Source organism: Kitasatospora sp. NPDC001132 (genome assembly GCF_053598415.1).
Genome location: NZ_JBSFKF010000005.1, coordinates 1 through 52,781 on the forward strand (window position 1 = coordinate 1; position 52,781 = coordinate 52,781).

At 73.5% G+C, this 52,781-nt stretch carries 51 protein-coding genes and 2 tRNA genes; 21 read left to right on the forward strand and 32 right to left on the reverse strand.

The genetic code is table 11. The features are described 5' to 3' along the window. Both dhaL and dhaK read right to left on the reverse strand, forming a co-directional pair. Positions 1-510 (reverse strand): dihydroxyacetone kinase subunit DhaL (dhaL, locus tag ACWDBE_RS08585; RefSeq protein ID WP_449807558.1); only part of this gene is annotated, 510 nt, incomplete at its 3' end. A 51-nt stretch (positions 511-561) separates the two neighbouring features. Continuing rightward, positions 562-1,557, reverse strand: a complete 996-nt coding sequence (gene dhaK / locus ACWDBE_RS08590; RefSeq protein ID WP_449792336.1) for a dihydroxyacetone kinase subunit DhaK — start codon at positions 1,555-1,557, stop codon at positions 562-564. A 166-nt stretch (positions 1,558-1,723) separates the two neighbouring features. Here dhaK and dhaM point away from each other — a divergent pair, with 166 nt between their 5' ends. Beyond that, positions 1,724-2,116, forward strand: coding sequence for a dihydroxyacetone kinase phosphoryl donor subunit DhaM (gene dhaM, locus ACWDBE_RS08595; RefSeq protein WP_449792335.1), 393 nt, complete (start codon positions 1,724-1,726; stop codon positions 2,114-2,116). A gap of 56 nt (positions 2,117-2,172) precedes the next feature. Here dhaM and ACWDBE_RS08600 read toward each other — a convergent pair whose 3' ends face one another. Next, positions 2,173-3,885, reverse strand: a complete 1,713-nt coding sequence (locus tag ACWDBE_RS08600) for a bifunctional 3'-5' exonuclease/DNA polymerase (protein ID WP_449807559.1) — start codon at positions 3,883-3,885, stop codon at positions 2,173-2,175. Positions 3,886-4,141: 256 nt separating this feature from the next. Here ACWDBE_RS08600 and ACWDBE_RS08605 point away from each other — a divergent pair, with 256 nt between their 5' ends. After that, the gene (locus tag ACWDBE_RS08605) at positions 4,142-6,166 is read left to right on the forward strand and encodes a M3 family metallopeptidase (RefSeq protein ID WP_449807560.1); all 2,025 of its coding nucleotides are present in this window, start codon (positions 4,142-4,144) and stop codon (positions 6,164-6,166) included. 42 nt (positions 6,167-6,208) lie between these two features. On the opposite strand, the gene ACWDBE_RS08610 is transcribed toward ACWDBE_RS08605, so the two are convergent. Together ACWDBE_RS08610 and ACWDBE_RS08615 are read right to left on the reverse strand one after the other, a co-directional pair. Continuing rightward, a complete protein-coding gene (locus tag ACWDBE_RS08610) occupies positions 6,209-7,648 on the reverse strand; it encodes a glycoside hydrolase family 5 protein (protein WP_449807561.1) in 1,440 nt (479 codons plus the stop codon). A 165-nt stretch (positions 7,649-7,813) separates the two neighbouring features. Then, positions 7,814-8,437: a TetR family transcriptional regulator gene (locus tag ACWDBE_RS08615; RefSeq protein ID WP_449792331.1), complete on the reverse strand. Its 624-nt coding sequence runs from the start codon at positions 8,435-8,437 to the stop codon at positions 7,814-7,816. 134 nt (positions 8,438-8,571) lie between these two features. Here ACWDBE_RS08615 and ACWDBE_RS08620 point away from each other — a divergent pair, with 134 nt between their 5' ends. Further along, positions 8,572-9,798 (forward strand): acyl-CoA dehydrogenase family protein, encoded by a 1,227-nt coding sequence (locus ACWDBE_RS08620; protein ID WP_449792330.1) that lies wholly within the window; start codon positions 8,572-8,574, stop codon positions 9,796-9,798. A gap of 1 nt (position 9,799) precedes the next feature. Here the strand turns inward: ACWDBE_RS08620 and ACWDBE_RS08625 are convergent, their stop codons facing one another. Together ACWDBE_RS08625 and ACWDBE_RS08630 are read right to left on the reverse strand one after the other, a co-directional pair. Then, positions 9,800-10,408 (reverse strand): hypothetical protein, encoded by a 609-nt coding sequence (locus tag ACWDBE_RS08625; protein ID WP_449792329.1) that lies wholly within the window; start codon positions 10,406-10,408, stop codon positions 9,800-9,802. Between the two features lie 133 nt (positions 10,409-10,541). Then, a complete protein-coding gene (locus ACWDBE_RS08630; protein WP_449792328.1) occupies positions 10,542-11,351 on the reverse strand; it encodes an enoyl-CoA hydratase/isomerase family protein in 810 nt (269 codons plus the stop codon). Between the two features lie 68 nt (positions 11,352-11,419). Here ACWDBE_RS08630 and ACWDBE_RS08635 point away from each other — a divergent pair, with 68 nt between their 5' ends. After that, positions 11,420-12,277, forward strand: a complete 858-nt coding sequence (locus ACWDBE_RS08635; protein WP_449792327.1) for an MFS transporter — start codon at positions 11,420-11,422, stop codon at positions 12,275-12,277. Positions 12,278-12,460: 183 nt separating this feature from the next. Here the strand turns inward: ACWDBE_RS08635 and ACWDBE_RS08640 are convergent, their stop codons facing one another. Then, on the reverse strand, positions 12,461-13,009 hold the full coding sequence (locus tag ACWDBE_RS08640) for a GNAT family N-acetyltransferase (protein WP_449792326.1): 549 nt from the start codon (positions 13,007-13,009) through the stop codon (positions 12,461-12,463). Between the two features lie 74 nt (positions 13,010-13,083). Between ACWDBE_RS08640 and ACWDBE_RS08645 the strand changes: the two genes are divergently transcribed. Next, complete coding sequence (locus tag ACWDBE_RS08645) at positions 13,084-13,692, forward strand: TetR/AcrR family transcriptional regulator (RefSeq protein ID WP_449792325.1); 609 nt, start codon at positions 13,084-13,086, stop codon at positions 13,690-13,692. Between the two features lie 249 nt (positions 13,693-13,941). On the opposite strand, the gene ACWDBE_RS08650 is transcribed toward ACWDBE_RS08645, so the two are convergent. Further along, positions 13,942-14,017: transfer RNA gene (locus ACWDBE_RS08650), tRNA-Arg, on the reverse strand. 652 nt (positions 14,018-14,669) lie between these two features. Between ACWDBE_RS08650 and ACWDBE_RS08655 the strand changes: the two genes are divergently transcribed. The 5 genes from ACWDBE_RS08655 to ACWDBE_RS08675 all read left to right on the forward strand — a co-directional run bounded on the left by ACWDBE_RS08655 (position 14,670) and on the right by ACWDBE_RS08675 (position 20,408). Further along, a complete protein-coding gene (locus ACWDBE_RS08655) occupies positions 14,670-15,284 on the forward strand; it encodes a single-stranded DNA-binding protein (protein WP_449792324.1) in 615 nt (204 codons plus the stop codon). A gap of 358 nt (positions 15,285-15,642) precedes the next feature. After that, positions 15,643-17,076, forward strand: a complete 1,434-nt coding sequence (locus ACWDBE_RS08660) for a Cys-Gln thioester bond-forming surface protein (RefSeq protein ID WP_449792323.1) — start codon at positions 15,643-15,645, stop codon at positions 17,074-17,076. Between the two features lie 347 nt (positions 17,077-17,423). Next, positions 17,424-19,088 (forward strand): energy-dependent translational throttle protein EttA, encoded by a 1,665-nt coding sequence (gene ettA, locus ACWDBE_RS08665; protein WP_449792322.1) that lies wholly within the window; start codon positions 17,424-17,426, stop codon positions 19,086-19,088. Positions 19,089-19,242: 154 nt separating this feature from the next. Further along, positions 19,243-19,686: an acyl-CoA thioesterase gene (locus tag ACWDBE_RS08670; protein ID WP_392878771.1), complete on the forward strand. Its 444-nt coding sequence runs from the start codon at positions 19,243-19,245 to the stop codon at positions 19,684-19,686. Between the two features lie 29 nt (positions 19,687-19,715). After that, a complete protein-coding gene (locus ACWDBE_RS08675) occupies positions 19,716-20,408 on the forward strand; it encodes a hypothetical protein (RefSeq protein ID WP_449792321.1) in 693 nt (230 codons plus the stop codon). Positions 20,409-20,479: 71 nt separating this feature from the next. Here ACWDBE_RS08675 and ACWDBE_RS08680 read toward each other — a convergent pair whose 3' ends face one another. The 10 genes from ACWDBE_RS08680 to ACWDBE_RS08725 all read right to left on the reverse strand — a co-directional run bounded on the left by ACWDBE_RS08680 (position 20,480) and on the right by ACWDBE_RS08725 (position 34,161). Continuing rightward, positions 20,480-20,884, reverse strand: coding sequence for a globin (locus ACWDBE_RS08680; protein ID WP_392878766.1), 405 nt, complete (start codon positions 20,882-20,884; stop codon positions 20,480-20,482). A gap of 152 nt (positions 20,885-21,036) precedes the next feature. Continuing rightward, entirely contained in the window at positions 21,037-22,173 is a 1,137-nt protein-coding gene (locus tag ACWDBE_RS08685) for an ABC transporter permease (RefSeq protein WP_449792320.1), read from the reverse strand. After that, positions 22,170-23,087, reverse strand: a complete 918-nt coding sequence (locus tag ACWDBE_RS08690) for an ABC transporter ATP-binding protein (RefSeq protein WP_449792319.1) — start codon at positions 23,085-23,087, stop codon at positions 22,170-22,172. Before ACWDBE_RS08690 ends, ACWDBE_RS08685 begins: the two co-directional genes overlap by 4 nt. Positions 23,088-23,280: 193 nt before the next feature. Next, positions 23,281-24,600, reverse strand: coding sequence for an FHA domain-containing protein (locus ACWDBE_RS08695; RefSeq protein ID WP_449807562.1), 1,320 nt, complete (start codon positions 24,598-24,600; stop codon positions 23,281-23,283). Between the two features lie 73 nt (positions 24,601-24,673). Continuing rightward, positions 24,674-26,029 carry a vWA domain-containing protein gene (locus ACWDBE_RS08700; protein WP_449792317.1) on the reverse strand — a complete coding sequence of 452 codons (1,356 nt, stop codon included), beginning with the start codon at positions 26,027-26,029 and terminating at the stop codon, positions 24,674-24,676. A 108-nt stretch (positions 26,030-26,137) separates the two neighbouring features. Beyond that, complete coding sequence (locus tag ACWDBE_RS08705) at positions 26,138-27,469, reverse strand: protein phosphatase 2C domain-containing protein (RefSeq protein WP_449792316.1); 1,332 nt, start codon at positions 27,467-27,469, stop codon at positions 26,138-26,140. A gap of 3 nt (positions 27,470-27,472) precedes the next feature. Further along, entirely contained in the window at positions 27,473-30,187 is a 2,715-nt protein-coding gene (locus ACWDBE_RS08710; RefSeq protein ID WP_449807563.1) for a tetratricopeptide repeat protein, read from the reverse strand. Between the two features lie 5 nt (positions 30,188-30,192). Continuing rightward, positions 30,193-31,590 (reverse strand): hypothetical protein, encoded by a 1,398-nt coding sequence (locus ACWDBE_RS08715; protein ID WP_449792314.1) that lies wholly within the window; start codon positions 31,588-31,590, stop codon positions 30,193-30,195. A gap of 257 nt (positions 31,591-31,847) precedes the next feature. Continuing rightward, a complete protein-coding gene (locus ACWDBE_RS08720; RefSeq protein ID WP_449792313.1) occupies positions 31,848-32,798 on the reverse strand; it encodes a glutamate ABC transporter substrate-binding protein in 951 nt (316 codons plus the stop codon). A gap of 22 nt (positions 32,799-32,820) precedes the next feature. Continuing rightward, the gene (locus ACWDBE_RS08725; protein WP_449807564.1) at positions 32,821-34,161 is read right to left on the reverse strand and encodes a hypothetical protein; all 1,341 of its coding nucleotides are present in this window, start codon (positions 34,159-34,161) and stop codon (positions 32,821-32,823) included. Positions 34,162-34,691: 530 nt separating this feature from the next. Between ACWDBE_RS08725 and ACWDBE_RS08730 the strand changes: the two genes are divergently transcribed. Beyond that, on the forward strand, positions 34,692-35,267 hold the full coding sequence (locus ACWDBE_RS08730; protein ID WP_449807565.1) for a nucleosidase: 576 nt from the start codon (positions 34,692-34,694) through the stop codon (positions 35,265-35,267). Positions 35,268-35,346: 79 nt separating this feature from the next. On the opposite strand, the gene ACWDBE_RS08735 is transcribed toward ACWDBE_RS08730, so the two are convergent. Both ACWDBE_RS08735 and ACWDBE_RS08740 read right to left on the reverse strand, forming a co-directional pair. After that, complete coding sequence (locus ACWDBE_RS08735) at positions 35,347-35,484, reverse strand: hypothetical protein (protein ID WP_449792310.1); 138 nt, start codon at positions 35,482-35,484, stop codon at positions 35,347-35,349. A 212-nt stretch (positions 35,485-35,696) separates the two neighbouring features. Then, entirely contained in the window at positions 35,697-36,293 is a 597-nt protein-coding gene (locus tag ACWDBE_RS08740; protein ID WP_449807566.1) for a cysteine hydrolase family protein, read from the reverse strand. 99 nt (positions 36,294-36,392) lie between these two features. Here ACWDBE_RS08740 and ACWDBE_RS08745 point away from each other — a divergent pair, with 99 nt between their 5' ends. Beyond that, positions 36,393-37,355, forward strand: coding sequence for a GlxA family transcriptional regulator (locus ACWDBE_RS08745; RefSeq protein WP_449792308.1), 963 nt, complete (start codon positions 36,393-36,395; stop codon positions 37,353-37,355). Positions 37,356-37,366: 11 nt separating this feature from the next. Here the strand turns inward: ACWDBE_RS08745 and ACWDBE_RS08750 are convergent, their stop codons facing one another. The 3 genes from ACWDBE_RS08750 to ACWDBE_RS08760 all read right to left on the reverse strand — a co-directional run bounded on the left by ACWDBE_RS08750 (position 37,367) and on the right by ACWDBE_RS08760 (position 40,559). After that, entirely contained in the window at positions 37,367-37,882 is a 516-nt protein-coding gene (locus ACWDBE_RS08750) for a GNAT family N-acetyltransferase (RefSeq protein WP_449807567.1), read from the reverse strand. 409 nt (positions 37,883-38,291) lie between these two features. After that, positions 38,292-39,869 carry an AMP-binding protein gene (locus tag ACWDBE_RS08755; protein WP_449807568.1) on the reverse strand — a complete coding sequence of 526 codons (1,578 nt, stop codon included), beginning with the start codon at positions 39,867-39,869 and terminating at the stop codon, positions 38,292-38,294. Between the two features lie 174 nt (positions 39,870-40,043). After that, a complete protein-coding gene (locus ACWDBE_RS08760) occupies positions 40,044-40,559 on the reverse strand; it encodes a hypothetical protein (RefSeq protein ID WP_449807569.1) in 516 nt (171 codons plus the stop codon). A 134-nt stretch (positions 40,560-40,693) separates the two neighbouring features. Between ACWDBE_RS08760 and ACWDBE_RS08765 the strand changes: the two genes are divergently transcribed. After that, positions 40,694-41,386, forward strand: a complete 693-nt coding sequence (locus tag ACWDBE_RS08765; protein WP_449807570.1) for an alpha/beta fold hydrolase — start codon at positions 40,694-40,696, stop codon at positions 41,384-41,386. Between the two features lie 91 nt (positions 41,387-41,477). Next, positions 41,478-41,888 (forward strand): alkylmercury lyase family protein, encoded by a 411-nt coding sequence (locus ACWDBE_RS08770; protein WP_449807671.1) that lies wholly within the window; start codon positions 41,478-41,480, stop codon positions 41,886-41,888. Positions 41,889-41,915: 27 nt separating this feature from the next. Here the strand turns inward: ACWDBE_RS08770 and ACWDBE_RS08775 are convergent, their stop codons facing one another. Next, the gene (locus tag ACWDBE_RS08775) at positions 41,916-43,106 is read right to left on the reverse strand and encodes a pentapeptide repeat-containing protein (RefSeq protein ID WP_449792303.1); all 1,191 of its coding nucleotides are present in this window, start codon (positions 43,104-43,106) and stop codon (positions 41,916-41,918) included. Positions 43,107-43,691: 585 nt separating this feature from the next. Between ACWDBE_RS08775 and ACWDBE_RS08780 the strand changes: the two genes are divergently transcribed. Further along, positions 43,692-44,618 (forward strand): ribosome-inactivating family protein, encoded by a 927-nt coding sequence (locus tag ACWDBE_RS08780; RefSeq protein WP_449807571.1) that lies wholly within the window; start codon positions 43,692-43,694, stop codon positions 44,616-44,618. Positions 44,619-44,833: 215 nt separating this feature from the next. On the opposite strand, the gene ACWDBE_RS08785 is transcribed toward ACWDBE_RS08780, so the two are convergent. The 3 genes from ACWDBE_RS08785 to ACWDBE_RS08795 form a co-directional block, all read right to left on the reverse strand. Continuing rightward, complete coding sequence (locus ACWDBE_RS08785) at positions 44,834-45,340, reverse strand: hypothetical protein (RefSeq protein WP_449792302.1); 507 nt, start codon at positions 45,338-45,340, stop codon at positions 44,834-44,836. Positions 45,341-45,532: 192 nt separating this feature from the next. Further along, positions 45,533-46,087 carry a hypothetical protein gene (locus ACWDBE_RS08790; RefSeq protein ID WP_449792301.1) on the reverse strand — a complete coding sequence of 185 codons (555 nt, stop codon included), beginning with the start codon at positions 46,085-46,087 and terminating at the stop codon, positions 45,533-45,535. 14 nt (positions 46,088-46,101) lie between these two features. Next, positions 46,102-46,536 carry an ATP-binding protein gene (locus tag ACWDBE_RS08795; protein WP_449792300.1) on the reverse strand — a complete coding sequence of 145 codons (435 nt, stop codon included), beginning with the start codon at positions 46,534-46,536 and terminating at the stop codon, positions 46,102-46,104. Positions 46,537-46,738: 202 nt separating this feature from the next. Between ACWDBE_RS08795 and ACWDBE_RS08800 the strand changes: the two genes are divergently transcribed. The 3 genes from ACWDBE_RS08800 to ACWDBE_RS08810 are packed head-to-tail and all read left to right on the forward strand — an operon-like array spanning position 46,739 to position 48,010. Continuing rightward, positions 46,739-47,638, forward strand: coding sequence for a helix-turn-helix domain-containing protein (locus ACWDBE_RS08800; RefSeq protein WP_449807572.1), 900 nt, complete (start codon positions 46,739-46,741; stop codon positions 47,636-47,638). Next, positions 47,601-47,732 (forward strand): DUF397 domain-containing protein, encoded by a 132-nt coding sequence (locus ACWDBE_RS08805; protein ID WP_449807573.1) that lies wholly within the window; start codon positions 47,601-47,603, stop codon positions 47,730-47,732. Before ACWDBE_RS08800 ends, ACWDBE_RS08805 begins: the two co-directional genes overlap by 38 nt. A gap of 23 nt (positions 47,733-47,755) precedes the next feature. Continuing rightward, positions 47,756-48,010, forward strand: coding sequence for a DUF397 domain-containing protein (locus ACWDBE_RS08810; RefSeq protein WP_449807672.1), 255 nt, complete (start codon positions 47,756-47,758; stop codon positions 48,008-48,010). 69 nt (positions 48,011-48,079) lie between these two features. Here the strand turns inward: ACWDBE_RS08810 and ACWDBE_RS08815 are convergent, their stop codons facing one another. Continuing rightward, the gene (locus ACWDBE_RS08815; RefSeq protein ID WP_449792297.1) at positions 48,080-48,442 is read right to left on the reverse strand and encodes a peptidoglycan-binding domain-containing protein; all 363 of its coding nucleotides are present in this window, start codon (positions 48,440-48,442) and stop codon (positions 48,080-48,082) included. 113 nt (positions 48,443-48,555) lie between these two features. Beyond that, on the reverse strand, positions 48,556-49,185 hold the full coding sequence (locus tag ACWDBE_RS08820; protein WP_449807574.1) for a CGNR zinc finger domain-containing protein: 630 nt from the start codon (positions 49,183-49,185) through the stop codon (positions 48,556-48,558). 97 nt (positions 49,186-49,282) lie between these two features. On the opposite strand from ACWDBE_RS08820, the gene ACWDBE_RS08825 reads away from it, so the two are divergent. From ACWDBE_RS08825 to ACWDBE_RS08835, 3 genes are all read left to right on the forward strand, one after another. Next, positions 49,283-50,350: an alcohol dehydrogenase catalytic domain-containing protein gene (locus tag ACWDBE_RS08825; RefSeq protein ID WP_449807575.1), complete on the forward strand. Its 1,068-nt coding sequence runs from the start codon at positions 49,283-49,285 to the stop codon at positions 50,348-50,350. A gap of 6 nt (positions 50,351-50,356) precedes the next feature. After that, positions 50,357-51,355, forward strand: coding sequence for an alpha/beta hydrolase (locus ACWDBE_RS08830; protein WP_449807576.1), 999 nt, complete (start codon positions 50,357-50,359; stop codon positions 51,353-51,355). A 108-nt stretch (positions 51,356-51,463) separates the two neighbouring features. After that, a tRNA-Leu gene (locus ACWDBE_RS08835) sits at positions 51,464-51,547 on the forward strand. A gap of 177 nt (positions 51,548-51,724) precedes the next feature. On the opposite strand, the gene ACWDBE_RS08840 is transcribed toward ACWDBE_RS08835, so the two are convergent. Together ACWDBE_RS08840 and ACWDBE_RS08845 are read right to left on the reverse strand one after the other, a co-directional pair. Beyond that, positions 51,725-51,904: a hypothetical protein gene (locus ACWDBE_RS08840; RefSeq protein WP_449807577.1), complete on the reverse strand. Its 180-nt coding sequence runs from the start codon at positions 51,902-51,904 to the stop codon at positions 51,725-51,727. Positions 51,905-52,184: 280 nt separating this feature from the next. Then, complete coding sequence (locus ACWDBE_RS08845; protein ID WP_449792292.1) at positions 52,185-52,454, reverse strand: hypothetical protein; 270 nt, start codon at positions 52,452-52,454, stop codon at positions 52,185-52,187. Positions 52,455-52,781 lie beyond the last annotated feature (327 nt).

The window sequence follows — 52,781 nt, forward strand, 5'->3', positions numbered from 1 at the left end:
GGCCGGGTGGGGGTGGGGGGGGGGGCGCCCGGGTGGGGCGGGGGGGGGGGCCCCCGCCCCCGGGGGGGGGTGGCCGGCGCCGGCCGCGGCGCGGAAGGCGGCGACGGCCGGGGTCCAGGCGTCCACGATGGTCTTGTCGCCCGGTTCGGCCTTGCCGAGGAGGCGGACGGCGTCCAGGCCGGCCGACAGGGCCTCGGCGACCGCGGCCGGGCCGGCCGGCTCGGGCAGGGCGGCGCCCATCGCACGGAAGGCCTTGCCGTAGAGCGGGCCGGAGGCGCCGCCGACCTTGGAGATGAGCGTGGTGCCGGTCTTGGTGAGGACGGCGCCCGGGCCGGCCGGCCGGAGGCCGTCCAGGGCGGTCAGGGCGGCGGCGAAGCCGCGCTGGAGGTTGCTGCCGTGGTCGCCGTCGCCGATCGCCGAGTCCAGCTCGGTGAGCCGGGAGCGCTCCTTCTCGACGGCCGCGGCGATCGCGCGGATCCAGGCCTCGGCCAGGGCGGTGTCGAAGTCCATGGGGTCTCCTTCGGTGTGGCTCGGGGCTGGGGCGAATCGATCGGACACGCCCTACGCCCGCTTGAGGGCGGGGGTGTCGACCGGGGCGTCCCAGAGTTCGAGCAGCTGGGCGTCGGCCTTGGTGAGGGTGAGCGAGAAGCCGGCCATGTCCAGGCTGGTGACGTAGTTGCCGACCAGGCTGCGGGCCACCGTGATGCCGCGCTCGGCGAGCCTGGCGGCGACCTCGCCGTAGACCACGTACAGCTCCAGCAGCGGGGTCCCGCCGAGGCCGTTGAGCAGGGCGATCACCTCGTCGCCAGGGGTCAGGTGGTGGTCGGTCAGGATGGTCTCGACCACCTCGGCGGCGAGTTCGCGGGCCGGGCGGAGCTTCTCGCGCCGGCGGCCGGGCTCGCCGTGGATGCCGACGCCGACCTCGATCTCGTCCTCGGGCAGGTCGAAGCCGGGCTTGCCGGCCGCCGGCACGGTGGCCGCGGTGAGCGCGATCGCGAAGGAGCGGGAGGCGGCGTTGACCCGCTCGCCCAGGGCGGCCACCTCGTCCAGCGGGGCGCCGCGCTCGGCCAGCGCGCCGGCGGTCTTCTCGACCAGGAGGGTCGCGCCGGTGCCCCGGCGCCCGGCCGTCCAAGTGGAGTCCTCGACCGCGACGTCGTCGTTGACCAGGACGGTGCGGACCTCCAGCCCCTCCTCGGCGGCGAGTTCGGCGGCGAGCTCGAAGTTCATCACGTCGCCGGTGTAGTTCTTCACGATGAAGACCACGCCGGCGCCGGTCTCCACGGCCTTGGCGGCGGCCAGCATCTGGTCCGGCACGGGCGAGGTGAACACCTCGCCGGGGCAGGCGGCGTCGAGCATGCCGGGGCCGACGAAGCCGCCGTGCAGCGGCTCGTGGCCGGAGCCGCCGCCGGAGATCAGCGCGACCTTGGCGGCGGCCGGGCGGGCGGCCCTGGTGATCACCCGGTTGGGGATGTCCACCGCCAGCTCCGGATGGGCGGCGGCGATTCCGGCCAGCGCGTCCTCCAGGACGCCCTCCGGGGTGTTGATCAGCTTCTTCAACGTTCTTCGCTCCCTTGGTGACCTGGGTGACCTGGGCGGGGACGCCACGGCCGTCGACGCCGTCGCCCCGACGCTACGCCAGACGGGGGTGGTGGGCACGGGGTGCGACACGCGGGATTCCGATCACTCTCCCGGAGCAGCGGGTTCCGGCCGTAGGGTCGGCCGCATGAGTGAGAACGTGGGCATTGTTCTGGTCTCGCACAGCGCCCGGCTCGCGGAGGGGCTGCGCGAGCTGCTCGGCGAACTCGCCTCGGACGGCGTGCGGGTGGTCGTCGCGGGCGGCACCGAGGACGGCGGGCTCGGCACCAGCTACGACCTGATCGCGGCGGCGATCGCGCGGGCCGACGCCGGGGCGGGCGTGGTCGTGCTGCCGGACCTCGGCAGCTCGGTGCTCACCGCCGTGACGGTGCTGGAGGACGAGCCGCGCCCGGGCGTGAAGCTGGCCGACGCGCCGTTCGTGGAGGGCGCGGTGGCCGCCGCCGTCACCGCCTCGACCGGGGCCGGGCTGGCCGAGGTGGTCGCGGCGGCCGAGGACGCGCGCGGGTTCCGGAAGCTCTGAGCTCCGGGCGGCGCCGAAGGGAGCCCCCGCGGGACGCCCCCGGGGGGAAGCCCTGGTCACTTGGCGTCGGCGTAGCAGTCCACCACCGCCGTGCTGAGCGGGAAACGCACCGGGGTGTCGCCGAACACCAGCCGGCGGGCCTCCTCGGCCGCCTCGGCGATGGCGGAGGCCACTTCGTCGGCGAGGTTGGCCGGGGTGTGCACGATCACCTCGTCGTGCTGGAAGAACACCAGGTGCGGGCGGTCCGCCGGGCTGGGCACCGGCAGTCCGTTCAGCCGGCGGCGCAGCGCCGCGAGCAGGGCGAGCGCCCAGTCGGCGGCACTGGCCTGGATGACGAAGTTGCGGGTGAAGCGCCCACGGGCGCGGGCGGTGCGGCCGCCGGCCACGCCCGCCGTCTCGCCCTCTGTGAGGTCGAGGAAGTCCGCGGAGGCCGGCGGGCAGACCCGGCCGAGCCGGGAGGCGACCACGCCGCCGTCCTCTCCGGTGCGGGCGGCGGCCTCGACGTAGCCCATCGCGGCCGGGTAGCGGCGGTGCAGGGTGTTCAGCAGCGGGCCGATGTCGCCGCTGGTCTGCCCGTACATGGCGCCGAGCAGGCCGAGCTTGGCCTTCTCGCGGTCGCCCTGGAAGGCGTGGGCGGCGAGTGCCTCGTACAGGTCGCCGCCGGCGGCGGTGCGGGCCAGCCCGGCGTCCTGGGACAGCGCGGCCAGCACCCGTGGCTCCAGCTGGGCGGCGTCGGCGACGACCAGGTGCCAGCCCGGGTCGGCGACCACGGCGCCGCGCAGGATGCGCGGGATCTGCAGGGCGCCGCCGCCGCGGCTGGCCCAGCGGCCGGAGACCACGCCGCCGACCACGTACTCGGGCCGGAACCTGCCGCCGCGGGCCCAGGCGTCCTGCCAGGCCCAGCCGTGGGCGACGTGGATCCGGGACAGCTCCTTGTAGCGGACCATCAGCCGCGCGGCCGGGTGGTCGATGCCCTTGAGCTCCCAGGAGCGGGTGGAGCCGAGCTGGAGGCCCGCCTCGGCGAAGGCGCGCAGCACCTGGGCGTGCGAGTCGGGGTTGAACGGCTTGACGCCGAGGGCCCGGTGGAGCTCGACGGCGAGTTCGGCGAGGAGCCTGGGCTGGGTGCCGGAGACGGTCGGACGGGGGCCGAGCAGCTCGGTCAGCAGCCGGTCGTGGACGTCGGCCCGCCAGGGCAGTCCGTCGTGGGCCATCTCGGCGGCCACCAGGGCGCCGGCCGACTCGGCGGCGACCAGCAGCCGGAACCGCTGCCGGGCGGCCGGGTCGGTGAGGGCGGTGATCCGGCGCTGCTGTTCGGCGTGGACGGCGACCACGGCCGCCAGGGGGTCGGCGCCGGGCGGCAGTTGCAGCCGGTCGGGGGCGAACAGGGTGTCCTGGCCGTCGTCCGCGTCGGCCAGGCCGGGCTCGGGCAGGTCGTCGGGGACGGGCAGGCCGCGCAGCCGGGCCCAGGCCGCGCCGAGCGAGCGGGGCGCGCCGAAGCGGCCCTCGTGCGCCAGCAGCAGCGCCTCGACCAGTCGGAGGTCGTGGCAGCGGGCGAGCCGGTCGGGCAGGTGCGGCAGCAGCGGGGTGTACGCCGAGTCGGCCGCGGCCCAGACCCAGCGCGGACGCTCGGCGGCCTCCCGGGCGGCGACGGCGGCGGCGAGGTCGCGCACGGCCTCCGGCGGGCCGAGCGGGGCGCCCGCGTCGTCCAACGGCTGGAGCCGGCCGCCGGGGCCGTGGGGGTCGGGCGCGAGGGCGGTCCTGGGTGCCACGGGGGCTGCTCCTCTCCGGCGCGCGGTCGGGCGTGCGGGGACGGGGACGGGACGGGGTGCGAGCCCGCGGGCGGGGCGCGCCGCGGCCCGCGACCGACGGGTCCGCGCCGTCGACGTTAACGGGTGGGTCCGACAACGGGCGGCAGGCGGGTGCGGCCGGGGTCGGCGGGCGGGTGCGGCAGGGCCCACGGGCGGCGGTCCGCGGCGGGCGGTAAAGCGTATGAGCGGGGCGGGTGACACGGCGTATGGTCGCGAAATGACCGAGAACCCGTTCTTCCAGGCCAGCCCGCTGGTCTACGAACTCCCGCCGTTCGCCGAGATCCGCGAGGAGCACTACCTGCCCGCGTACGAGCGGGGCATGGCCGAGCAGCTGGCCGAGAGCGCGGCGATCACCGCCGACCGGAGCCTGCCGACCTTCGAGAACACCCTGGTGGCCCTGGAACGCTCCGGGGAGCTGCTGCGCCGGGTCGACGCGGTGTTCCTCAACCAGTCCTCCTCGGACACCACCGACGTGCTGGACGAGGTGGAGGCGAAGGTGAGCCCGCTGCTCGCCGCCCACCACGACGCGATCCACCTGGACCTCGCGCTGTTCGCCCGGATCGAGGCGCTGTACGAGGAGCGCGCCGGGCTCGGCCTCGACCCGGAGTCGCTGCGCCTGCTGGAGCGCCGGTACACCGCCTTCGTGCGGTCCGGTGCCCGCCTGGGCGCGGCCGAGCAGGCCCGGCTGCGCGAGCTGAACGCCGAACTCGCCGCGCTCGGCACCACGTTCCAGCAGAACGTGAACGCCGTCACCCGCTCCGCCGCGCTGGTGCTGGACTCCGCCGAGGAGCTGGCCGGGCTGTCGGAGGGCGCGATCGCCGGCGCCGCGGAGAACGCCCGGGTGCTCGGCCACCCCGGGAAGTACGTGCTGAGCGTGCGGAACACCTCCGGCCAGGCCGAGTTGGCCCAGCTCACCGACCGCTCGGTGCGCGAGCGGCTGCTGGCCGCCTCGCTCGCCCGGGGCCTCGACGTCAACGGCCCGCTGGCGATCCGGATGGCCGCGTTGCGCGCCGAGCGGGCCGCGCTGCTGGGGCACCCGAGCCACGCCTCGTACGTGGTGGCGGACGAGACGGCCGGCACCGTCGAGGCGGTCTCCGGGCTGCTGTCCCGACTGGTCGGCCCGGCCGTGGCGATGGCCCGCCGGGAGGCCGGGGAGCTGGCCAGGGAGGCCGCCGCGGACGGGATCGGGGAGATCGCCGCGCACGACTGGGCGTACTACTCGGAGAAGGTCCGGCAGAGCTCCTACCAGGTGGACGCGGCGGTGCTGCGCCCGTACTTCGAGCTGGAGCGGGTGCTGCGGGACGGCGTGTTCTTCGCCGCGAACCTGGCGTACGGGGTGAGCTTCACCGAGCGGCCGGACCTGGTGGCGCACCACCCGGACGCCAGGGTCTTCGAGGTGTTCGAGGAGGACGGAAGCCCGCTGGGCCTGTTCATCGGCGACTTCCACGCCCGGGCGTCCAAGCGCGGCGGCGCGTGGATGTCCGAGCTGGTCGCCCAGTCCGGGCTGACCGGGCGGCGGCCGGTGGTGCTGAACAACCTGAACATCCCGCGCCCGGCGCCCGGCGAGCCGGCGCTGATGGACTGGGACGAGGTGCGCACGCTGTTCCACGAGTTCGGGCACGCGCTGCACGGGCTGTTCTCGGACGTGCGCTACCCGCTGTTCTGGGGCACCTCGGTGCCCCGGGACTTCGTCGAGTTCCCCTCGCAGGTCAACGAGATGTGGATGGTCCGACCGGAGGTGCTGGCGAACTACGCCCGCCACCACGCGACCGGGGAGGCGCTGCCGGCCGAGCTGGTCGAGCGGATGAAGGCGGCCGAGGGCTTCGGTCAGGGCTTCCGGACGGTGGAGTACCTGGCGGCCACGCTGCTGGACTGGGCGTGGCACACCGTGCCGCGGGGCACGGAGATCGAGGACGCCGAGGAGTTCGAGGCGCGGGCGCTCGCCGCGGCCGGGATCGCGGTGGACGCGATCCCGCCGCGCTACCGGACGGCGTACTTCCAGCACATCTTCGCCAGCGGCTACAGCGCGGCGTACTACGCGTACATCTGGTCGGAGGTGCTGGACGCGGACACCGTGCAGTGGTTCGAGACCAACGGCCGCCCGGTGCGGGAGAGCGGCGAGCTGTTCCGCCGCGAGCTGCTGTCGCGCGGGTTCAGCCGGGACCCGCTGGAGTCCTTCCGCGCGGTGGTCGGGCGGGCGCCGGAGACCGGGCCGCTGCTGGCCCGCCGGGGGCTGGCGTGAGCGGCCCGGCCACGACGCTCGCCGGGTTGCTCGCCGGGCGGCTCACCGCGCGGTGAGCGTGACCGTCACGGTCGTGCCCGGGCGGGCGTGCGGGAGCCGGATGCGTACGGTTCCCGCGTGCCCGCCCGTCGGCTGCTCGACCTCGACCCGGGCGCCGGCCGGGGCGACGGCGACCGCGGCCCCGTGCGGGAACGCGGCCGGGGGGAGCAGGAGTTCGCTGCCGCGCCCGGTGCCGTCGGCGCGCCAGCTCACGCCGGTGGCGGCCGTCCGGACGTCCGTGCCCGCGACGGCCACCGGGTACGGGCCGAAGGCGGGCTCGTCGCCGGGGGCGGGGCGCCCGGCCGGGTCGAGCGCGCAGTAGCCGCCGGCGCCCCGGCACCAGTACCACATCGTCCAGCCCTCGGCGAAGCCGTCCATCGCGGTGACCTGACGGCGGACCAGCTCGGCGTTGCCCGGGGTGCGGGAGTTCGGCGGGCCCCACTCGCCGACCAGGACGGGCAGGTGGTGGGCGGCCGGGTAGTCGGTGATCGCGGCGGTGTACCGCTCGACGAAGCCGCCGGCCGGATCCCAGTCGGCGCCGCCCTCGACCGCGGTGTCGTAGAAGTGCGGCGCGTAGCCGAGCCGGGGTGCGCCGGAGCGCGGGTCGGCGAAGCCGGGCAGCCGGGTGGGCACGCCCTGGCCGACCAGCACGGTGGGTTCCACGAACAGCCAGGCGCGGGAGTCGGACCGGCGCACGGCGGCGATCAGGCGGCGGTACATGTCGGCGAGCCGGCCCCGCTCCAGGGCGGCGGCGGAGGCGGCCAGCACGGCCGGGTCGCTCGGGTCGCCGTCCACCGGGCCGAACGGCTCGTTGAACAGGTCGTAGCCCAACAGCGAGCGGTGGCCGCGCAGTTCGCGGGCGAGTCGGGTGTAGAAGTCGGACTGCCAGGCGCGCAGGTCGGGGTCGTCGTAGAGGTGCCGGAAGGCGGCCTGGACGGCGGGCTGGAAGTAGCCGGCGAACCAGTCGTCCGGGTCCGGGGTGAAGGGCAGGCCGTCGTCCCGGGTGGCCCAGGCGGGGACGCCGTTGTTGCCGCCGACGAACTTCGGCCCGTAGACGTCCTGGTGGAAGTCGATCAGGACCAGCAGGCCGAGTCGGTCGGCCCGGTCGAGGAGCCGCTGGAGGCGGCGCAGCTCGGTGGCGTCGAGGTGGCCGCGCCGGGGTTCCAGCCTGGTCCAGGAGACCGGCAGCCGGACCAGGGTGAAGCCCTGGGCGGCGACGGAATCGAGGTCGGCCGCGGTGGCCTCGGCGTACTTGTCGAGGTTGAAGCCGCGCAGCCGCAGGCGGCGGCCCTGGGCGTCGGTGAGGGAGGTGCGGCCGTCGGCGGCGGTGACGGTGCCGGTGGGGAATCGGTCCGGCGGCCCGTCGTGGGCCGAGGCCGGGACGGCGGTGAGGGCGGCGGTGGCGGCGAGCAGCAGGGCGACGGCGGTGCGGCGCAGGCGCATCGGGGACCTCGCACGGCGGGGGTGGGGGTGGGGCCCGATGATGCCCGGACTGTCGTGTGCCGCACAAGAGTTCAGTCGGCGGACGGTGCTTCGCAGGTGCTCCGGCCGGCGGGCGTAACGGTCGGCGGACGTGTCGGCCGGCCGGCGGTTCAGCCGGCGGACGGTTCAGTCGGCGGACGGTTCCGGCGCGGGCGGCAGGACGGCGGTCGGCAGGTCCGCGGCGGCGGCCAGCCGGCCCCAGAGCAGGTCGGCCAGCGCCTGTACCATCCGGGTGCGCGAGCAGGGCTTGCTCTCCAGCCACCAGTCCCCGGCGGCCAGCACCATGCCGGTGATGCCCCGGCCCCAGGCCTCGGCGAGCAGGTCGCGGTCGGCGCCGAGGTCGACCTGGCTCTGCACGGCCCGGGTGATCTCCTCGGCGATCTGCCGGAGCGCGGGGGCGAGCGCGTTGCCGGCGCCGCTCGGGTCGCCCGGCTCGGGGTGGGTGAGCAGCCGGTAGACCTGGGGGCGGGCCTCGATCCCGGCGAGGTAGGTGTCCAGGACGTGCTCGACCCGGTCGCGGCGCTCCAGCGGTTCGGCGAGGGCGGCCCGGACGGCGGCCAGCAGGCCGCCGGTGTGGCGTTCGGTCAGGGCTCTGATCAGGCCGTTCCGGTCGCCGAAGTGGCGGTAGAGGATCGGTTTGGTGATGCCGGCCTCGGCGGCGATGGCGTTCATGCTGGCGCCCGGCCCCTCGCGCTGGATGACCCGGTCGGCGGCGTTGAGCAGCTGCTCGCGGCGGGGCTCTCGGGACATGCGCTGCTCCTCGGGTCGGGTTTCGGCGGGGTCTGCCTGGGCGTTGACACCGGTTACCAATCAGTAGCAGACTCCGACGATGTTACCCGAGGTAACACCCCGGCCGGCCGCACACGTCTTCGGAGGCAAGCACCATGAGCAGCACGTTCTCGCTGGATCCGGGCGCGGACCAGCTCGCCGTACGCGACTGGCTGCACGGCTTCGCCGCCGACGTGATGCGCCCGGCCGCGGCCGAGTGGGACGAGCGCGAGGAGACCCCCTGGCCGGTCATCCAGGAGGCCGCCAAGCTGGGCATCTACTCGCTGGACTTCTACGCCCAGCAGTACTTCGACCCCTCCGGCGTCGGCATCCCGATCGCCATGGAGGAGCTGTTCTGGGGCGACGCGGGCATCGGGCTGTCCATCGTCGGCACCACCCTCGCCGCCGTCGCGGTCCTGGCCAACGGCACCGACGAGCAGATCGGCACCTGGACCCCGCAGATGTTCGGCACCCCCGAGGACGTCAAGGTCGCCGCCTTCTGCTCCTCCGAGCCGGACGCCGGCTCCGACGTCTCGGCGCTGCGCACCCGGGCGGTGTACGACGAGGCCAAGGACGAGTGGGTGCTCGACGGCGCCAAGACCTGGGCCACCAACGGCGGGATCGCCGCCGTCCACGTGGTGGTCGCCACCGTCGACCCGGAGCTCGGCGCGAAGGGCCAGGCCTCCTTCGTCGTCCCGCCGGGCACCCCGGGGCTGAGCCAGGGCCAGAAGTTCAAGAAGCACGGCATCCGCGCCTCGCACACCGCCGAGGTGGTGCTGGACGGCGTCCGGGTGCCCGGCAGCTGCCTGCTCGGCGGCAAGGAGAAGCTGGACGAGCGCCTCGCCCGGGCCCGCGAGGGCGTCAAGCGCCCGGGCGGCAGGGGCAACGCGGCGATGGCCACCTTCGAGGCCTCCCGCCCGGCCGTCGGAGCGCAGGCGATCGGCATCGCCCGGGCCGCGTACGAGGTGGCGCTGGACTACGCGAAGACCCGGGAGCAGTTCGGCCGGCCGATCATCGACAACCAGGGCGTGGCCTTCCAGCTCGCCGACATGCGGACCCGGATCGACGCGGCCCGGCTGCTGGTCTGGCGGGCCTCCTGGATGGCCGTCAACAACCAGCCGTTCACCGCGGCCGAGGGCTCGATGTCCAAGCTGTACGCGGGCGAGACCGCCAAGTACGTGACCGCGCAGGCGATGCAGATCCTCGGCGGCAACGGCTTCACCCGCGAGTACCCGGTGGAACGGATGCACCGGGACAGCGCGATCTACTCGATCTTCGAGGGGACCAGCGAGATCCAGCGGCTGGTGATCGCCCGGGCGATCTCGGGGATGCCGATCCGCTGACTCAGCGGGCCAGCCAGAAGGTGAGCCCGGCGGTGACCGCGCCCACCACCGCGCCGACGACGGTCTGCGCGGTGGTGTGGTCCCGCAGCACCACCCGGGACCAGCCGATCACCGGGACCAGCGGGCCGAGCAGCAGCCAGAGCGGGCCGAGCGCGACGGCGAGGCAGACCACCGCGCCGGTGGCCACGGCGGTGTGCACGGAGACCTTCCACCAGGCGGTGATCACCAGGATCGGGACCAGCGAGGCGAACATCGCCAGCACCAGCGCGGTCAGGTCGGTCGGGGCGTCCAGTGCGATCATCACCGCGAAGCTGAGCAGCACCGAGGCCATGATGAGCGGGAAGACGGTCAGCCGGCGCTGCCGCCGGCCGACGTGGCGGTCCGTCACGGTGCCCCTGCGCATGCCGTACCGGATGATCAGGGTCGGGACGACGGCGGCGAACAGGACGGCGAACAGCGCCCAGCCGATGCCCGGCCAGCCGTAGCGCAGGCCGCCCAGCAGCGGGAGCAGCACGAGGATCACGTTCTTCGGCTCCAGGCCGTCGGTGATCCGGCGGGCCCAGACCGTCCGGCTGGTGGGGGCGGGCGCGGTCTCGGCCTCGGTCGTCATCGGGGTGGTGCTCCGGGGGCGTGTGGGGGGCGGGCGGGTCTCGGTCGGATGATCGTATGGGTTGCGGGGTGCGGCCCGAGCCCTCAGGAGCGGGCGGGACTCAGGAGCGGGCGGGGCTCAGGAACGGCGGGACTCAGAAGCGGGCGGGGCGGCCCTCCAGGAAGGCGGCCAGGCCCTCGCGGACGTCCGAGCCCTCCCGGGAGCGGAGCAACCAGGGGGCCAGGACCTCGTCGGCCCGCTCGGGCGGGGCGTCCAGGACGGCCTTGGCCGCGCCGATGGTGTGGGTCGAGCGGTGGGTCAGCAGCCGGGCGAAGTCCAGGGCGGCGGCATCCAGTTCGGCGTCCGGCAGGACGCGTTCGGCCAGGCCCAGCGGCAGGGCGTCCCGGCCGGTCACCAACTCGCCCGAGAACAGCAGGTATTTGGCTCGGGCCGGGCCGATCAGCCGGGACAGCCGTACGGTCGGCACCGCCGAGTAGACCACACCGAGCTTGGCCGGGGTGATCCCGAGGCGGGCGTCCTCGGCGACGAAGCGCAGGTCGCAGGCGACGGCCAGTTGGCAGCCGCCGCCGACGCAGGCGCCGTGCACCACGGCGAGGGTCGGGTGCGGGAAGGCCGCCAGCGCCTCCTCGGCGGCGACGTTGGTCGCGTGGTAGGCCTCCGCGCGGTCCGGATCGCCGTACACCTCGGAGAGTTCGGCGATGTCCGCGCCCGCGCTGAAGGTGTTGCCGGCGCCGGTGAGCAGCAGGACGCGCACGCCCTCGTGGCCGGCCAGCTGCTCGAGCACCTTGGGCAGCGCCTGCCAGATCGCCAGGGTCACCGCGTTGCGGCGGTGCGGGCGGGCGAACTCCAGCACCGCGACGCCGTCCTCGCCGACGTACGCGTTGACGCCCTCGGCCTGCGCGGGCAGGGCGGAGCGGTCCCGCGTGAGCAGCGGCTGGTCCATGCGCACCTCCGGTCGGTCGTGGTGCGCCAACTCTCTCAGGCGGCGCCGGAGCCGTAGTCGCCGAGGCCGTGTTCGATCAGGGCGAAGGCGCGGCGGCCTTCTCGGTCGGCCTGCTGCTGGTCACCGAGTGGGGCGGCACGGAGTACGCCTGGACGTCCCCGGTGATCCTCGGGCTGGCGGCCGCGACCCTGGGCGCGTTCGGCCTCTTCCTGTGGCGCCAGGCCACCGCCGCCGAGCCGGTGCTGCCGCTGTCGCTGTTCCGGATCCGCGCGGTGCGGCTGGGCTTCGCGATCCAGGGCCTGGTCGGGATGGGCATGATCGGCTCGATCGTCTACGTGATGCTCTACCTGCAGGTCGCCCGGGGCGTCGCCCCGACCTCGGCCAGCCTCTACCTGATCCCGATGGCGGCCGGGATGACGGCGTCCGGGATCGTGGCCGGCCGGCTGAGCGGGCGCGGCCACTCGACCCGGACGTTCCCGGTGGTCGGCGCGGGCTGCTCGGCGCTCGCCCTCGCCCTGCTCGGCCTCAGCGGACCGGACACCGGGCTGTGGGCGGTGCTGGCCGAACTCGCCCTGCTGGGCTGCGGGCTGGGGCAGCTGATCGGCCAGCTGATCACGGTGGTGCAGGAGGCCGCGCCCGCGCCCCGGAACCGGCTGGGGGTGGCGACCACCGGCATCCGGTTCTTCCAGAGCCTCGGCAGCGCGCTCGGCGCGGCGCTGTTCGGCACCGTGCTGTCCCGGGTCTTCGCGGCGGGGGAGCCGGGGCGCTCGCTCGGTGCGGTCGGCGCGCTGGCCGGTGCGGCGCGGGAGCAAGCGGTGCGCAGCTTCACGGACGCGGTGGACGAGGTGTTCCTGTCGGCGGGCGGGGTGCTGGCGCTGGTGTGCGCGCTGCGGCTGCGGTCGACGGAGGAGGCCCCGGCCGCCTGACGGGGGCGGCGGCCGAGGCGGCGGGGCCCGGTGGACGCGGGAGTCCACCGGGCCCCGCGCTGTCGCGGTTGCGGGCCGGCCGGGTCTTCGGGCCCTCGGGCCCGGCCGGTTCCTCGGGCCCGGCCGTTTCTCAGACCCAGCCGTTTCCCGGGCCCGGTAGGCCCTCCGGGCCCGGGCGGCTCCTCAAGCCCGGCCGGTCCACTCCGAGGCCAGGATGGACCAGATCTCCTTGTCGTAGCGGACCCCGTTGTACGGGAACCACTCGCGCAGGACGCCGTCGCGGGTCATGCCGACCCGCTCGGCGACCGCCCGGCTGCGGGCGTTGACGGAGGAGCACCACCACTCGGCGCGGTGCATGCCGCGGGTGACGAAGGCGTAGTCGAGCAGCTGCCTGACGGCCGCGGTGACCAGCCCGTGGCCCTCGCCGGCCGGCTCGGTCCAGGCGCCGATCTCGCAGACGCCGGACCGGGCGTCGAAGTTCACGAACATCACGCCGCCGACCAGCGTGCCGTCCAGCCAGATGCCGTAGATCCGCTTCTGGTCGGCGTTCAGGCCGTCGGCGTAGCGCTGGAGGGTGGCGCGGGCGGAGTCCAGGTCGACCGAGAAGGTGGCCCAGGGGATCCACGGGTCGGTGTGGGCGCGGGCGCGGTCCAGGTGGGTCAGGAACTCGGGGGCCTGCCAGGGCTCCAGCGGGCGCAGTTCGGCGTTCTCGGTGAGCGGTACGGCAAACACGGGCGGCCTTTCAGAGTGGTGCCGAGGTTGGCTGAATCATTCATAACAAACGTTTGGTATGTACGATAGCCCCCATGACACCGGCCCGCGGAGACCACGACGCCCGACGTTCCGAAGTGTCCGAGGGGGTGTGGCGCGTGCTCTCCAGTCGGGGCTTCGAGGGGCTGACGCTGCGCGCGGTGGCCGCCGAACTGGGCGCCTCCACCGGGATGTTGACGCACTACTTCCCGAACAAGCGGGCGCTGCTGAGCCACGCGCTGGAGGAGCTGGACCGACGCTCGCTGGCCCGGCCGCGGCGCACCGAGCCGGCGGACGGCGGCCCGCCGCCGTCCGGGCTGGCCCGGGTGCGGGCGTCGCTGCTGGACGTCCTGCCGCTGGACGACGAGGCCGCGGCCGACAACCGGATCTGGGTCGGCTCCTGGGACCACGCCCTGGCCGATCCGGAACTGGCGGCCGCCCACGCGGGCCGCTACGCGCGCTCGCGCACCGCGCTCACGGCGCACGTCGCGGACGCCCAGCGGCTGGGGGAGCTTCCGGCGCAGGCCGATCCGGCGGCGCTCGCGGCGGGGGCGCAGGCCTTCGTGCTGGGCCTGGTGGTGCAGGCGCTGTTCGCCCCGGAGGAGTTCCCGGCGCAGCGGCAGACGGAGCTGCTGGACGCCTATCTGGCCGGGCTGGCGGAGTAGGCCGGACCCGGTGGGCGGAGCGGGGTGGGCTGTTCCGTTCCGTTCCGTGCGGGGGATTCGCCGGGAATTCCGGTAGTTCCGGTTGGCCCCGTTTTCGGCCCCGTATTCGCGGCGCTCGCCGACATGCACACGCATGGTCACGAGTTCTGCGCGATGCGTGGGCGGCTTGTTCGCCGCGGGGGATTACGCGGTGGCCCGGAACGGATACGGAAAGTGTTCGCCGACTCGTTGGCCTGCAGAATTGCCGAGTGGTGCCCCCAGCAGGATTCGAACCTGCGACCTACCGCTTAGAAGGCGGGTGCTCTATCCGCTGAGCTATGGGGGCGGGACGGGCGGTGCCCTGGCGGGCGCGACCGTGGCCGGGATCGGGCTGGCGAGCGCCGGGGCGCGCGCTGTCCGGCCCCGTACCTGAGGGAGGGGTGGGGTGGTGGGCCCTCGCCCTGTCGGGGACAGGATAAGGGTGACCGGTTCCCCGGCCGGGCGTGACGACACCGCCGTTGGTGTGTCGGTTCGGTGGAGCGGTCCGATAATCGCAGGTGAAGGCCGTGAGTGCAGCGGTCTGGGAGTGTTCCGCGCCGGACGTTGTGCAGTCGTTACGGGGCTGCCTCCTCACCCGTTATGGATTCGGCACGGAGAATGTGCCGCCGACGGTGCGGGTGGGGGGCCTTAATCCGCTCGCCCCGGTCGGATGACGTGCGCGGACGGCCGGCGGGGCGCGTTCCGCCGCGTGTTCCCGGGCGGGTTCGGCGGCGCGTCGGCGAGGCGGAGAGCAGCGGGTTTGTTGTCATGGCCGCGAAGAAGCGGCGGTGAAGCGGCCGCGGAGGGCTGAAATTCACCCCTGCGAGTGACGGCAGTTCCGTAGTGGCGAGTTATCCACAGGATTTCGGAAGTCGGTGGCCGGGATTTCCCCGGAAGTGCAAGCTCAAGGCGCACCGGTCGATTCCGTACGGTGCATCGGCGAGAGCGGAGGGTGTGCCGTGAGCGAGACGCAGGTGACGGTGATCGGCAATGTGGCGACGGAGGTGAGCTACGGCGAAACCAGCGGCGGGGTGCCGATGGCCAACTTCCGGCTCGCCTGCACCGAGCGGAGGTACGACCGGCAGCGCGAGTGCTGGGTGGACGGCGAGACGCAGTGGGTGACGGTGACGGCCTGGCGGGCGCTGGCGGTCAATCTGATCGGCTCGCTGGCCAAGGGTGATCCGGTGCTGGTGAGCGGTCGGCTGCGGGTGCGCGAGTGGACGGAGGGGGAGGTGAAGCGGAGCCGGGTCGAGATCGACGCGCGATCGGTCGGGCACGATCTCACCCGTGGTACCACGGCGTTCCGGTGGGCGGCGGGGGTGCGCGGGCAGCCGGCCGGTCCCGGGCCGGGCGGCGCGGAGGCCGGTGGCGAGGTGGTGCCGGAGTGGATCGTCAGCGCGGTGGAGGCGCGCAGGGGTTCCGGGGCGCCGTACCGGGCGGCGCCAGCCCCGGCCCCGGTGCCGGTGGCGGCAGCCGCCGTACGGGCGCTGCCGGCGGGCGGGCGGCCGGCCGCGGGGGAGCCGGGCGAGGCGCCCGGGAGGGAGCGGGGAGGTGACGCCGGAGGGGTGCTCTGATCCGACGGGTCGGTGACCTTCCTGTCGACAAATATGTTGATCGAGACGGTCGTTGTACCCGCGGGCGCAATCCGACGGGATAACAGAAAACCGCACGCGAGTTTCTGGGTGGCCGTCAGCTTGTGTGGGACCTGAGGGGATTGATAACGATCCAGATACGGAATCGTCCTGATTTCGCATGGGGGTTTCGGGGCCTCCGGGGCTCAATAGGATTCGTCTGGTTCATACCCGCAGCGGTGCCACAGGGGGCACGCGCGGGACGGCAAGTCGGCGGGCCGCCCACTCGGTGCGGCCCGGCCCGGAGGGATCCCAGATGTTCCAGAGGCAGGGGCGGAGTCTGTCCCGGATAACCACTGTCATGCTCACGACCAGCTTGGCGTTGGGCGGAGGCCTGTTCGCGGCCGGTGCGGCGGCCGCTGCCGGCGCCGGTGCTCCGACCTCGGGCGTGACCGCCGAAGTCCTGAACGAGATGCTCGGCGAGAAGATCGATGTCGGGAACAGGACCGTCGACGGTGGTCTGTTCACCCTCAAGACGGACGCCGGCGAGAAGCTCCGGACGTACTGCATCGACTTCGACAACCCGGTCTACCTGGACAGCGGCGCCAGGTACCACGAGGCGGACTGGGCGTCGAGCTCCCTCAACGGCAACGCCAACGCGCCCAAGATCCGCTGGATCCTGGACAACTCGTACCCGCAGGCGGGCCTGGCGTCCCTGGCCACGGCCATCCAGGTCGACAGCCTGAGCGAAGCGGACGCCGCCGCCGGCACCCAGGCCGCGATCTGGAAGTTCTCGGACAACAAGAACGCCGTCCCGCGCAACGAGAAGGCCAAGAAGCTGCGCGACTACCTGGTCGGCGACGCCAACAAGGGCGTCGCAGCCGAGCCGAAGCCCTCGCTGACGATCTCCCCGGACTCGGCCTCCGGGAAGTCGGGCGGCAAGCTCGGCCCGTTCCTGCTGAACTCCAGCGCGAACGAGGTCAAGCTGAGCGTCACCGGCGACGCCGCGGACAAGGTCAAGCTGCTGGACAAGGACAACAAGCCGGTCAACGGCAGCCTGGCCGGCCCGATCGGCAAGGACACCCCGCTGTTCCTGGACGTGCCGGCCGGCACCCCGGACGGCAAGGCCGCCATCAGCGCCACCGCCGAGGCCAACGTGCTCAGCGGCCGGGTCTTCATGAGCAAGGTGGACAAGCAGGGCCGCCACAGCCAGACCATGATCCTGGCCAGCTCCACCAAGGTGAACGTCGCGGCCGGCGCCAAGGCCACCTGGAAGCAGGGCAAGGGCGCGCTGATCGACAGCTCCGCCAAGGAGGAGTGCGCCGCCGGCGGCGTGCGGGTGTCCGTCACCAACAGCGGTGACGAGGCCGCCACCGTCACGGTCGGCAAGCAGCAGGTCGCCGTCCAGCCGGGCAAGACCGAGACCGTTCTCGTCAAGGTCGAGGAGAAGGCGAACTACGACTTCACCGTGACCGGCCCGAACGGCTACACCAAGCAGTTCACGGGCGTCCTGGACTGCAAGGTCGGCGTGACCCCGACCCCGGCCCCGACCACCCCGGCCGCGACCCCGTCGGGCACCCCCGCCGCGACCCCGTCGGGCACCCCGAGCAACGGCGCCGGCCAGCCGGCCCCGGCGACCACCAGCGCCGCCCCGGGCACCGGTGGCCTGGCCCAGACCGGCGCCAATGACTCCACCCCGATCCTCGCCGCCGTCGCCGGTGGCCTGGTCGTGGCCGGTGGCGCCGCCGTCTTCGTCCTGCGCCGCCGCGGCCGCCACGGTCGCACCACCGCCTGAACCGGTCGGACCGGTCGAACCGACTGAACCGACCGAACCGACCGAACCGCCCGAGTGGGCCGGGGGGCACTGACCTCCCGACGCCCTGAGAGCGGCGACCGGCCCGGCTCCCCGCACCCGCTGCGGGGAGCCGGGCCGTCCCGCGTTCGGGGCCCGGCCGGCGTGCCTTGAGGGCCCGGCCGGCCGGGGTGTTGCCGGTGGGGCGGGAGCGGCGGGGCCGGAGCGGGCGGGGAGAGGGCTCCGGATACCCCCAAGGGGTCACCCGGGCGATTCGGGCCTCCGGGCCGGGTGCGGCACAATGGAAGGCTGCAAGCCGAATACTCCCGACGACGCCGGAGCGATCTCACGTGGCGGAATACATCTACACGATGCGCAAGGTGCGCAAGGCTCACGGAGACAAGGTCATCCTTGACGACGTGACGCTCAGCTTCCTCCCCGGAGCGAAGATCGGCGTCGTGGGCCCCAACGGTGCCGGTAAGTCCACCGTGCTCAAGATGATGGCAGGCCTGGACCAGCCCTCCAACGGCGACGCCTTCCTCTCGCCCGGCTTCACCGTCGGCATGCTGCTGCAGGAGCCGCCGCTCGACGAGTCCAAGACCGTCCTGGAGAACGTCCAGGACGGCGTCAAGGAGATCAAGGGGAAGCTCGACCGCTTCAACGAGATCGCCGAGCTGATGGCGACCGACTACTCGGACGCCCTGCTGGACGAGATGGGCAAGCTCCAGGAGGAGCTGGACCACGCCGAGGCCTGGGACCTGGACGCCCAGCTGGAGCAGGCCATGGACGCCCTGGGCTGCCCGCCCGGCGACTGGCCGGTCACCAAGCTCTCCGGTGGTGAGAAGCGCCGCGTCGCGCTCTGCAAGCTGCTGCTGGAGGCCCCCGACCTGCTGCTGCTCGACGAGCCCACCAACCACCTGGACGCCGAGTCGGTGAACTGGCTGGAGCAGCACCTGGAGAAGTACAAGGGCACCGTCGTGGCCGTCACCCACGACCGGTACTTCCTGGACAACGTCGCCGAGTGGATCCTGGAGCTCGACCGCGGCCGCGCCTACCCGTACGAGGGCAACTACTCCACCTACCTGGAGACCAAGCAGTCGCGTCTCAAGGTCGAGGGGCAGAAGGACGCCAAGCGCGCCAAGCGCCTCAAGGAGGAGCTGGAGTGGGTCCGCTCCAACGCCAAGGGCCGCCAGGCGAAGTCCAAGGCCCGTCTGGCCCGCTACGAGGAGATGGCGGCCGAGGCCGACAAGATGCGGAAGCTGGACTTCGAGGAGATCCAGATCCCGCCGGGCCCGCGCCTGGGCAACGTCGTCATCGAGGTCGAGAACCTCAACAAGGCCTTCGGTGAGAAGGTCCTGATCGACGACCTGAGCTTCACCCTGCCGCGCAACGGCATCGTCGGCATCATCGGCCCGAACGGCGCCGGCAAGACCACCCTGTTCAAGATGCTCCAGGACCTGGAGACCCCGGACAGCGGCACGGTCAAGGTCGGCGAGACGGTCAAGATCAGCTACGTCGACCAGACCCGCTCCAACATCGACCCGAAGAAGACCCTCTGGGAGGTCGTCTCCGACGGTCTGGACTGGATCAACGTCGGCCAGGTCGAGATGCCGTCCCGTGCCTACGTGTCGGCCTTCGGCTTCAAGGGCCCGGACCAGCAGAAGCCGGCCGGCGTGCTCTCCGGCGGTGAGCGCAACCGCCTGAACCTGGCGCTCACCCTCAAGCAGGGCGGCAACCTGCTGCTCCTCGACGAGCCCACCAACGACCTCGACGTCGAGACGCTCTCCTCGCTGGAGAACGCCCTGCTGGAGTTCCCCGGCTGCGCCGTGGTCATCTCCCACGACCGCTGGTTCCTGGACCGAGTGGCCACCCACATCCTCGCCTACGAGGGCGACAGCAAGTGGTTCTGGTTCGAGGGCAACTTCGAGTCGTACGAGAAGAACAAGATCGAGCGGCTCGGCGCCGACGCCGCCCGCCCGCACCGGGCCACCTACAAGAAGCTGACCCGAGGCTGACACCCAGCCGTCACAACGGCCCGGCAGACTGCCCTCCGGGCGGCCTGCCGGGCCGCGGCCCGTCGCCACCGCCCGTCGCGTGACGCTCTGCGCCACCGCCGGCCGACGCCGAGAAACGGCGCCGGCGGGCGACCGGACACCGAGGAGAACTCCCGTGGCTCGCCACATCTACGCCTGCCCGCTGCGCTGGTCCGACATGGACGCCTTCGGGCACGTCAACAACGTGGTCTTCCTGCGCTACCTGGAGGAGGCCCGGATCGACTTCATGTTCACCCAGGCCGCCGCGGCCGGCGCCGGGGAGTTCGCGGGCGGCTCGGTGGTGGCCCGCCACGAGATCGACTACAAGCGTCCGCTGGTGCACCGGCCCGAGCCGGTCACCATCGAGACCTGGGTGACCAGGATCGGCGGCGCCTCGCTGACCGTCTCGTACGAGATCAAGGACGTCGCCGAGGACGGCGGCGACATCGTGTACGTCCGGGCGTCCACCGTGGTCGTCCCCTACGACCTGGCCGAGGGCCGGCCGCGCCGGATCTCGCCGGTGGAGCGGGAGTTCCTCGGCCGCTTCATGGACGAAGAGCCGGCAGTCGCCACCGTCTGACCCCATCTGACGATTCGAGCTGAACGACTGTGACCATCACCGCCCGTCTCGCCCTGACCGACACCGGGGAGGCCGCCGACCTCTCCGCCTTCCTGCTGCGCCTGCTGCGCTTCGACCGGGCGGCGGCCGTCCGGATCCAGGCGGTGGGCCCGGGTGAGGGGGACGGCGTGCTGGCTGTCTTCGGACGGCTGCCGCTGGGCGGCAGCGGTGCGCTGGCGATCCGCACCGTGCGGCTGAGCGGCCTGGACGAGGCGGTGGACGTGACCGTCTCGGCGGGCCAGTTGCTGGACGGCGTGGACGCCGACGCGGGCGCCGTCGCGCTGCCGGCGCCGGTGACCGGCCCGGCCTGGGCCGGGATGCTGCCGCCGCGCACCGGCTGGCGGCCGGTCGGCGCCCCGCCGGTGGCCGAGGTGTACCCGGAACTGATGGCCGGGGTGCGGGAGTTCCGCGAGCGCAGCGAGGCCGTACCGGCGCACCACCGCACCCGCGCGGTGCTGGACGCGCTGGCCGACGAGATCTGGTCCCGGCCGGTCACCGCGCTGCCCGAGCTGCCGCTGCGGGTGCCGCACGCCGCGTACGTGATCGGCTTCCTGCGGCCCGACGCCCCGCTGACCGTGCACCGGGCGGGCGGCTGGCTGCGGCTGAGCGCCCCGGCGGGCTCGGTGGTGGTGCGCACCGTGGCCGCGCCGGGCGCGGGGCTGGGGCTGAGCCCGGTCCGGTGACCCCCGGCCGGATCCGGTGACCGCCCGCCGGAGCAGGGTGACCCCCGGCCGGATCACGGGGACGGGCCGGTTCAGCCCGGGGTGTTGATCATCGAGGCGGCAGCGTACGTCAGGTACTCGAGCAGCTGCCGCTCGTGCTCGGCCGACAGCTCCAGGCTCGCCACGGCCGCCCGCATGTGGGTGAGCCAGGCGTCGTGCGCGGCCTTGTCGACCTTGAACGGCACGTGCCGCATCCGCAGCCGCGGGTGGCCGCGCTGCTCGCTGTAGGTGCGCGGGCCGCCCCAGTACTGCATCAGGAAGAGCGTCATCCGCTCCTCGGCCGGCCCGAGGTCCTCCTCGGGGTACATCGGCCGCAGCAGCTCGTCCTGGGCGATGCCCTCGTAGAACCGGTGGACCAGCCGTCGGAAGGTCGGCTCACCGCCGACCTGGTCGTAGAAGGTCTCCTCGCTCAGCGTGCCTCGCCGGATCTCTGTCACCCGACCATGGTCGCAGACGCCGACGGGGTCGTACACCGGGACCAAAGGCGTACGACCCCGTCGGGATCGGTGGACGTCGACCAGCGGACGCCGGTCGGCTGGTGTCCGCGGGCAGGTCCGCGGACAGGTCTGCGGACATCAGCCGGGGAGGGTCAGTCCTCCCAGCGGAACAGCTTCCAGGAGATGCCGGTCAGCACCGCCGCGAAGAGCAGCAGGCCGCCCATGGTCGGCAGGGCGTCCATGACGCCGCCGCCGCGGGTGAGCACCGACTGGGCGGAGTCGACCAGGTAGTGCAGCGGCATGACCTGGGAGACGCCCTTCAGCCAGCCCGGGGCCCCGTCCAGCGGGAAGAACGAGCCGGACAGGAAGGACATCGGCAGCACGATGATCTGCGAGATGCCGTTGGCCGCCTCCTCGGTCTTGGCGACCGAGCCGGCCAGCAGGCCGATCGACATGAAGGCGAGCGTCGCGCAGGCCACCAGCGGGATGACCAGCCACCAGTTTCCGGTGAGCTTCAGTCCGAAGAAGCTCGTCGCGACCACCAGGAAGACGGCGGTCTGCAGGAAGGCGGTCAGCAGCGACACCAGGATCCGGGAGCTGACCACGGTTCCGGCGTTGATCGGGGCCAGTCGCAGCCGGCGCAGCACCTTGGACTTGCGCCAGTTGACCAGCGTCAGCGCGGCACCGAACACCGCGCCGGTGGCGACGGCCCAGCCGAGCAGGCCGGGGGTGAGGAACTGGATCGGCTTGAGCGACTTGTCCTCGACCTGCTGGGAGTCCAGCACGAAGGCCGGCTTCTGGCCGGTGGCCGCCTGGTTGGCGTTCTGGACCACCGAGTTGAGGATGCCCTGCAGCGCGCCGGCGCGGACCTGGTCGGCGGCGGTGTAGCGCAGCTCGACCTTGCCGTCCGGGCCCTGCTTGATCAGCGCGTCGTAGTCGCCCTTGCGGACCTTCTCCAGCGTGGCGGCCTCGTCGTCGGTCTTCGTGATGGTGAGGACCTTGTCCAGCCCGGCCCGCTCGTCGCCCTGGATGGAGTCGAACAGCTTCACCGCGCCGACCTGCGCCACCTTGGCGTGGGGGCTGCCGGAGCCCTTGGTCACGGTGCCGAAGAAGACCAGGAACACCAGCGGGAAGAGCAGGATGAAGAAGGTCGCGGTGCGGTCGCGCTTCATCCCGAGCAGCATGGCGCGGGACAGGCTCCAGAACGCGCTGACCCGCTCCCGCTCGCCGGCGGCCGGGCCGCCGCGCCGGGCGGGGGCCTGAGGCTCGGTGGGGGTGGTGGCGGTCATGCGCGGAACTCCCGTCCGGTCAGCTGGAGGAAGACGTCCTCCAGGGTGGCGCCGCGCACTTCCAGGCCGCGCAGCGCGTTCTGCTCGGCGAGGACGCTGAGCACCGGGGCCGGAAGGCGGGTGGAGACGGAGAGCGAGACGGTGTCGTCCTCGAGGTTGGCGATGTCCGCGCCGGCCGCGGTCATCAGCTCCCGGGCCCGGTCGAGCGGGAGCTGGCCGGAGGCCACGCTGATCCGGACGGTGTCGTCGATCTCGCGGATCAGCGCCGCCGGGGCGCCGGTGTGCAGGACCCTGCCGTGGTCCATGATCGAGACCCGGTCGCAGAGCACCTCGGCCTCGTCCAGGTAGTGAGTGGTCAGCACGACGGTGCGGCCCTCGGCGTTGATGTCCCGCAGGAGGTCCCAGAGGTTGCGCCGGGACTGCGGGTCCAGGCCGGTGGTGGGCTCGTCCAGGAAGACGAGTTCCGGATCGTGGGCCAGTGCGCAGGCGATCGACAGGCGCTGGGCCTGGCCGCCGGACATCTGGTCGGTCAGGGTCTCGGCCTTGTCCGAGAGGCCGACCCGCTCCAGCATCGCGTCGGCCCGCTTGGGGCCGACCCCGTAGAACGACGCGAAGGTGCGGATGGTTTCCCGGGCCGTCAACTTGCGGAAGAAAGCGGATGCCTGGAACTGCACGCCGATTCGCGGCAGCAGTTTCGGATTGCGCGGCCAGGGCTCCATGCCCAGCAGCTCGATCCGGCCCTCGTCCGGTTTCCGGACGCCCTCCAGGATCTCCATCGTGGTGGTCTTCCCGGCGCCGTTGGGGCCCAGGATCCCGTAGAACTCGCCGGCCTCGACGGTGAGGGACACCCCGTCGACGGCCTGCACATCCCCGTACCGCTGGCGGATGCCGTCAGCGGATATAGCAGCAGTCATGTGCCCTGAGCCTAGGGGTTGTGAAGGCTCCTGTGCACATCTGTGCGAGCGAATTTGCGGACATTTTAAAGGCGGTGCGAACAAAGCCGGGCCGGGCGGATGTCGAATTCCGCCCGGCCCGGCCGGAGTTGGCGATGACCGGCGCTGATCGACCGTCGGGAAATGACCGGACGGACTTTCAGCTCACGGCCTTTCAGCCGCGGTGCACGGTGATGGTGGTCCAGGCGCCGATGTGGATCCGGTCGCCGTCGTTCAGCGGAACGGCGACGTGCGGGGCGATCGGCTCCGCGCCGCCGTTCATGGTGGTGCCGTTGGTCGAGTCCTGGTCCACCAGGACCCAGCTGCCGTCCGCCTGTTCGGCGAGCAGAGCGTGCTGGTGCGAGGCGCCCGGGTCCTCCGGCGGGACGGACAGGTCGATCTCCGGGACGGTGCCGCGGTGCTGGCTGCGCCGCCCGATCCGCAGCTGGCCGCGGCCGGTCAGCGGGATCCGGCGCTCGGGGCAGTACGGCGGGAAGAACAGGCCGGCCGCCTCGGGCCCGCTGCGGGCCATCATCTCGGTGAAGTAGTCCCGGTCGGCCGAGACCACGGCGATCCAGTTGGTGCGCACCGGCTCGGCCGGGGCGGGCTCCTGGGGCTGCGGCGGGGCGAGGTTGAAGGAGGTGCCGAAGTCGCCGCCGCGGTTGTTCGGGCCGGGGCCGGCCGGCTGGGCGTACACCGGGCCGGAGTCCTCGCGCACCGCCGGGTCGGGGAACGCGCCCTCGGGCACGGGCTCCTCCTGCCCGATGCCGGGCGAGGAGGGCGGGTAGCCGTAGGTGTGCGGGTGCGCCGGGGCCTGCGGCTGCTGCGGGACGGGCGGGGCGACGGCCTGCTGGGCCGCCGGCGGCTGCCCGAACGGGGCCTGGCCGAGCGGCGGCTGCCCGAACGGCGGCTGGCCGAGGGGTGGCTGACCGGCCTGGGAGTGGCCGGCCGGGGCCTGCGGCGGGGTGCCGCCGTAGGCCGGCGGGATGTTCAGCGGCGGCTGCTGGGCAGGGCCGGGCGGGGTGTGGCCGGCGCCGGGCACCTGGCGGCGCGACGGCGTGGAGAGCTCGTAGTCGTAGCCGCACTCCTCGCAGAACCGTCCGGTCTGGGGGCTGCGGCAGATCGGGCAGACGGCCAGGCCCGCGGTGAGGCCCTGCGGTCCGGCCTGCGGCGGGGCGGCCCCGTGCGGCGGGACGGCGCCCTGCGGGGGAACGGCCCCGTGCTGCGGCGGGGGCACCATGCCGGGCGGCGGCAGCGGAGCCCCGGGCGGCGGGACGGCCCCCGGCGGCATCGGCGGCGGAGGCGGCGGTGCGCCGAAGGAGGCGCCACCGTACCCCGGGTGCCCGGCGTGCGCACCGGGCGCGGGGTCGCTCCCGGGTGCCCCCGGGTAGCCTCCGTGCGCCCCCGGGGTGGGGGCCGGCGGAGTCATCGGGAAGCCGCAGAAGTCGCACCAGTCCTCGGCCTGCGACTCGTGGCCCCTCGGGCAGATCGGCATCAGGTCCCCCTCGTTTCGGGCCGGCGCGGTGCGGCGTCGCGCCGGGGTGCCGGCCCGGTCACGTCTTCAGCGGTCACTTCTTCACACGTACCGTCTTGGTCGACCGGGTCTCAAGGGTCATCGAGTCGGCCTCGCTCACGTTCTTACGGAACCGAACCGTACCCTCCTTCGGGTCCACCACGTCCACCACCTTCTGGAGCAGCTTGTAGGTGCCCTCGTTCCCGGTCGCGTGTGCGATCCGGACGGCGGCGCCCAGCTTGGAGGTCGCGCGGTCGACGTCCCCGGCCCGGTGGGCCTCCAGGCCCTCCTGGATGGAGGAGGCGAGCTCGGCCTGCCCGGTGTAGTGGGCGACCTGCGGGCTGATCCTGGTGGAGGAGGCCAGGTCGTCCGTCCAGACCGCCTTGACCAGGCCCTGGGTGAGCACCTCGGGGGTGCCGCCGGCGACCTGCTCGGGCAGCACCAGGCTGACCCGGGCGGCCAGCATCTCGTTGCCGACCGCGGCGGCCGGCACCTCGACGCAGACGTGGTAGTCGCGGCTCTCGTCGCCCCAGGAGCCGGTCGGGTAGTCGCCGGCCCGGGGGCCGGCCTCGGTGCGGCGGGAGGTCAGGTCCTCGACCGAGGGGGCGACCTGCTTGACGAACCGGACCGTGGCGTTGGCCGGGGTCCAGATCCGCAGCGCGACGTCGGCGACCTGCTTGCCCATCGCGCCGGCCATCATCGAGCGGAAGTCCTCGGCCAGGCCGGAGGGCTCGGCGACGATGTCGGTGGTGCCGAGCAGCGCCGAGGAGATCCGGCGCAGCTCGTCGATCCGCCAGTCGGTGCCCACGCCGCGGCAGTCGGCGGTGAAGTGGCCGGTCACCCGCTCGATGTTGCGGGCCAGGTCCTCGGCCGACTCGTGCTCGTTGTTGCCGTCGGTGAGCAGGACGGCGTGTCGGATGGCGATGTCGCGGCGGGTCAGGAAGAGCTTGTCGGCCTTGGCCAGCCAGGTGCCCATCGCGGTGCCGCCGGCCGCGGTGAGCCGGCGCAGCGAGTCCTTGGCCTGCTCGCGGGTGGTGGCGGAGGCGATCGCGAGGGTGCCGTCGCCGGGGTAGATGTCGCGGGCCTCGTGGGTGCCGGCGACCACGGCGAAGGCGGTGCCGTCGCGCAGCGCGTCGACGGCGGCGGCGGTGGCCTCGCGAGCGCCGTTGATCTTGGTCTTGGGGTAGTCCATCGAGCCCGAGCAGTCCACCAGGATGACCACGGCCGCCGCCGTCCCGGTGCCCGCCGGGGTGGCGTCGGCGAAGCCGAGCGGCCGGCCGCCGGAGGTGCCGCCGCCGGTCGCGGTGACGGTGACGATGGCGTTGACCTCGCGGGCGCCGTCGGCCAGGTACTCGTTCTGGAAGATCTCCACGTGGAACCTGGGCAGGTTCGGCTTCGCCAGTGTTGCCATGGGGCGGTCGGCTCCCGTCGGGTGAGGGGTGGACGTGCTCAGGACGGTGGGGCGGCCCGCCGGGCGGGCCGGCGGGCCGTGGCGCCGGGGCGTCCGGCGGGTGGTCGGTCAGGCCGTCGGCGGGTGCGGCGGCTGCGGCGGGACGGTCGGTGCGACGGGCGGGGCGGGAGCGGCGGGGGCGGTCGGCGGGACGGGCGGCGCCGGGGGGACCTCCGGGGGCGCGGGCGGCACCGGGGGCAGCGGGGCCGCGGCGGAACCGATCACCGGGAGGTCCGGCAGGGTCGGGTCGTGGTCCTCGTCGTCCCCGCCGTCCGCCGCCGGGGCCGGGGCCGGTCGCGGAGCGATCACCGGCAGGTCCAGCGCGGTCGGGGTCTGGTCGGCGTCGGCGGCGGCCGGCGGGTCGATCGGCAGCACGGCGACGGTGATGTTGTCGTGGCCGCCGGCCGCGACCGCGAACTTCACCAGGGTCTGCGCCGTGGCGAGCGGCTCGGTGCGGGCGTCCGGGCGCACGTAGTACGCCAGGTCGGTGGCCGCCTCGGCGTAGTTCCACAGGCCGTCGGTGCAGATCAGCACCACGCCGGGGACGTGCGGGGTGAAGTCGAGGGTGTGCGGCACGACCTCCTCGGCGTCGGCGCCGAGCCAGCCGGTGATCGCGTGGGCGCGGGGGTCGGAGTAGGCCTCGGCCTCGCTCATCAGCCCGGCCTCGACCATCCGGGCCGCCCAGGAGTCGTCCTGGGTGAGCCGGAACGGCTCCGCGGCGGCGCGGTCGTCCGGGATCCAGTACGCCCGGGTGTCGCCGACCCAACCGATGGTGACCCGGCCGCCGGCGGCTATCGCGCTGACGTAGGTGCAGGCGGGCGCGTTGAGGTCGGGCCGGGTGGGGCCGGCGCCGTCGGTGGCGAGGTCGGCGACGGCCTGCGCGGCGTCGGCGATGGCCTGGCGCATCGCCTGGTTCGGGTCCCGGCCGGCCTCCAGGGCGGTCAGCAGCGACTCGGAGGCGGCGTCGACGGCGGTCTCCGAGGCCTCGTCGGGGCGGTCGGAGGAGGAGACGCCGTCGCACACCACGGCGACCACGACCGGCTCGCCGCCGGGCAGCGAGGTCGCGGCGACGGTGAAGGAGTCCTCGTTGCGGTGGTGGCGCACGCCGCGGTCGCTGACCCCGGCGACGCCCCCGAGGGCCTTCTCCATGTGGTCGCGCGGGCGCGGCTGGGCGCTGCCGCAGCCCTCGCAGTAGCCGTCCGGGGCGACCTGCGGCTGCCCGCAGTGCACGCAGACCGGCCCACGCGGCGACGGTACGGCCTCGCCGCGTGCGGCGGCCCAGCTCGCCGGCATCGAGCCGGGGGCCGCCCGGCCGTCCCGGCCCGTCCCGCAGGAGCCGCAGTAGGCGTCCTCCGGCTCCATCGGCTCCGAACAGCTCGGGCACTCGGTCTGCTGCGGCATCTGCTACACCCACGTCCTGGGGCGGGCACGGTTGGCCCGCTCCACCATCTCGATCCTGTTCTCGGCCCGGTCGGCCAACCGGGCGAGTACCCGGTAGGACTGCTCCAGGGCGAAGCGCAGTTCCCGCTCCTGTGCGGGACGTCCCAGGACCACCAGTCCGGTGGCCCGCCGGCCTGCGGCCGCCTCGGCGCCGACCCAGCCGAGGGCCGCGTCGAGCACCTCGACGGCGAGCTCCTCGCGGCGGCGGTCGTCCAGCCGCAGCGCGGCCAGCTGCGAGGAGCTCGCGTCGAGGTCGGCGGCCAGGTCGTCGGTGGGCCGGCGCTCGCGCAGCCGGGCCCGGACGGCGGCGATCCGGGCGGCGGTGTACTGGCTGGAGGTGGCCGGGACGGTCTCCAGGACGCGGACCGCGCCGGTCCGGTCCCCCTCGGCCAGCCGGACCCGGGCCAGCCCGAAGGCGGCGCTCAGGTAGGCGTGGTCGGTGGCCCACACCAGCCGGTAGAACTCGGCCGCGTCGCCGCCGTCGCCGAGCAGTTCGGCGCAGATGGCGAGGGCCAGCTTGGGCGCGGCCTCGCCGGGGAAGGCGTCGTAGACCGCGTCGAAGGCCTCCGCGGCGGCTGCGACCCGCCCGCTCGTCTCCGGGCGCTCCTGGCCCGGCGCCGACGCTCCTGCCTCGCTCCCCCGCTCCTCGCTCCCTCGCGCCTCGCTCCCTCGCGCCTCGCTCCCTCGCGCCTCGCTCCCTCGCGCCTCGCTCCCTCGCGCCTCGCTCTCGGCGCCGGCGCGCCCTTCGGCCCGGGCGCGGGAGTCCCCGCCGCCGGCCAGCGCGGTCAGGCCGCGGTACCAGACCACCCGCCAGTCGTCCGGCTGGTCCCGCTCCAGCTCGGCGAGCCGGCTCACGGCGTCCTCGTGGCGGCCGAGTTCTAGCAGGGCGCGCAGCTCGCGCAGCCGGCTCTCGACCGAGACGGTGGGTGCGGCGGCCAGCGCGGCGAGCGTCTCCTCGGGGTCGGGGGTGACCAGGACGGCCAGGAAGCCGGCGTTGGGGTCGCCCGGGTCGACCCGCGGGACGGGCAGCGCGAGGGCGGCGGCGGCCGGGTCCAGCGGGGCCACCGCGAGCTTCCCGGCCTGCTCGGTGGGAAGCACCAACTCGGTGTCCACAACGCGCAGTTCGGGGCCGAACAGGGTGGAGGGCGCGGGCCTGGGCCGGTCGTCCTGGAGGGCCAGCACCTCCCGCAGCACGCCGGTGAGTTGGTCGGCCATCTCCTCGGCGGAGGCGAAGCGGCGGGCCGGGTCCGGGTCGGTGGCGCGGACCAGGAAGCGGTAGTACGACTCGTACCGGGTGAAGATCTCGACCTGCTCGGGGCCGGGCAGCGAGTAGCGGTAGGCGCTGCTGTAGCCCTGGAAGTCGAAGGTGAGCACCGCGAGGGTGCGGGCCACCGTGTACAGGTCGGAGGCGGCCGAGGGGCCGTCGGTGGCGATCTCCGGGGCCTGGTAGCCGATGGTGCCGTAGATCGGGCCGTCGTCGTCGAGCCGGCGGACCGCGCCCATGTCTATGATCTTGAGCGCGTCGCCGCTCTGGATCACGTTGTCGATCTTGAAGTCGCAGTAGACCAGACCCCGCCCGTGCAGGTAGCCCAGGGCCGGCAGCGCCTCCAGCGCGTACGCGATCGCCTGCTCGACCGGCAGCGGCTCGCGCCGGCCGTCCGGGGTGCGGCGCTCGTTGGCGATGTCCTTGAGCGACTTCCCGCCGACGTACTCCATCACGATGTAGCCGTCGGTGGCGCCGGTGCGCAGGTCCGGGTGCTCGGCGAAGTTGATGATCCGGACGATGTTCGGGTGGTCCACTTCGGCCAGGAAGCGCCGCTCTGCGACGGCCACCGCGAGCGCGTCCTCGTCCCCGGTGTCCAGCAGGCCCTTGAGCACCACCCACTTGTCGTTGACCCGCCGGTCCACCGCCAGGTAGATCCAGCCGAGCCCGCCGTGCGCCAGACAGCCCACCACCTCGTACTGCCCGCCGACCAGGTCGCCGCGGCGCAGCTTGGGCGTGAACGAGTACGGCGTGCCGCACTTGGTGCAGAAGCCGTCGGGGCGGCCCGGGCGGCCGTTCTTCTCCCGGCCCACCGGGGCGTCGCACCTGGAGCAGAACCGCTTGCGCTCGGGCACCTCGGCGTCGGCCAGGACGGCCTGGGACGGATCGGCCGCCTCGACGGTCGGTACGGTGACCAGGCCGGCGCCCAGCCGGTTGCGGGTGCCCGCGGAGGCGCTGCCCCGGGTGGAGCGGACCGAGAGGGAGCGGCCGCTGCCGGTACGGGTCGAGCGGTGCGAGCAGGAGCGGCCGGACATCGAGCGCGCCGAGCCGGTGCGGGCCGACGGCGAACGGGCGGAGCCGGTGTGCCCCGAGCCGGTGTGCCCGGAGCCGCCGGAGACCCGGGCGGATGGGACGTAGGGCTGGGTGACGCCGGTGTCGTCGGCGGGCGGGGTCAGGCCGCACTCGTCGCAGTAGCCGTCCGGGTCGATGGTGCCGGAGCAGTCGCGCGGGCAGGGCGAGCCGGGCCCGGCGGGCGCGACCGCCCCGGTCGTTCCGGTCGTGGGCGCCGAGGTGGTCCCGGCCGTGGGCGCCGCGGTGGTCCTGCCCGCCGGGGCGAGCCCGCACTCGTCGCAGTAGCCGTCGGCGTCGATCCTGCCGCTGCCGGAGCACTCCGGCCGTTCGCACGTCCCGCCCATCAACCTCAGCCCCCCTGAGCCTGTCCGTCCTGAGCCTGTCCGTCCTGCACCTGCGAGGCGCCCGGCGCCGGGCCGGTCGCCTCCTGAGCCCTTCCGGGCTCGGCCTCGGCGTGGGCCGGGCGCAGCGACTGCTGGAACCGGGCCACCGCGGCGGCCGCCGCCCGCAGGTCGCAGGGCGCGCTCCAGAGCAGCCAGCGCGCCTTCTCGTACCGTTCGACCACTTCCGGGTCCTCGGCGACCCGCAGCCGGGCCGCCATCGCCTTGTAGGCGTCCAGCCGGCCGCGCAGCTCGGCCCGGACGGCCAGCGGCTGGGTCACCTCGGTGAGCGACTGCCGGGCCCGGCCCAGCTCCTTGGCGGCGGCGTCCTCCAGCGCGTCCAGCAGCGGCGCCAGCCGGCCCCACTGCCCGGCCTGGCGCAGGTCCAGCGCGGCGACGATCCGCTCGCGCAGCGCCGAGGCGGGGCCCGGCACCGCCGGGACGTCGCTGGACGCTATCTTCGCCAGCACCTCGCCGCGCGCCCGGCGGGCCTCGGCCAGGGTGGCGTCGGCCCGCTGGAGCAGGTCGCCGACGCCCTGGAGCCGCTCCTCGGCCTCGTCGCGCAGCCGCAGCAGGTCCTCCAGCTCCAGCCGGACGCCGTCCAGCGCCCGCCCGGCCCGGTCGAACCGCTCGGTGTCCACCACCCCGACCGGGCCGGCGAAGGCCGAGCCCTCCGGGACGGTGCCGCGCTGGGCGGGCACCCGGGCGGGGCGCCACAGCGCCAGCGGGTCCCCGTGCACCTCGGTGCGCAACGCGGTGAGGTCCTGCTCGATCCCGGCCAGGTCGTCGCCCAGCGGGTGGCCGCCGGTGCGCACGCCGAGCGAGGCGGCCAGGGTGCGCACCCGCTGGAGCTCGGCCAGCAGCAGGTCGATCCGGGCCGGCAGCGCCGACCAGACCGCGTCGGCGGCGCTGACCACCTCCAGCACGGTGGCGTACCAGGAGTTCATCCGGACCATCAGCGCGTCCAGGCTGATCCGCTCGACCAGCTTGGCGGGCGCACCGAGCACCTGCGGGCCGTCCGGCACCACCCCGCCGGGGACGGTCACCGCGTCGCCGGTCAGCAGCTCGCTCAGCTCGGCCAGTTCGGGCGCGCCGGGCTTGGCCTTGCGGGCCCGGACGGCACGGGCCGAGGCCAGCGCCTCGGAGTAGCGGTCGAACAGCGCCCAGAGCAGCGGCAGGCCCTTGCCGGCGACGGACCAGCGCTCCAGGGTGCGCCCGGACAGCTCGGCGCCGTCCAGCAGCCGCAGGCCCGGGTGGTCCTGGAGGGCGAGCAGCGCCGACTCGACCGCGTCCCGCTCCGCGCCGAGGCGGGCGAGCGCGCGGTCGACCTCCTCCCGGCTCAGTGCCGGGCCAGCCGATGCCGCCACCGCGGTGTCCTTCCTTCCTCGCGTGCGATCCCGACGTGCCTGACGTGCGGTCCCACGACAACCCCCGTGTCCACCACCGGTCTCCCCGTGGTGATCGCCCCGAACCCTAACCGGTGGCCGTTGCGGCGGAGCGGGCGCGGGGCGTCAAGGCACCGTCAACGCCCCCCTGACGGCGCGCGCGCTACCTCCCCCGCGCCGTCCTCCGCGTCGCCGCGGGCCGGCCCCGCGCGTCGCCGCCGGGCCGGCCGGACGCCGCCTCAGTGCGAGCCGGGCCAGTAGTGATCGGCCTCGTTGAGCATGTACGGCTTGAGCCAGTGCTCGTACGAACGGGCCCAGTCGCCGCGCGCGTAGTAGTCGGCCAGGACCTGGTTGACCCGGGCGGTCAGGTCGGTGCTGTCCTTCAGCATGGCGACGCCGATCACCTCCGGCTGCGCCTCGCCGTCCACGATCCGCACGGTCTGGTCCTGCGCGGCCTGGCCGGCCGCCAGGCCGTTGTCGGTCATGGTGGCGTCGACCTTGCCGAGCTGCATCAGGACCAGGCAGTCCAGCTGGTTCTCCACCGTGACGATCTGCCGGGCGGTCTTCTTCTCCTTGACGATGTTCAGCGCGGTGGAGCCGTCGGCGGCGCAGACCGCCCTGTCCTTGACCGCGTCGTCGATGTTCTTCGCCGGCGACGACTTCGGCACCAGGACCCGCTGGCTGATGTTGAAGTACGGCTTGGAGAAGGCGACGTCCTCCATCCGCTTGCAGTTGATCGTCATGGTGCGGACGATCAGGTCGACCCGGCCCTTCTTGATGGCGTCTATCCGGTCGGCCGTGGCCACCGGCTTGAGCACCACCTTCTCCGGGTCGCCCATGACGGCCGCGCCGATCGCCCGGGCGAGGTCGATGTCGAAGCCCTCGATCTGCCCGGTGTTCGGGTTGCGGGCGCCCCAGCGGTAGCTGTTCTGGTCCACGCCGATCACCAGGCTGCGCTTGGCCTTGATGGCCTTGACGGCGGGGCCGTCCTCGGTGCTCGGCGGCACGCTCCGGTAGACGTCGCAGCCGTCGTCCGGTGTCTGCTCCTGCTGTACGGCCAGGGGCGCGGCGGTCGCGGCCGCGGGTGCGGCGCCGACCGGGCCGCCCCCGGCGAGCACGGCCGCGCCGGCCGCCAGCAGGGCCAGCGCGGCGGCGGGCCTGGTGGTTCTCCGGAAGGTCCTGTTGCGCATCGGTCGGTCTCCCCCTTGCCCGTTACCGGTACTCGGCCAGTCGTCGGCCCAGGCCCCGCAGCGCGGCGGCCGCGGCCAGCAGGCCGAGCAGCGCGGCGGCGACGCCGGCGGCACGCAGGTCCCCGCCGGTGCCCTCGGCGGCCTTCGTGAAGCGGTCCTGCTCGATGTCGGCGGCCTGGGCGAGTGCCCTGTCGGTGGCGTTGAAGGCGGCGTCGGCGGTGGCCGCGTCGCCCTTGGCCGTCACGGTGGCCTCCAGGGCGCCCTGGTAGTCGGCGTTGCCGACCTCCAGCGTCCGGGCCCCGTCATGCCGTCGGCGCCACTCGTCGAACTGCTTCCCTGCCTCCTGGATGCTCGGCTGGGCGGCCTCCGGCGCCTTGTGGAAGGCATCCGCGAGGGAGCCGCTGTACCGGCCCGGTGGAGTCTTCTCGGCGCCGGCCAGGTTCTCGGCGGCCTTCGCCCACTGGTCGGCGTACCTGGTGGTCGAGCCGCGGGCGACGAAGTGCAGGTTCTCCGCCAGCCGGGCCGTCAGGACGTCCGCCCGGGCGGAGTTGAGCGCCTGCAGCGGGTTCGCGCCCTCGCGGCTGCTGCGGTGGAGGGCCGAGTCGGTGGCCAGCCCGGTGACGGTCAGCCACAGGGCGCCGGCCAGTACGGCGGCGGTGGCGCCCAGCAGTCCGATGTTGAACACCCGGTTGGTGCGGCGGAACAGCGTCGACTGCACCCAGGCCAGCGCCGCCAGGGTGACCAGCGCCAGGCCGTACGCCGCCCACGGCACCGCCTCGGCGGCGGCGTAGTCGTCGGCCAGCTCCTGGTTCTCGGCGGCAGCCAGTTCGGCGGCGGTCGGCAGCAGCACCGTCTGCATCTGCTCGGAGGCGTACCGCAGGTAGCCGCCGCCGAGCGGGATGCCCTGCCGGTTGTCGGCCCGCGCCGTCTCCACCAGGCCGGTGTACACGGGGAGTTGCTGGTTCAGTCGGGCGAGCGAGCCCTGGGCTGGGGAGGTCGCCGTGGTCCGGGCGGCGGCCTCGGCGATCAGCTTGGCGGCGGTGGCGACGTCCTGCTCGTAGCGGCTGCGGACCTCGTCGGGTTCGGCGCCGGCCAGCAGGAAGCCGCTCGCCGCGGTGGTGGCGGCGTCGGCCAGGCTGCGGTGGATCTCGGCGGCGTCCCGGCTGAGCGGCTGGCTGTACGAGACCACCCGGTCGGCGGCCTGCGCCCTGGTCTCCAACTGCCAGGCGGTGAGCCCCCCGAAGGCCACGGTGAGCACCGCGAGCACCACACCGGCCAGTCGCAGCCGGCCGGGGGGCGTGAGGGTGGCTTGGGCGAGCCGGGCGCGCACACCGGTGGCGACGGCCGTCGCGGGGCGTTTCACCGGCGCACCGCCGGGTCGGGGCGCCGGGGGAGCGCCGCCGGGCCGCGCGGGCGGGGCCGCTCCGGGGACGGCAGGGGCCCCCGACCCGGCCGTCGCCCCCGACCCGGCCGTCGCCCCCGACCCGGCCGTCGCCACCGCCGTACCCGGCGGCTGGTTCGGCCGTGCCGGGAACGCGGCGCCGGACGCGCCGCTGCCTACTGGTGTTGCCACCCGCCTCATCCTCCCCTGGGGCCGGGCCCGTCCCCGGGGCCCGACCGATGGCAGCAGTATGGCCGTGACTCCCCGCGACCACACCCGACTTACGCCGATCTTGAGCAGGTCGTGCACATTCCCCGGGGCGGTTCGTATCGCCGGTGCCGCTCGTACCGCCAGTACCGCTCGTGCCGGTCGCCCCGGGAGGTGGCGAACCGTTCGACGCCGGCCGCGCCCTCCGCGGTTCCCCGGCGGGCGGAGCGCGGGGCCGGGTGCGGGGGCCGGGTGGGGGAGTGCGCTCCCGGGTGCGGCATCCCCCCGCTCCGTACGATGGAAGTATGCGACTGCTTGGAACGATCTCGCCCGACCGCCCGCTGCTCGTCGTCGCCGTGCGCGAGGAGGCCGCCCACCTGGACGACCGCCTGCCCGTGCTGCTCACCGGGATCGGGAAGGTCAACGCCGCCGTCGCGCTGGCCACCGTCCTCGCGCAGGGCGAGAAGCCCTCCGAGGTGATCAACCTGGGCACGGCCGGTGCACTGCGTCCCGGTTGGGAGGGCATCCACCACGTGGTCCAGGTGATCCAGCACGACCTGGACACCGCCACCCTGCACGCGCTCACCGGGCGTGAGTACGGAGCACCGCTGGTGATCGGCAAGGGCGACGGCCCGGTGCTGGCCACCGGCGACCTCTTCGTCTCCGACCCGGACGCCCGCGACCGGCTCGCCGAGCACGCCGACCTGGTGGACATGGAGGGCTACGCCGTCGCCACCGTCGCGCACCGGGCCGGCGTTCCCGTGCGGCTGGTCAAGCACGTCAGCGACGAGGCCGGGGACGGCGCGGGGCACAGCTGGAAGGAGTCGGTAGACGACTGCGCCCGGAAACTGGCCGACTGGGTGGTCGCGCAGGGCTGGTGACGCCGCCTCAGGGGGTGCGTGCCGCGCGGCCGCTCGGGCGCTGAGCGGGGGCGGCCACCCTCCCACCCCCGCCGCCCGGTCAGGCGTCCCGGAAGTCCGAGAGGTCCAGCACCGCCAGCCGCTCCGGGTCGGTGAGCACGTCGATCGCGACGATCGCGCCGTCCACCACCGTGAACGCCATGATCGACAGCGCCCGGCCGTTGTCGCCGATGACCACCGCGCCCGCGGTGCCGTTGACCAGCGCCGGGCGGGCGAACGGCGACAGCGTGCCCCGTGCGCCGGGCGGGACGCGGCGGCCGCCGCGCTCGGGCTGGACGTCCCCTCCCCGGCCGAGGCCCCTGGCGCGGCTGCGGGAGCGCGCGCCGGGCCTCGGGGCCTCGTACGTGCCGCTCGACGCGGAGGAGGAGGGTGCCGCGTACGAGCCGCTGTTCAGGCCGTGGCGGCTTCGGTGACGTCCCTGGTCGTGACCACCTTGGCGAAGCGGTTGGCGTGCAGGGTCGTCGCGGTGGCGCGGGCGAGCTCGGCGGCGGGGACGGTGGTGCCGTCGGGGCCGGTCATGTCGAAGGAGTGCATGGCGTCGGTGGGGAAGATCGCGTCGTAGCCGAGGTTGCCGGCCATCCGGGTGGTGGTCTCGCAGCAGACGTTGGTGATGATCCCGGCGACGACCACCTGCCGGGTGCCGCGCTCCTGGAGCCAGGCGTGCAGGTCCGGGGTGCCGTAGAAGGCGCTGTTGACGGTCTTGGTGACGTGCAGGGCGGGGGTGACGCCGGCGACGAAGTCCTTCAGTCCGTACCCCGGGGTGCCCTCGGCGAGCGGGCCCGCCTTCGAGGCGTGCTGGACGGTGACGATCGGCCGGCCGGTGGCCTGCCAGGCGGCGATCAGTTCGGCCATCCGCTGCTCGGCCCGCGGGTTGTCGCGCGGGCCCCAGAACGAGGCGTCCTCGAAGCCCTTCTGGACGTCGACGAGCAGCAGGACGGCGTCCGGGTCGAGGGTGAGCGGGGCGTCGAAGGCGTCGGTGTTGGTCATGCCGACCATGGTGGTCGGGGCCGCCGGGGACCCGTGATGGGCGGAGAAGCCACCCATCGATGGATTCCTGCCACGGGTCCCGTGCCATAGGTTCCTGCCATGCGAACGGTGGGGTGTCTGATCTTCGACGGTGTCCGGGCCTTCGACTACGCGGTGGTCGGCGAGGTGTGGGCGAACGGGACCTCCCGGCCCGGCCTGCCCGCCTTCGACCTGCTGGTCTGCGGGCCGGAGGGCGCCCGGGTGCGGCTGGACGGCGGGCTGGAGCGGGTCCCCGACCGCGGGCCCGCGGCGCTGGCCGACTGCGACCTGGTGGTGGTGCCGGGCGTCGAGGACCCGGCCGTCCGGCGGAGCCCGGAGATCCTGGACGCCCTGCGGGCTGTCCGCGCCGCCGGCGTCCCGATCGCCTCGCTCTGCGCGGGCGCCTTCGTCCTCGCCGAGGCCGGCCTGCTGGACGGCCGCGAGGCCACCACCCACTGGGCGCTCGCCCCCGAACTCGCCCGCCGCTTCCCGGCGGTGACGGTCCGGCCGGAGGTGCTCTTCACCGGCGGCGACGGCCTGTGGACCTCGGCGGGCGTCGCGGCGGGCATCGACCTCTGCCTGCACCTCGTCCGCACCGCCCACGGCCAGCAGGCCGCCGCCGCGATCGCCCGCGCCATGGTCACCGCGCCGTTCCGGGCGGGCGGCCAGGCCCAGTTCATCCCCTCCCCGGTCCCGGACGCCGCTGCCGGCGACGACCCGCTGGCCCGGCTCCGGGCGGAGGTGCTGACCTCCCTCGACGCCCCCTGGACGGTGCGCCGGATGGCCGGCGCCGCCCTGATGTCCGAACGCACCTTCGCGCGCCGGTTCACCGCCGCCACCGGAGCCGCCCCGATGCGCTGGCTCCTCGACCAGCGCGTCCTGGCCGCCCAGCGCCTGTTGGAGGAGACCGACCTGCCCGTCGACGCCGTCGCCACCCACTGCGGCTTCGCCTCGGCGGTCTCGCTGCGGCCGGTCTTCACGGCTAGGGTGGGTGTGGCGCCGAGGGAGTACCGGCGGGCCTTCCGGGGACGGGAGGAGGGCTGAGGTCTACGGGGTCAGGCCGTGACCGCCGCGCCGACGGGGAGCGCCACGACGATCTCCTCGTCCTCGTGGTTCCCGGTCGGCCGGAAGCCGAGCGAGGTGTAGAGGTGCCCGGCGGAGGTGTTGTCCGGGTGGTAGGAGAGGCGGATCTCCCGGCACTCCGGCAGCGCCGACAGGCGCTCGATCACGGCGTGCATGGTGGCGCGGCCCACGCCCCGGCCCTGTTCGGCCTCGGACACCACCATGCCGCCGATCCAGTGGGTGCCGTCCTCGTCGTCGTACGCCCACATGACGTGGCCCACGATGTCCTCGCCGGCGCGGACGCCGAGGGACGTCCAGACCCCGCCGCGCTGGGAGAGCAGGAGGTAGCGCGCGGCGAGTGCGGCCACGTACCGGCGCTGGTCGTCGGCTGGCGCCACGTCGGCGACGTCGCGCCAGTTCTCCTCCGTGATCTCCTCGAGCACCACGGTCCGGCCCTGGCGGTCGATGGTCTGCTGTGCCATGCGCTTCCCCACATCTCTGCTGGTCATGGGGGTGATCATAGGCATGCGAACAGGTGGTCGGGGAGTCATTTTCGCGGGGCCCGGCGAGGCCGGGTAGGGCGGGGGAGGGGCAGGGAGGGGAGGGGCGGGGCGGGGGGGGGGGGCGCGCCCCCCCCCCCCCCCGGGGGGGGGGGGGGGGGGGGGGGGGGGGGGGGGGGGGCGCCCCCCCCCCCCCGGCGCGGGGGGGGGGGGGGGGGCGGTAAAAGGCGCCAGGAAAAACAGGGACGNNNGGGCGCGGCGGGGGGGGGGGGGGCGGGGGGGGGGGGGGGGGGGCGGGGGGGGGGGGGGCGGCCCTCAGCGCCGCCACCCCGTTGGCTTCTCGGCACGGGGGCCGTGGTCCGTTGAGCCAAACCCCACCATGGGGTGAAGCCGTGGGCCGTGGGCCCGGTGGGCGCCGTCAGCCCGTGGCGGCCGCACGCAGGCGCTTCTTGTCCGGCTTGCCGATGGGCGTCAGCGGGATCTCGTCGACGACGTGCAGCACCTCGGGGGCGAAGATCCGCCCCTTGCGCTCCGTGACGAAGGCGCGGAGCTCGTCCAGCCGCGGCCGCTGCCCCGGCGCGGGGACGACGGCGACGTGGACGTGCTCCGCCTCCTGGGCGTCGCGGACCCCGAAGACCGCGCAGCGGGCGACCGTCGGGTGGGTGAGCAGGAGCTCCTCCACCTCGGAGGGGTAGACGTGCCCGCCGACCACGATGATCAGGTCCTTGACCCGGTCGGAGAGGTAGAGGTAGCCGTCCTGGTCGAAGTAGCCGATGTCGCCGGTGTCCAGCCAGCCGTCCCGCAGCACCGCGGCGGTGAGGTCCGGCCGCTTCCAGTACCCGGCCATGACGACGTCGGAGCGAATGTGGATCTCGCCGTGCTCGCCGGCCGGCAGGTCGATGCCGTCGAGCGAGCGGATCGCCACCTCGACGCCCGGGACGGGCCGGCCGACCGGGACCCGGCCGCCCTGGCCGATCCGCTCGTGCTCCTGCGGCATGAGCACGGAGATCAGCTGCGCCTCCGACATCCCGTACATGCCCACCAGGACCGGCCCGAAGACCTTGAGCGCCTCGCGGATCCGGGTCGGTGAGGCGGCGCTGCCCCCGTACAGGATCTGCCGCAGGCTGGACAGGTCGGTGCGGCCGATCGCCGGGTGGTCGAGGAGCTGGTGGAGCAGCGGCGGCAGCACCCAGAAGTCGGTGATGCGTTCGCGCTCGATGGCGGCCAGGACCGCGCCGGGGTCGAAGGAGCGCTGGAGGACCACCGTGCCGCCGTGCCGGAGGGCCAGGTCGGCGAGGACCCCGCCGAGGTGGGCCAGCGGGGTGGCGGCGAGGAGGCGGGGCGGGCCGTCGGTGCTGACGACCGGGTCGTCGAAGATGCGGCGGTAGGGCCCGTGCAGGCTGAGGATGCCCTTCGGGATGCCGGTGGTGCCGCCGGTGTGGCGGATGCCGAGGTCGTCCTCCGGTCCGATCCGGACGTCCGGGGGCTCGGCCGGGCGGTGGGCGGAGGCGGCGACCACGTCTTCGCCGATGACCGGGGTGCGGCCGTCGAGCGGCCCCGGGCCCAGGGTGAGGACGGTCGGCACGTCGATCAGCGGGAGCAACTCGGGGGCCTCGGCGTACCGTTCGGCGTCCACGAGCAGCACGGCGGTGTCGACGCTCGCGGTGATCTCGGCCAGGACGGGGATGCTCATGCCGTCGTACAGGTTCACCACCCGGGCGCCCGCGAGGCCCGCCGCGTACCGGGCGCTGAGGGCCTCGGGGGTGTTGCCCGTCAGCAGGGTCACGGTGGTGCCGAGGGCGGCGCCCCGGGCGATCAGCTCGTGGGCGAGGCGGTGGGTGGCGGCGGCGAAGTCGCCGGCGGTGATCTCGGTGCCGTCGGCGGCGACGACGGCCCGCCGATCGGGGTCGGAGGCGAGGGACTGGAGGATCAGCGCGGGGCCGCTGACGAACTCCGCGTCGGGCATGGCTACTTCTTCCTTGTAGTTTGCAACCATGGCCACAGGCTAACCCCATCCGTGCCGCCGGGTCGGGGACGCCCTGCGGTCATTTGGCGTGAACGTAGTGCTGTCGGCGCGTTCGTGACGATCGGTCAGGTCTGAATCGGCGCCGCTTCTTCCTCTGTTCGAGTGAAACGCCCGGGAGTTCGGCGCGTCGCCCCGCTGCCCCGTTCAGAACGCCGCCGGGGGCCGCAGGGCGAGGTCGGTGGCGGCGGCCCAGTGCTCGGTGGTGGCGGTGACGATCACGTAGCCCTGCTGGGAAGGGAGCCGGGGGAGCAGGGCACTGCGGCAGCCGTGGCTGTGGTGGACCTCGACCGGGACGGGGACGCCGTGGAGCAGGATCTCTCCCGGGGTGGGCGGGCCGTCGAGCGGGGCGAGGTGGGTGCGCGGGTCGAGGCGGTCCGAGTTGGCCAGGAAGGTGGAGAGTTGGGACTGCGGGGTGGTGAGGGAGCCCACCCGGTGGCCGTCCGGGACGGGGCGCGAGGTCTGGACGACGGCGACGAGCTCGCCGTCCAGGTGGTAGTTGAGGTCCAGGTGGCAGAGGTAGCCGTCGGAGGAGAGCCGCCCCAGCAGGAAGGACCACCCGGGCGGAGCGCCGCGGAGCGCGGCGACCTGCTCGCCCCACGCCTCGGCGGTCTCGCGGTGGGTCGGTACGCGGATGCCGCGCGGGCGGGTGTCGCGGAACAAGGGATTCCCCCAACGGGCGCTCGGCGAACGGTCGTTGGGATGAGTATGCAGGTGCCGACCGGCCGTTCGGGGGCGGATCGGACGGTAGGCTCGGGTGCGATGCGGAAGTGATCCGTTCCGGGCGGGAGTGATCCGTGACGACGTACGTTCTGATCCATGGCGCGGCCGCCGATTCCTGGTGCTGGGAGCCGCTGGCCGCCGAGTTGCGCGGGCGCGGACACGAGGTGCTCGCGCCGGTCCTGCCATGCGACGACGACGCGGCCGGGCTCGCCGAGTACGCGGACGCGGTGGTCGCGGCGATCGGCGACCGGACGGGCGGACTCGTGGTCGTCGCCCACTCGTTCGGCGGGTTCACCGGACCGCTGGTGTGCGCGCGGGTGCCGGTGGACCTGCTGGTCATGCTCCAGGCCCAGGTGCCGGCACCCGGGGAGACGCCGGGCGCCTGGTGGGAGAACACCAGCTACGGGCCGGCCCGCCGCGAATCCGACCGCGGCAGGGGCGTGCCGGAGGGCGCGGAGGAGGATGAGCGCGCCCTGTTCCTGCACGACACCCCGGCCGCCCTGGCCGAGGAACTCCTCACGGAGCACCAGCGACGGCAGTCGCCGAAGCCGTTCGGGACACCGTGGCCGCTGGCGGCCTGGCCGGACGTGCCGACCAGGTTCCTGCTCGCCACCGGCGACCGCTTCTTCCCGCCCGCGTTCCTGCGGCACCACGTCGAGGAGCGCCTCGGCTTCCGGCCCGACGAGATGCCTGGCGACCACCTCCCGATGCTCGGCCACCCGGAGGAACTGGCCGACCGGCTGGAGGCGTACCGGGCCGCGCTGTAGCCGGGACGCGGCACCAGGCGGGCCGCTGCCGCCGGAGGCGCTCGCCGAGCTGGCCGCCGAGGACTTCGCCACGCTGGACGAGGCGGGGAACATCCGCGCCGCCTACCCCTTCTCCGCCGTCCCCACCCGGCACCGGGTCCGCCTCGCCGGCGGGGTGGAGGTGTGGTCGATGTGCGCCGTCGACGCCCTGGGCATCCCGGCCATGCTCGACCGGGACGCGGTGATCACCTCCACCGACCCGGTGAGCGGCGAGCCCGTCACCGTCACCTCGGTCGACGGCACCCTGCGCTGGGAACCGGCCGGCGCGGTGGTCTTCGTCGGCCAGCGCCCCGGAGGCGGCCCGGCGGCCGTGGCCTGCTGTGACGCGCTGAACTTCTTCACCGACGAGGCGAGCGCCGGCACCTGGACGGGCAGCCACCCGGAGGTGCGCGGGCGGGTGGTCGGGCGGTCGGAGGCGGAGAGCATCGACCGGGAGACCTTCGGGCAGCTGCTGGCGCCATGAGCGCGGTGGCGGCCTCGTCTCGGGGGTTCAGTCCGAGTCGGGTACGACCTTGATGGAGGCGCGCTGGGTGCGTGTCAGCTGTACCTGATCCAGGCTGCTCTCGGTGAATCGCGCGCGGGAGAGGTCGGCGCCGGAGAAGGAGACACCGCTCAGTTTCGCGCCGGTGAGGTCTGCTCCGGTGAGCGTGGCGCGGTCGAACTGGCAGTCTGTCAGGACGGCTCCCTTGAAGCCGGCTCTGCGCAGGTCCGCGTCGGAGAATACGGCGCGTTCGGCTGTGCACCCGTCCAACCTGGTGCTTCGGGCCGAGGCGTCCGCCAGGTGCGTTCCCGAGAGGACGGCGTAGGACAAGTCCGCTTCCGAGATGTTGACCTCTGCCATGGTCGCGCCGGAAAGATCGCACCGGGTGAGGTCGGCCATGGTGAGATCGGCGAAGCACAGATCGACGTTGACGAGTGTCGCCTCCACGAGTCGGGCGGACACGAGCTGTGTGGACTGCAGGGAACCGTTCGACAGCAGGCTTCCGCTCAGGTCGGCGTCCCAGAGCCATGCCCCGTCCCAGACCAAGGTCCGGAGGTCAAGCCCCGCCAGGGCGAAACTGCTGACGACATACCTGCCGGGCAGGCGCCCCAGAACCAGGAGCGCCAACTGGACGTCCTCGCGCGGGGTGCGTGGCGGACCCGGCGGCACCGCGCGCGGACAGGCCTCCTGGAGGAAGTCGGTCAGTACCGACCGCCATGACTCGCCGGAGATTGTCTGCTCCTCCGGTGAGGCCCGCCAGGCCAGTCGTTCCAGGCGGTAGAGGGCCGCGATTCGCCGCTCAGGATCGGCGGACCGAAGATCTGCCCTCAGCGCCTCGTCCGCCGTGGACGGTTCTGCCGGCCCGGCCGGTTCCGCGTCGTCGGCCGCGAGCCAGAGTCGGTGGAAGCGCTCGACCTCGCCCTCGGGGTCCGGCTTCTGCCGCCCGACGGCGGTCTCGGCCAGGTAGCGCACCATGGACTCCACCCTCGCCCAGGAGGGGACGGTCACTCCGTTCAGCAGCTGGCTCGCGGTGTCGTGGCTCACCGTCGTCGGCAGGGCGTCGCGGCGCTTGATGCCGTCGGAGATGTCGCGGAGGCTGGGCTTGCCGGCGCCCCGGTACAGCCCGTGCAGGGCCTCGACCAGGTCCCTTCGTGGCCCGGGCGGAAGTTTCTCGTTGGTCGGAATGACGATTCCCGCCACAGGGCTGCACCTCGATGGGCTGTCAGATTCTGTCTGCTGCTGTCAGTTCATCATGGACCGAAGGTGCGTCGCTGTCAGGCGAACACTGGTTCCCGGCAGCCGACTTACGGCTTCATCCGGTCTCATCGATGCGGCGCGGCGCCGTCGCTGTCCGCCTCCAGGGTTGATGAGACGGGCCGTGAGGTGCGGCCGTCCATGGGGAGGAGAGGCGCGATGTTCGCCAGGTGTAGTGCGCAGGGTCGGACCGGTAGGGCAGGGCGGCGGTGCCGCCGGTGGCGGGTCGTGCGGCGCACCGTCGTCCTGCACTTCGTCCGGGGCGCGGCCGCGGCGGCGGGCGGTGCCACCGTGACCAGCCTGCTCGCTTGGGTGTTCACCCGGCACGGTTAGGGCTGCGCGCGCACCGGGGGGCGGCAGGTCGGTGAGTGGTGCACTGGCGGTCAAGTGCCTGGTCTCTGACGGGTCATCCGGAGATCGCACGGCTGCCTAGCCTGCTGGCAGTGCGTCGTGGATGCCGGTCGCGTGTGGAAACCGCTGGCAGGTGAGGCGCGCTGACGACCCGTCTCATCACCATCGAGGAATTCCCGCATGCTAACGACAAACGAACTCAGTGCACCGGCAAGGGTGCTCCGCCGACTGGTCGGTGTGATGATCGCCCTCGCTCTGGCGGTCGGGCTCACGGGCATGACGTCGCCCGCGGCGCACGCCGACACGAACAACCGTCTCACCAACATCGACTGGGACATCAGTGACCTGGGAGGCGGCGGCGATTCGGCACACGCTCGGTACTACGAGGTGATCCGCCGGCTCCACGAGCTCAGCAGTCACGACTGGTTCAGGACCGACCTGGACGAGACCGTCGTGGCGGACAACGACCAGCTCATCCAGATCAGCATCAACCGGAACGGCATGTACCAGGGCGCGATCTACATCTGGCCGCACAACCTGTACGTGGCCGGCTTCTACCAGGTCGGCGGCACGCACTGGGTCTTCAGGGAGGACAATCCGGCGGCGCCGGAGAGGGCCCGGTTCAACCGGACCCTGGGCGTCAATGCGAACACCCTTCCCTTCACCGGCAACTACAACAACCTCCCCGGTGGCGGCAGCAGGCAGAATCAGCGGATCACCGGACCCGCGCTCCAGAACGCCCTGCAGCAGGTGCGCAACATCCACCTCCTCCAGAGCACCGGCAGCAACTGGGCCACGCTGGGTGATTCCATCATCATGATGATCCAGGCCACCTCGGAGGCGGCGCGCTTCGGTCGGATCTTCGACAACATCCGCGGCAACATCCGCAACCACAGCGACGCCCAGATCGGTGTGGAGAACGTCAACCTGGAGACGAACTGGGCCGCACTGTCGAACTGGGTGTACCGCGTCATGAACAACGCGGGCGTCCCTCCCGTCACGGTCGGCCAGGGCCAGGCGGGCTTTGAGCGCACGTTCTACACCTTGCAGCAACTGATGCAGTACGTGTTCTACATGGACCTGTACAGCGGGTCCCGCCCCAGGTAGTCACACGCCCGGGAAGCGGGCAGGGCAGCTGCTCGGCTTCCGGTCGGAGGTAACGCGCAGGAAGTCGGCGGGGCTGACTTCCGGTGCGGGGCGCAGTGCTTCCCGGGGCCTGGCGGTGACCGTGAACACCGCCCCAGGGTGATCCGCTGCGCCACTCCGCAGGACGCGACCCCAGGAAACCGGAGGGTGGCCGGTGCCGGAGGAGAGGTGGTTGGTCAGTCGCTGATCGCGAGATGCAGGATCGTGGCCCAACTGTCGCTGACCAAGAGCAGGTTGCGCCACCAGGTGTAGGACGAGTGCGGGCCTCCGACATCGCCGGAGCTTCGGACGGGACCGAGGTGTGCCTCGATGAGGTCCGCGACGCCATCGGCGAGTTCGCCGGCCCGCCGGATCTCGTCGGGCGTGCGCAGGTTGGCTGCCGGCCACCTGTTGGCGGGCTGCATGAACCCGTCGGTCACCTGTCGACGGAGAATGCCCCGCCAGGCCCGGGGTGATGTGAACGGGGGTACGGGTGATGTCACCTGGTATCCGCTGCCCCAGCCGCCGGCGTCGTAGACGGCCTGAGCGAGACCCTGCATCCGGTCATGACCGGGTGTCACCCCCGCCACGGGGACCACATGAAGCAGTTCGATGAACGGCTCGTGGTCGCAGTCCTGGAGCAGGTCCAGAAGGGGTTCCGCTGCGGCTTCCACCGCGTCCGGCGCAGCGAGCGGGTTCAGCATGGATGCCCGGGGCCTCTCGTCCGTACGTGCGGTTCGGCCTCATTGTGCTGGCTGAGCGCCCGTTCGTGCGGCGGAGCCGGCGACTGCTGCTCGCCGGGGTGCGCAGGAAGTCGGCGGGGTCGACTTCCTGCGCGGGGCGCGTGGGGGCCGGCGCATTCGGTGTCCGCTGGGTGCTGGGGGAGGCGGCGGGGTTCAGGGGTGGGTGGAGGCCTGGGTGCGGCAGTGGGTGAGGGCGAGCTTGAGGCGGGGGTCCGGGTTGGGGGTGGCGGTGAGGAGCTCGCCCGCGCTGGTGAGGGTGCTCCAGTACTGGACCGGGTCGCCGGTGCGGGGGAGGGGGTGGGTGGCGGTGAGGGAGAGGTAGGCCGCCGTGAGGTTGCCGGTGGTGAACCAGCGCTGGAGGCCGTGCTGGTGACCCGGGCGAATCCCTCCCAGGGCCTCGATGGCGGCCAGGAAGAGGTCGACGACCGCGAGTTCGGTGGTGTCGAGACTCTTGGGGACGTCGAAGACGCCGAGGGCTTCGAGGAGTTCGCCCGTGTCGTCCTCGGAGTTGGGGCGGGGGTCGGCGAGGAGGGCGTCGTAGCAGTCGTCGAGGCGGCGGGTGGCTTCGGCGTGGGGGATGTCGAGAGCCAGGCAGACCGCGCGGGCACAGATCAGGGGTTGGTGGCCGAGCCGGGCGATGAGCGCGTACGTGGCGGCCGGGGTGGCGCCACGGGAGAGGGTGTGGCGGGCGAGGGTGGCGAGATTCATGGGGGTTCGGGCTTTCAGACGGTGACGAGGACGGGGGTGGGGACGGGAGCGACGAGGACCCAGACGAACTTGCCGACGCCGTCCGGGCGGGAGGCGCTGCCCCAGCGTTCGGCAAGCTCGTTGACGAGGAAGAGTCCGCGGCCGTGTTCGTCGTCGGGGGTGGGGGCGTGGAGGGCGGGGTGGGTGGTGCCGGCGTCGTGGACTTCAATCCTCAGGCGGGAGTTAACGAGCGAGAAGCGGACTTCGATGTGCCTCTCGTCGGGGGCATCCGAGTGCTGGACGGCGTTGGCGAACAGTTCACCGAGAAGCAACTCGGCCGTGTCGCCGTACCGTTCGCCCGAGGGGAGCCCGGAGAGGTACGCCCGGAGCAGGTAGCGCGCGAGGGGCGTGGACTCGGTCCGCGAGTCGAGGCGCGCGACGAACATGCGGGGGCGACGGGCAGTGAGCATGGGGCACCTCGAAGGGGGCGGAGGGGCGTGCGAGTGGGGCGCGAAGTTCACGCTGCGCACGCAGATGATCGCTTTCCGGTGTCAATGATCGGCCTGCGGGGGTACGGTTGCGTCCAAATCCACGTGTTGGGCACGTGACGCACAGGTGGGAGTGGTGATGACACGGCGAAAGCAGCGAGGACCGACGGCGAGCTCCGCGATCATGTTCGGCGAGGAGATCCGCTACGCGCGCGAGCAAGCGGGCTACACCCAGGAGGAGTTGGGCAAGCTGCTCCACCTCGACCGGACGGTGGTCTCACGGACCGAGGGTGGGCGACGCAAGCCGCCTCTCGACGAGGTCGTGGAGATCGGGCAGCTGCTGGACGCCGGTGACCTGCTGATGCGGCTGTACGGGCGGGTCGACTGGAACGTGGCGATCGATCACCCGGACTGGTTCCAGGAGCGCGCGGATCTTGAAGCGGTCTCGGTTGCGTTGCGGGTGTACCAGGACAGCATGATTCACGGCCTGTTGCAGTGCAGGCAGTATGCGCATGCGCTCTTCGCCAACGGCGCTGTGGTCCTGAGCGCGGGGGAGATCGAGGAGCGGATCCGCGCCCGACTCGGTCGGCAGCGTCGTTTTCTCGCGCCCGACGGGCCGCTGTTGCTCGTCATTCTCGATGAAAGTGCCATCCGCACGGCCGTGGGTGGGCCGAGCGTGATGAGGCGTCAGATGGAGCATCTCCTGCGGGTGGCGCAGCTCCCGAACGTCATCATTCAGGTGGCGCCGTTCTCGAACCGGCGGACCTTCGTCAAGACAGCCATGGTGTTGCTGGAGCTGCCGGACGGAGAGCGCTGGGTCTACTCGGAGAGCCTTGACCGAGGTCATCTGAGTGATGCTTCCGACACCGTGGCCAAGCACCAGCGTCGCTATGATCAGCTCCGGGCCGAATGCCTGTCAGAGGCTGACTCGCTACAGCTGATCGCCGATGCGCTGGAGGGTTACAGAGATGATGAGCAACGAGCTCGCCGCAGCCGCTTGGTGGAAGAGCAGCTACAGCGGGGACGACGGCGGGGACTGCATCGAGGTGGCGTCCGGATTCCCCGGCCTCGTTCCGGTGCGTGACTCCAAGGACCCGCAGGGCCCGGCGCTCGTTTTCCCGGCCGCTGCCTGGGAAGCCTTCGTTGCGGCCGTCCGTGAGGGCGACTTCCCGGCGTAGAACTCCCCGAGGAGCGAGCTGTGTTGATCTGGCGGAAGAGCAGCCACAGCGGTGACAACGGCGGTAACTGCATCGAGCTCGCCGTGGCCGCCTGGCGGAAGAGCAGCTACAGCAACAGCGACGGCGGCAACTGCATCGAGGTAGCCCCCGGATTCCCCGGCCTCGTTCCGGTGCGTGACTCCAAGGACCCGCAGGGCCCGGCACTCGTCTTCCCGGCCGCCGCCTGGGAAGCCTTCGTCGAGGCCGTCCGCACCGGCAGCCTGCCGCTCGAAGGCTGATCCAGCCCCTCAATGCCCTCGGGGCGGAGCACCCGCCGGTGCCCCGCCCCGATGCGTTGACCAGTCCTGTCAGCAGGCCCAGCCGCTCGCGTTGCTCCAGTAGTCCAGCTTCGCCCAGGTCTGCGGGCCGACCTCGCCGTCCACCGCGAGGCCGACGCAGCTCTGGAACTTGTAGACGGCGCTCAGGGTGGCCTGGCCGAAGACGCCGTCCTTGTTGAGCTGGTAGCCCTGGTTGGGGTTGATCGAGAGGTTCAGTTCGCATTGGAGGGCCTGCACGGCGGCGCCGGTGCTGTTCGGCCGGAGCAGCGGCTCGGAGGTGGAGTATCCGCTGCAGGTCGCTCCGGGCTGGGCGGCGTTGGCGGTGCCGGCGGTGGCGACGGAGCCGGCGAACAGCAGGCCGGCGACGGCCAGGCCGGTGACGAGCTTGCGCATTGAGGATTCCCTCCCGTTGGCGTGCGCCGTACCGGCGGCGCAGAGTGTGTGTACCAAGGGTGGCCCGAGAGGTCCCGTGAGGGCTGTCCAGAAAACACCTCATCCGGGTGCGCTTATCGGATAGACGCAGCCTCCTCTTCGCCCTCAGTGGTCGCCTGGCTCCTCGCCCGGTAGGCCCGCTTCTTCACCAGGGCGCCGCAGGTCTTCATCGAGCACCAACGCCGTGCCCCCGCACGGGAGGTGTCGACGAACGGTGTTCCGCACGCCGGGTTCCCGCAGATGCGGACACGCGTCCGTTGGTCGGATCCGCAGAGTTCGATCAGGTCCCGCGCGACCATGGAGAGTACGGCCGCGATGTCGTCCCCGTGCCAGCGGACGGTGGCCGCGTCGGGTGAGAGCACGGGCGCCGAAGTCGGCGCGGCGGCAGCGCGGTTGACGAGGTCGACGTCCCCGGGTGCGGGCGTCGTTCCCTCCGCCAGGGTGAGGCCGATCCGCTGGACCGCCTCGCGGAGTCGCCTGGCGCCGTCCAGGTCGGCCTCGCTGCAGGCCGGCGCGGCCGTCGTGCAGCCGCTCTCCACGCACCAGCGGCTCAGGTCCTCCGGTCGGGCCAGCCGTTCGACCCGCACCTCCTTGCCGCGGTCGGCCAGCGTGCCGGAGAAGGCGAAGCACAGCCGCGCGTCGTCGAACCGGAAGTCGGTCTTGGCGCGCTGGCGCCCTTCTCGTCGGCCGTCCCCATCGCTCATGTCCACCACTTTAGGTGGTTGACGCAGTGCGCGGCGAGCACATAGCGTCCAAGTCCACCGCTTGAACCGGTGGACAAACCCTGAGGAGGTGGCGTCCATGCGCGCCGCAGTCATCGAAGAGCTCCACGAGCCCCTCGCCGTCCGCGAGGTGCCCGACCCCGATTGCCCGCCGGACGGCGCGATCGTGCGCGTCGGGGCCAACGGCATCTGCCGCACCGACTGGGCGCTGTGGGCGGCGGAGTTCTGGACGGGAGGGCCGCGGGTCGAGCCGCCGTTCGTCCTCGGCCACGAGTTCGCAGGCACCGTCGTGGAGGTCGGCCGGGACGTCCGGGGCTGGCGGGAGGGCGACCGCGTCATCTTCCCGATGAACCCCGGTGAGGGCTCCTGCGAGATGTGCCGCAGTGGCAACCAGCACGTGTGCGAGCACGTGGACTCGCTCGTGCCCGGAGTCTCCTACTGGGGTGCCTTCGCGGAGTACGTCATGGTCCGCTTCGCCGACGTGAACCTCGTCCGGGTGCCGGAGTCCGTCGGCTTCGTCGACGTCGCCGCCCTCGCCTGCCGCTACATGACCGCCTTCCACGGCATCGTCGACCAGGCCGGGGTCCGCGGCGGGGAGTGGGTCGCGGTGTACGGGGCCGGCGGCGGCATGGGCCTGTCCGCGGTGGAGATCGCCGCGGCGACCGGCGCCAACGTCATCGCGGTCGACATCGACGGCGAGAAGCTCTCGGCCGCGCGCGCCCTGGGGGCCGTCCACACCGTCAACGCGGCGACGGACGAGCCGGCGGAGGCGGTGAAGGCCCTCACCGGCGGTGGTGCCCACGTGTCCGTGGACGCCGTCGGGATCGCCGAGGCCTGTCGGAACTCCGTGCTCTCGCTGCGCACGCGCGGCCGCCACCTCCAACTCGGGCACACCACCGGCGCGGAGCGGGGGGACGTCGCGCTGCCGGTCGACGTGATGATGGTCAAGGAACTGGAGTTCCTGGGCGCCTTCGGCATGCAGGGCCAGCGGTTCGGCACGATGCTCAACATGATCGAAGCCGGACGCCTCCACCCCGGCCGGATCGTCACCCGTACCGTCGGCCTCCACGAGGCGGGCTCGGTACTGGAGGCCCTGGAGACGTACGGGCCTACCGGCGTGGTCGTCATCGACGAGTTCGGGGCCTGAGCGGCCGTGGCAGCGGACACGACGAGGTCCGTTCCCCGCCTGCGGATCGACCCGGAACTCGGCCGGGCCCTCGCTGACGTTCCGATGACCCCCAACGGCGTGTTCGACCTGACCGACATCGCCGCCACGCGCGAGACGCTCCGCGCCTTCGCCGAGGCGAGCGCCGCCGACGCCCCCGACGACCCGTCGGTCACCGTGGAGGAACACCGCGCGGCGCGGCCGGACGGTGGCCCCGACGTGCCGATCCGTCTGCTGAGGCCCACGACCGCGAGCGGGCCGCTGCCGGTGCTGCTCTGGTTCCACGGCGGCGGGCAGGTGCTCGGCTTCGCCGCCCAGGACGACCCCTGGCTCAAGCGGCTGTGCGCGCGGGTCGGATGCGCCGTCGCCGCCGTCGACTACCGACTGGCTCCCGAGACCCCCGCACCCGGCGCCGCCGAGGACGGGTACGCCGGCCACCGGTGGCTCGTCCGTGAGGCGGGGGCCCTGGGCCTGGACGGCGCCCGGATCGGGATCGCCGGCCAGAGTGGCGGCGGAGGGATCGCGGCGGCCACCGCCCTGCTGGTCCGCGACCGCGGCGGCCGGGCGCCGCTCTTCCAGGCGCTGATGTACCCCATGCTCGACGACCGGAACCGGACCGCGTCGAGCCATGAGATCACCGACATCGGCATCTGGGACCGCTCCGCCAATCTCCTGGCCTGGCGGGCGGTCCTGGGCGAGCGAGCCGGAACCGGCGACGTCTGCCCGTACGCCGCCCCCGCCCGCGCGGAAGACCTCGGCGGGCTGCCGCCGGCCTTCATCGCGGTCGGCGAACTCGACTGCTTCCGCGACGAGGACCTGGACTACGCCACGCGCCTGCGGGCCCACGGCGTCCCGGTCGAACTCCACCTGTACCCCGGCGCCTACCACGCCTTCGACCTGTTCGCCCCCGAGTCGCAGCTCGCGCAGGCCTTCGAACAGGCCTGGCTCGGCTACCTCATCCGCCAGCTCCGGGCCCCGGCCCCGTAGCGCGACCGGGCGGCGGTCGCCCCCACCCTGGGGCGGCCCCGTCCGTTCGCCGGGGGGTGGTCAGAGGCACCCTTCCGGATGGTCTATAGTTTTCCTCATCACCCAGATGCGCGGGTGGCGGAATAGGCAGACGCGCTGGATTCAGGTTCCAGTGCCCGAAAGGGCGTGGGGGTTCAACTCCCCCCTCGCGCACAGTGAGCAGCCGGTCGATCTTCGGGTCGACCGGCTGTTCTGTTTTCCGCGGTCGCCGAGGGGTCCTCGCGGGTCTTTCACGGAGGCTCCGCGTCGCCGTCGAACCGGGCCGTGGCGCGGCCGGTTTCCCGTACCCCGTCCAGTCCGCGCGACCGGCCGGAGAGGAGTGAGCCGCCCTCAGCGGACCTTCAGCGGCTCTCCGGACGACGGGCGCGCGGCCCGACCGGCCCGGCGGGTCCGGCGGAGGGCGACGAGGACGGCCGTACCGGTGGCGGCCGCGAGCGCGAGCAGTGCGGCCACGGTCGTCAGCATCGTCATCAGGAACGCGACGGCCATGCCCAGGGCGCTCACCGCCATGCCCGGGCGGGCTGCCCGTGATCGACCGCGGGGCCGTGATCGGGCCCACCGGGGCGATGGCGAGCATGAGGCCATCAGGACGGCCGTGTCGGCTGGTGGCCGGTTCGTCGTCCACGCCCGCCGCGCCGGTTCCGCGGCCTTGCCGACCTGCGCCATGTGGTGCCTTTCCCCCGCGACCCGCGGTTCCTTCACGGGAACGGCCGGCCGACCTCCTGGTCGACCGGCCGTCCAACCGCTCCGGAGCTGTGAGGGCCTCACGACTCCGGCGATGCGGGGTTCGTCACTCGTTGTTCCACACGGCGCCCGCGCCGGTGTACGAGCCGCTGATGCCCTCGTTGTCGGCGTAGGTCCAGGCGGTGGCGTGGGAGAGGCCGTCCGGGCTGACGGTGGACTGGTTGGCGCCGAAGCCGGCGCCGTTCTGGTTGGCGGTGAAGAAGCCCTGACCGAAGGACGCGTCCAGGCCTTCGGTGGCCGAGGCGAGGCCGGCGCAGCCGATCACGAGCGGGGTGGTGAGGGCGGCGACGGCAAGGACACGCTTGACAGCACGCATGATGGTTCTCTCCGTGGAGTTCGAGATTCAGAAGCGGCGGCGACCGGTCGGCCCCGCCGGAACCAGCCAGCCATGGGCCGCGACTGCCCGCAAGCGACGCCGCCATCCGAACAGACCTCACGGCCTGTCAGACACACCGTGCTGACCTGCGAAAACGGCCGATCGGGCGATCTGTGGGCAAGGTCGTTCGGGCGGAGCACGCCGCTCGCCGGACACCACGGAGGCGGGCGGGGGGGGCGCCGGGCGGGCGGGCCGCCGGGGGGCCCCCCCCGCGGCCCCCGGCGGGGCCCCGGCCGACACCGACCCCCCCCCCCGGGGGGTGGGGGC

Bases quoted from the DNA above. Each gene is read 5' to 3' on its own strand.
- dhaM (WP_449792335.1), top strand. From the start codon at position 1,724: ATGAGTGAGAACGTGGGCATTGTTCTGGTCTCGCACAGCGCCCGGCTC.
- ACWDBE_RS08605 (WP_449807560.1), top strand. From the start codon at position 4,142: ATGACCGAGAACCCGTTCTTCCAGGCCAGCCCGCTGGTCTACGAACTC.
- ACWDBE_RS08610 (WP_449807561.1), bottom strand. From the start codon at position 7,648: ATGCGCCTGCGCCGCACCGCCGTCGCCCTGCTGCTCGCCGCCACCGCC.
- ACWDBE_RS08615 (WP_449792331.1), bottom strand. From the start codon at position 8,437: ATGTCCCGAGAGCCCCGCCGCGAGCAGCTGCTCAACGCCGCCGACCGG.
- ACWDBE_RS08620 (WP_449792330.1), top strand. From the start codon at position 8,572: ATGAGCAGCACGTTCTCGCTGGATCCGGGCGCGGACCAGCTCGCCGTA.
- ACWDBE_RS08625 (WP_449792329.1), bottom strand. From the start codon at position 10,408: ATGACGACCGAGGCCGAGACCGCGCCCGCCCCCACCAGCCGGACGGTC.
- ACWDBE_RS08630 (WP_449792328.1), bottom strand. From the start codon at position 11,351: ATGGACCAGCCGCTGCTCACGCGGGACCGCTCCGCCCTGCCCGCGCAG.
- ACWDBE_RS08645 (WP_449792325.1), top strand. From the start codon at position 13,084: ATGACACCGGCCCGCGGAGACCACGACGCCCGACGTTCCGAAGTGTCC.
- ACWDBE_RS08660 (WP_449792323.1), top strand. From the start codon at position 15,643: ATGCTCACGACCAGCTTGGCGTTGGGCGGAGGCCTGTTCGCGGCCGGT.
- ACWDBE_RS08685 (WP_449792320.1), bottom strand. From the start codon at position 22,173: ATGACCGCCACCACCCCCACCGAGCCTCAGGCCCCCGCCCGGCGCGGC.
- ACWDBE_RS08690 (WP_449792319.1), bottom strand. From the start codon at position 23,087: ATGACTGCTGCTATATCCGCTGACGGCATCCGCCAGCGGTACGGGGAT.
- ACWDBE_RS08695 (WP_449807562.1), bottom strand. From the start codon at position 24,600: ATGCCGATCTGCCCGAGGGGCCACGAGTCGCAGGCCGAGGACTGGTGC.
- ACWDBE_RS08700 (WP_449792317.1), bottom strand. From the start codon at position 26,029: ATGGCAACACTGGCGAAGCCGAACCTGCCCAGGTTCCACGTGGAGATC.
- ACWDBE_RS08705 (WP_449792316.1), bottom strand. From the start codon at position 27,469: ATGCCGCAGCAGACCGAGTGCCCGAGCTGTTCGGAGCCGATGGAGCCG.
- ACWDBE_RS08710 (WP_449807563.1), bottom strand. From the start codon at position 30,187: ATGGGCGGGACGTGCGAACGGCCGGAGTGCTCCGGCAGCGGCAGGATC.
- ACWDBE_RS08720 (WP_449792313.1), bottom strand. From the start codon at position 32,798: ATGCGCAACAGGACCTTCCGGAGAACCACCAGGCCCGCCGCCGCGCTG.
- ACWDBE_RS08730 (WP_449807565.1), top strand. From the start codon at position 34,692: ATGCGACTGCTTGGAACGATCTCGCCCGACCGCCCGCTGCTCGTCGTC.
- ACWDBE_RS08740 (WP_449807566.1), bottom strand. From the start codon at position 36,293: ATGACCAACACCGACGCCTTCGACGCCCCGCTCACCCTCGACCCGGAC.
- ACWDBE_RS08745 (WP_449792308.1), top strand. From the start codon at position 36,393: ATGCGAACGGTGGGGTGTCTGATCTTCGACGGTGTCCGGGCCTTCGAC.
- ACWDBE_RS08750 (WP_449807567.1), bottom strand. From the start codon at position 37,882: ATGACCAGCAGAGATGTGGGGAAGCGCATGGCACAGCAGACCATCGAC.
- ACWDBE_RS08755 (WP_449807568.1), bottom strand. From the start codon at position 39,869: ATGGTTGCAAACTACAAGGAAGAAGTAGCCATGCCCGACGCGGAGTTC.
- ACWDBE_RS08780 (WP_449807571.1), top strand. From the start codon at position 43,692: ATGCTAACGACAAACGAACTCAGTGCACCGGCAAGGGTGCTCCGCCGA.
- ACWDBE_RS08785 (WP_449792302.1), bottom strand. From the start codon at position 45,340: ATGCTGAACCCGCTCGCTGCGCCGGACGCGGTGGAAGCCGCAGCGGAA.
- ACWDBE_RS08790 (WP_449792301.1), bottom strand. From the start codon at position 46,087: ATGAATCTCGCCACCCTCGCCCGCCACACCCTCTCCCGTGGCGCCACC.
- ACWDBE_RS08795 (WP_449792300.1), bottom strand. From the start codon at position 46,536: ATGCTCACTGCCCGTCGCCCCCGCATGTTCGTCGCGCGCCTCGACTCG.
- ACWDBE_RS08800 (WP_449807572.1), top strand. From the start codon at position 46,739: ATGTTCGGCGAGGAGATCCGCTACGCGCGCGAGCAAGCGGGCTACACC.
- ACWDBE_RS08815 (WP_449792297.1), bottom strand. From the start codon at position 48,442: ATGCGCAAGCTCGTCACCGGCCTGGCCGTCGCCGGCCTGCTGTTCGCC.
- ACWDBE_RS08820 (WP_449807574.1), bottom strand. From the start codon at position 49,185: ATGAGCGATGGGGACGGCCGACGAGAAGGGCGCCAGCGCGCCAAGACC.
- ACWDBE_RS08825 (WP_449807575.1), top strand. From the start codon at position 49,283: ATGCGCGCCGCAGTCATCGAAGAGCTCCACGAGCCCCTCGCCGTCCGC.
- ACWDBE_RS08840 (WP_449807577.1), bottom strand. From the start codon at position 51,904: ATGGCGGTGAGCGCCCTGGGCATGGCCGTCGCGTTCCTGATGACGATG.
- ACWDBE_RS08845 (WP_449792292.1), bottom strand. From the start codon at position 52,454: ATGCGTGCTGTCAAGCGTGTCCTTGCCGTCGCCGCCCTCACCACCCCG.